We start from the raw sequence: 55,998 nt of genomic DNA, 5'->3' as shown, positions 1-55,998 counted from the left end.
TCAGCGCGCTGCCGATGCCGATCTTGCCGGTGATGATGTCGTTCGAGTTATTGGTTGCGCCCAGGATCATCCAGATGAAGGGGAAGATCGAGAGAAAGGCCATGATGCCGAGGAAGGCATAGGTGAAGACGCTGGAAAGTGTACGGGTGAGCCGGTCCATCAGTCCTTCTCCCTCAATGCGTAGAACTGGATGACGGCGAGCAGTGCGACGGCCAGCACGATCACATAGGAGACCGTGGCCGCGTAGCCGAAGCTCGGCACGAACTTGAAGGTCAGGTTGTAGATATAGACCGAGAGCGTCAGCGCCGAATTCGACGGACCGGCAGCACTCCCGGCGTCGCTCGTCATGATGTTGCGCACCTCGTCGAAGAGCTGCAGCGTGCCGATCGTCGACGTCACGGTGGTGAACAGGATCACGGGCTTCAGCATCGGCACGGTCAGATAGAAGAACCGGCCCCAGGACGGCACGCCGTCAATGCGCGAGGCCTCATAGATCGACTTGTCGATGTTCTGGAGGGCCGCCAGGAAGAAGATCATGTTGTAGCCGGTCCAGCGCCAGGTGATCGCGATGATGATCAGCACGCGCGCCCAGAAGGGGTCGGTCATCCACGGGATCGGCTGGCTGGTGATGTGGAGCGCGAGCAGTGTCGAATTGATCAGACCATCCTGGACGAACATGCTCTTGAACAGAACCGCATAGCCGACCAGCGACGACACGCAGGGCAGGAAGATGGCGGTGCGGATAAGCCCACGGAATTTCAGGTTCGGATTGTCGAGCAGCGAGGCGAGGAAGAGCGCCAGCGTCAGCATCACGGGCACCTGCACGATGAAGAAGATCATCGTGTTGTAGAGCGCCAGCATGAACATCGGATCGTCGAAGAGACGCCTGATATTCGCGAGCCCGCCGAACTGGGTCATCATGCCCTTCCCGGTCTGGAACGACATCCAGAGCGAGTACAGGATCGGATAGACCATGAAGACGCCGATCAGCAACGCGGCGGGCGCGACGAAGAACCAGCCGTTGATGTCGAAATAGCGGTTCAGGCTGCGGTTTGCGCTTGCCATCTGAAGGCTTCCGGTTCGTGTCTGATGAAATTACCTCGCCCTATGGGGGAGGGATGCGTCGCCCGCCGGGGGCAGGCGGACGGCGCGATCGGATGCAGTGCAAGCAGCGACGGACCGGGTTTAGCCGGCCCTTCGCCACGCGGGAGGATTTACTGCATCGAAGACTTGGCCTGCGCCTCGATCGCCTTCAGCGCCGCGTCGACATCGCCACCCTTGCCGAGCGCCGGCAGCTGGGCTGCCACGGCGGAGTCGACTTCGTTGGTGAAAACGCCGTAGTTCACGGACGGCACCTTCGAGAGCCAGTCGGCAAACTTCTGCCAGATCTTTTCGCCGCCGAAGAACTTGTCGGCGGTTTCATAGGCTGCACCCTTACGGGCTTCCATGAGCGAGCCGACAGCGCCCTGATTGACGAGGATCTTCTGGTAGAAGTCAACATCCTTGCCATAGACCGAGTTCAGGAAGTCGATGGCTTCCTTCTTTTCCGGCGAAGAAGCCAGCACGTACCAGCTCGAGCCGCCGAGGTTGGAGGCATCCGTTGCGCCCTTCACATCAAGCTTCGGGATCGGAGCTACGCCCCACTTGTTTTCCTGGTCCTTCGTCGCCTTGATCGTGCCGGTGATCCACACGCCGGTGATGACGGTCGCGACATCGCCTGAGGTGAAAGTGCTGACCCAGTTCGACCAGCCGGAGGCCGGCTTGGTGATGCCGGAGGCAATCAGCTTGCCTTCGGTCTTGAGAGCTGCCTTGAGGGCTTCGTTGCCGGTGATGTTGAGCTCACCCTTGTCGTTGAAATACCAGCCGCCAGCCGACTGCATCATGATGCGGATCAGGCCGGCATCGTTGGGGTCGAGACCCATCATCTTCTTGCCGGTCTTTTCGGAGACCTTCTTGCCGATCTCGATATACTTGTCCCAGGTCAGGTTCTGCATGTCTTCCGGCTTGTAGCCGGCCTGTTCCAAGTAGTCCTTGCGGTAGTAGAGGCCGGTCACGCCGGAATCGAAGGGCATGGAATAGGTCTTGCCATCAACGGTGGCGAGCTTGACCTTGTAGGGCGCGAACTTGGAGTAATCGACAACGTCGTTCATCGACGCGAAGGCGCCGGGGAAGGACTGGATATATTTCTGTGCGCCGTAGTCTTCGATGAGAACAATATCCGGCAGGCTGGTCGTCACGCCGGAGGCGAGCGTCGTCTGCAGCTTGGCTTCAACGTCGGCCTTGGCGAAGTCGACGACGTTGATCTTGATGTCCGGATGCGTCTTGGAATAGATCGCGCCGGCTTCCTTCATGATGGCGACGTTGAAATTGGGATCCCAGCACCAGACGGTGATTTCCTTGGCCTGGGCCGCGGCCATCGCCAGCACGCTCGACGTGCTGAAGACGAGCGCAGCAAGCGACGTCTTGAAAGTCGTGTTCATCAGATTTCCTCCCGTGGATGCAAAAGTCGCGCGGTGTCTCCCTCCGCTCGTCCGGGAGTTAAGCGGAAAATATTCCGCTCCGCAAGAAAATTTTTAGTAAATATTTATTGCGCTGCAGCGAGGCTTGGAGCACTCGATGGCACCTCGGCAGGAGAAAGGCAACTCTGCCGCCAAATCATGGTCGTAGGAATGATCACGCGCTTGGCATAATCACGTCCCGCCAGCCGCTCGAGCAGCAGGTCAACGGCCGTTTCGCCAATGCTTTCGCTGCGGATGCGAACGGTGGAGAGCGGCGGATTAAGGAATTGCGAGACGGGAATATCGTTGAAGGAGGCGACCGAGATATCCTGCGGGATGGAAAGACCGGCCTCCTGGAAGGCCCGATAGGCGCCGATCGCCATGTTATCGTTGGCCGTGACCACGACATCCGGCCGCTCGCCGCGCTCAAGCAATTGTTTTGCCAGCATATATCCGGTTTCGAGGCGCAGGTTCTGGCCCGTGTCGCAGATATTGCCGAGCACCAGACGATCCGGCTCGAACACGCCCTTTTCCTTGTGCCATTCGATATAGGCGCGGCAGCGCGTCTCCCCATGCGGCTCGGAACGTCCGTCGATATTCTCGTAGCTGCCGATGAAGGCGATGCGCCCGTAGCCAAGGCTTGAGAGATTGTCGAGCAGCTTGCGCGTCGTCTCGTTGAGATCGCTGTAGACGCTGTCGAGATCGTCGCGCTTCGGGTTGAAATCCGCAAAAACGAGGTTGCGGCAATTGTCCTGCAGCCAGTCGATTTCGCGCGGCGAATGCTTGCCGATCACGATCACGCCCGAAGCGCCTTGCAGGATGACCGGATCGGGAAGCTGGTCGTTGTGGTAGACCTTGACGATCTCGGTCTTCATGTCGCGGCATCGGTTCTCGATGCCGAGGCGTACGCCGATGTAATAGGGATCGGCCATTTCCTCTGAGGATTGCAGGAAATGCACCAGCACCAGCCGGGTCAGCGCAATATTCGAGGTGCTGAAGGGGGTGGCAGCCGCCACCCGGTTGCGATTGCGCGGCGTCTCGTAATTCAGCGCTTCTGCCGTCTCTATGACCGCCTGACGCTTGGCGGGCGAGATGGAAAGCGTCGGGTCGTAATTGAGGACGCGCGAGACCGTGGCAGCTGAAACTCCGGCGGCCTTTGCGATCTCCTTGATTGTGACCATGTTTCCCGCCTCAATCGCTCCGGCGCGGTCTATTTAGTAAAATTTTACTGCGCCATCTCTTCTTGATAGCGCAAAATCCCGGCATTGTCTGCCCCTTGAAACCGTTTCGTCACGGAGTTTTACTGCCGTGCCGTCAGACTGCGTTTTATTGAGCCGGCTGCATTGCGCCCGCTTGCCGGCCGATCCTGGCTTCGAGGCTGGTGAAGCCCTGGTGAATGAAGAGCGCGAGGAGGGCGACCACCAGGCCGCCTTGCAGGACAAAGGCCGTGTTGTTCGAGATCAGCCCGGCAATGATGACCTCGCCGAGTGTCTTGGCCGCCACGGTGGAGCCGATAGTCGCGGTGCCCAGCGAAATCACCGCAGTCAACCGGATGCCGGCGAGGATAATTGGCAGGGCTAGCGGAAGCTCGACACTGATCAGTCTTTGGGTATCCGTCATGCCGACGCCGCGCGCGGCTTCCTGGACAGAGTGTGGGACGGTCGTCAAACCGGTCAGGGTGTTTTCGAAAATCGGCAGCAAGCCATAGAGAAACAGCGCGATCAGGGTCGGGATGGGGCCGAAGCCGAAAACGGGCACCGCAAGCGCCAGCACCGCGACAGGCGGAAAGGTCTGACCGATATTGGCGATCGAGCGGGACAGCGGCAAGAACTCGCGGCCCGCGGGCCGGGTGACGAGAACGGCAAGGCCGATCGAGACGATGGCCGCTGCAAGCGTCGCGACCCCAACCATGGCAAGGTGGCTGAGCGTGAGCGCCAGAAGGCTCGACTGGGTGTAAATCGCCGGCGCGCCATTCGCCGCAAAGGGCTGGAAGACCGGCCGGAACGATTGCGGCGTGAGCAGAAACGCCACCAGCAGCACCAGAAGAAGAAGGCGAATGAGGGCGGAGCCTTTCATTGCGGCTGTCCCGCGCGCGCCATGAGCTTTTCGCGTGTCACGCGTCCGACGATTGCCCCGTCCCGAAGAACCGGCAGCGCCGCGCGGCCCGACCACAGGGCTTCCGAAAGCGCATCCTTGAGCGACGCCTGCGCGCCGATGGGCTCTCCCGAAGCCTCACCCGGCTCCAGCAGGTCGACGACCGGCGAGAGCGACAACAGGCGGAAGGCGCGGTCAGCTCTGCCGGCAAGGTCTGCCACGAACGCAGTTGCCGGATGCGCAATCAGCTCCGCCGGGGCCGCGAATTGCAACAGCTTGCCCTTGTCCATGACGGCGATGCGGTGGCCCAGCCGGATGGCCTCGTCCATGCCATGGGTAACGAGAACGATCGTCGTGGCAAAACGGCGCTGGATCTCGATGAGGTCCTCCTGCGCCTTGCCGCGAATAATCGGATCGAGCGCACCGAAGGGCTCATCCATCAAGAGAACCGCCGGTTCGGCGGCAAGCGCGCGGGCCACGCCGATGCGCTGCTGCTGTCCGCCGGAGAGTTCATGCGGCATGCGGGCGCGAAACTGGCTTGGTTCCAGATGAAACAGCGCCAGCAGCTCGTCCACGCGGCTCTCGATGCGCTTCTTGTCCCAGCCGAGCAGCTTCGGCACGGTCGCAATGTTTTGCGCCACCGTGCGGTGGGGAAACAGGCCATAGCCCTGAATGGCATAGCCGATGGCGCGGCGGAGCTCGTGCCCGGGAAGATCGCGATTGTCGCGTCCGTCGATCAGGATCGTCCCGCTGGTCGGTTCCACCAGACGGTTGATCATCCTGAGAAGGGTCGTCTTGCCGGAGCCGGAGGTGCCGACCACGGTGACGATCTCGCCGCTCCCGATTTTCAGCGAGACGTCGTCGACGGCGCGAATACCCTCATAGACTTTGGTGATCCCGTTGATTTCAATCATGCCTCTGCTCTCCGATTGAAGCGCCCTGCGTCCTTCAAGACGCATAAGGGACGCTCCAAGCTATTGAATCTACTCATCGTGTCTTTCGAAAAGCGATTTCGATTTTCGCGCCGATGCGCTCGTCATGGGTCGTGTCATCTCCACGGCCGCATCGAGCACGATGGCGGCGGCAAAGGCGAGGGCGACCGTGGGCAGCGCGCCCAGCAGCACGAGATCCGTGGCCGTCTGGCTGATGCCCTGAAAGACGAATGTGCCGAAACCGCCGCCGCCGATCAGTCCAGCCAGCACGGCAAGGCCGAGGTTCTGCACCAGCACGATGCGGATTCCGGTGAGGATGACGGGGAAGGCGAGGGGCAGTTCTATCTCCATAAAGCGCTGACGCGCCGTCATGCCCATGCCGCGCGCAGCATCCCGCGCCTGGACGGGCACGCTTTCGAGGCCAGCCACGGTGTTGGAGACCATGGGCAGGAGCGAATAGGCAAAGAGTGCGACAAAGGCGGGCGCAATCCCGATTCCGGCGATGCCGATCGCAGATGCGCCGGGCACATGCGCGCCGATCCAGGCCAGCGGTGCAATGAGCAGGCCGAACAGTGCCATCGAGGGAATGGTTTGCAGGATGTTCAGACTGTTGAGGAGCGCGGCGCGAAGCGGCCGCACCCTGACACAGAGGATGCCGAGCGGAATGCCGACGACAGCCGCCGCCGCGAGCGAACCGGCCGCAAGGAAAAGATGGACGCGCGCCTCCCGCCAGAAGACATCGGCCCGGTTGGCATATTCGCGCAGGATGGAGAGCGCATCGCAGGCGCCGGACCACAGAAAGAGCCAGAGCGCGCCGCCGATGAGCGCCAGCAGGGCAAGCCGCCCGAGGGGCGGCATCCTCAGCCGCACGGCCGCATCGGCCAGCGCGATGGCGAAGGCGAACGCGGCGAACCAGAAGCCGCCGCCTGGCGCGACACGGGCGTAAGTGTTGCTGGATGGGGTCAGATAGACTCCCGCCCGCCCGATGGCGAACGCGAGAAGCACCAGGGTCAGGACGGAAACGGAGAGGCGGAGCGGCGACGGCGTGCGCAGCAAGAGAAGGACGCTTGCCACGACGATCAATCCCAGCACGATCTGTGATTCCAGCGGCGGCAACGCCGACAGAAGCCCGACGGGCTTTGCCGCCACGATGCGGTTGGCGCGGAAAAGGCAGAAAGGCTGCAGCGCGAGACCCGCCGCGACAATCGCGGCAAGCAGAACGCCGAGCCTGTCCAGCCCGGCACCGCGCCTCGTGGTCGCCTGCAAATCGAAACCTGCCGACATTCAAACCGCCCCATCTGTTCCGATGGTCATCAGCGCGACCAACGGGCCCATCATCTTACTTGACGAAGCCCTTCGAGGACAGGAAATCGGCAGCCACTGCATTCGCCGGCTCGCCGCCGACCTGAACGCGACCGTTCAACGTCTGGAGCGTCTGAAGATCCAGCGCCTCGAAGATCGGCTTCAGGATATCGGCAATCTTCGGATATTGCTTCAGCTTCTCCTCGCGGATGATCGGTGTGGGCAGATAGACCGGTTGCACACCCTTGTCGTCTTCCATCACCTTCAGACCGGACGGCGCGATGCCGCCATCGGTGCCGTAGACCATCGCGGCGTTCGCGCCCGAGGTCTGCTGTGCGGCCGCCGAGATCGTGGCGGCCGTGTCGCCGCCGGACAGCGTGATCAGCTGATCGGGTTTCATCTTGAAACCATAGGCCTTTTCGAAGGCGGGAAGCGCTGAAGGTGACGTCACGAATTCGGAGGAGGCCGCGAGCTTCACCTGACCACCCTTGGCGACATAGGCGCCGAAGTCGGAGAGTGTCGAAAGCTTGTTGGCATCCGCCACATCACCGCGTACCGCGATCGCCCAGGTGTTGTTGGCCTTGGCAGGCGTCAGCCAGACGATCTTGTTGGCGTCGTAATCCAGTTCCTTCGCTTTGGCATAACCCTCGTCGGCCTTGTTCCAGACCGGAAGATCGCCCTTGTTGAAGAAGAACGCGGCGTTGCCGGTATATTCCGGATAGATATCGATCTGCCCCTGTGTGATCGCCTGGCGGACGATAGGTGTTGCGCCCAGCTGGATCTTGCTTTCCACCGGGATATTATTCGCCTTCAGGGCCTGCAGGATGATATTGCCGAGCACCCCGCCCTCCGTATCGATTTTAGACGATACGACAACGCTGTCGGCCGCCATGGCCTGCATGGATGCGAATGCTGCAAAAGCCAGCGTGCCGGCCAGTTTGAAAAGCCTGTTCATGAATGGTCCCCTGTTCAATGAATGTGACTGCTCCCAGAACGCCAGTGCTGCGCTCTTTGTAGACGTGCGCGCATCATCGCCCTCAACGTGACAATGGCCCATGGCCGCGAATGTTCCCGCGACAGACCTTGCCGTATGAGATTCCCTAAAGCCCACCCCTGCCAATCTCTGTCAGGAGCCGTTACGAACGGCGACCGCGATCCGTTCAGTCCCGGCGGTCAGTTTCTCATAAAAATGAAAAGCGGCTTCGTGAGAGTGTTTGCTGCATTGCAACATTTGCATGGCTGCAATGCAGCAAAAGCGCTGGCGGTCGAGCCGGCCCCGGGTTAAATTTATCTCATTGAAGCGCGGCACCTCCTCCCGCCCGCTTCGAGCTTCAGGCCTTCTCTCCTCCCGAAGGGCCTGAAAATAGAGCAGCGGCACTCCTCCTCCCAGTCGCTGTTCTGAATTTCGAAAGCCTGCCGCACCTCCTCCCGCGGCAGGCTTTTTCGTTTCTGGCTCCCTTAAAACTCCGTTCGAACCAAAACATCACGTCCGTGAATCAGTCTAAGCTTTTGGATTCATAAGTCTCATTGGACGCGGGAGTCGTGATCGGCGACTCTTGGTCAATGACCACGATCTCAGACGATATCTATCTGGAACGGCGCGATCCGGCCAAAAACATGGCACGCTTCTACATGCTCTCCATCGAACCGACACTGTTCGGCGATGTGCGGCTGCGGCGGCATTGGGGGCGGATCGGTACGCGGGGCCAGGTCAAGCTGCATGATTTCGCCAAGCGGGAAGAGGCGGCAGCACTTCTTGCGCGACTGCTCAGGGCCAAGCGCCGGCGCGGCTATGGCGAGGCATGAGCGAGCACGAAAAAGCCTGCGCGGGATTTTTGTCCGCGCAGGCTTCTGTCTTCGATCAATCGATCAGGCGAGCGAGACGCGCTTGCCGGTCTTGGCGCTTTCGAGCGCGGCATCGGCGAGCTGGAGCGCCTTGAGACCGTCCGTGCCGGTCGGGCTGATGGCAGCGCCATCCACGATGGCCGCGATGAAGGCGGCGATCTCGTTGGCGTAAGCCTCCGTGTAGCGCGTCATGAAGAAATCATGCAGCGGCGGGCGGGTATAGCCTTCGCCATTGGCGATCTCGATGGAAACGGCGCGCTGGTTTTCGGCCGAAACGACGCCCTTCGAGCCATGCACTTCGATGCGCTGGTCGTAGCCATAGGTGGCGCGGCGCGAGTTCGAGATGACGGCCTGCTTGCCGGACTTGGTCTCGAGAATGACGGTGACGCTGTCGAAGTCGCCGGCCTTGCCGATTTCCGGATCGACCAGAACTGCGGCATGGGCGGAGACGGAAGCCACCTCTTCGCCGAGCAGGAAGCGCGCCATGTCGAAATCATGGATCGTCATGTCGCGGAAAATGCCGCCGGAACGCTTGATGTATTCGACCGGCGGAGCGCCCGGATCGCGCGAGGTGATCGTGACCATTTCGACCGCGCCGATCTTGCCATCGGCAATCGCCTTGCGAACGGCCATGAAATGCGGGTCGAAGCGGCGGTTGAAGCCGACCATCAGCTTGCCCTTGGTCTCCTCGACCACCTTGATGCAGGCCTTGACCCGCTCAACGTCCAGATCCACCGGCTTTTCGCAGAAGATCGCCTTGCCGGCACGGGCAAAGCGCTCGATCAGGTCGGCATGCGTGTCGGTGGGCGTGCAGATGATGACGGCGTCGATATCGGCGGACTTTTCGATCTCCTCGATCGTGCGGACGTCACAGCCATAGGTCTTGGCAATCGCATTGGCGGCCTCGGCGAAGGGATCGGCGACGGCGACAAGCTTGGCATCCGCATTGCCGGCGACTGCCTTGGCATGAACCTTGCCGATGCGGCCGGCGCCCAAGAGTCCGAATTTCACTGTCATGAGTGTGCTCCCGAAAATGTCAGTTTGTTGGCTGCAAAAGCCGGCGGAAGCGTGACGCGCTTTTCCGGAATTGCCGATCCGAAATGGAACGAAGATTTCATTTGCACGGTCATAAAGGAATGTCTGGTTTCAAACAACGGGTCTCGCATGAATTTTGGAAGAAGCAGTTGCCCAATTCCATTTTTGGCATAAACATTCCATCATTGGAGCGCCGCGCGTCCGTTCGGATGCGCAAAGGACGCTCCAACAGACAGGATCTACGTATCGCGCGAAGCACGATGCGTCAGGGGATACGGAGAACTGATTTGGCGGATATGAGCGAAGCGGCCGCTGTGCCGCCGGTGGATTTCGAGAGCCTGAAGGCCCAGGTGGTCGGCAACCATGTGAAGCTGCCGAAGCGGCTGAAGCAGGCCGCGGCTTATGCGCTCGAAAACCCGGACGAGATCGCCTTCGGCACGGCCGCGAGTATCGCCCAGGCGGCCTCCGTGCAGCCGTCTACACTCGTGCGGCTCGCTCATCAGTTCGGCTATGAGGGCTTCTCGCATTTCCAGACGATCTTCAAGGAGCGGCTTCGACTGCGTACGCCATCCTATGAAGAGCGGCTGACGCAGATCGAGAAATCCGGCGATCCGGCCCCGGAAGCCGCACTTCTGCATGGGTTCTTCGGCGCGGCCCGCTCCTCCATCGTCAAGATGGAAGAAGCGATCCGCGAGGAGGATTTCAAGCGCGCCATCGAGGTTCTGGGTGCGGCGGACACGATCTACCTGATCGCCAAGCGGCGCTCCTATGCGCTGACCGCGCATTTATCTTACGCCTTCTCCAAGCTCGGCATCCGCCACCAGATGGTCGCTTCCACCAATGGCGTGGACATGGAGACCGTGCAATTTGCGCGGCCCACTGATGCGGCACTAGCGATCTCCTTCTCGCCCTACGCCGCCGAAAGCCTCGAACATGCCCGCGCGCTGCATGCGCAGGGCGTACCGCTGGTCTCCATCACCGATTCCGCCTTCTCACCGCTCGCCTCTATTTCCACGCTCTGGTTCGAGGTGGCGGAGGCGGATTTCGCCGGCTTCCGGTCGCTTTCCGCCTCCATGGCGCTCACTATGGCCTTGTCTGTCGGCATCGCGGAATACCGTAGGCATGAACAGAATGCAGCAGAATAAATTTGGAATATAAATTCCGAATTGACAAGTTATTGGCTTTTGTGTTTCATCCGCCGCAACCGGCCTGAAGGCTGAAAAGAACAGAATGTGGAGGATCGAATGCCGCGCCTTTCCCCCGGCTTCAAGCCCGAGGCTGAGCTTGATGTCATCACCATCGGCCGCTCCTCTGTCGACATTTACGGCCAGCAGATCGGCGCGCGGCTGGAAGATACAGTGAGCTTCGCCCGCTCCGTCGGCGGTTGCCCCGCCAACATCGCCATCGGCACCGCGCGGCTGGGGCTGAAATCGGCGATCATCACCGGCGTCGGTGACGAACAGATGGGCTCCTTCATCAAGGAACATCTGGCCCGCGAGGGTGTCGAAACCAAGGGCATCAAGACCGATCCGGCGCGTCTCACGGCGCTGGTTCTGCTCGGCGTCGAAAACGACAAGACCTTCCCGACCATCTTCTATCGCGAAAACTGCGCCGACATGTCGATCAGCGAAGACGACGTGCGTGAGGACTTCATCCAATCCGCCCGCGCCGTGCTCGTCACCGGCACGCACTTTTCCAAGCCGAACACCGAGGCCGCGCAGAAGAAGGCGATCCGCATCGCCAAGGCGAACGGCGCGAAGGTGATCTTCGATATCGACTATCGCCCCAATCTCTGGGGCCTTGCCGGCCACCGGGCGGGCGAAGAGCGCTATATCGCCTCGGATGCCGTCTCGAGCCGTCTGAAGCCGGTTCTGGCCGAATGCGACCTCATCGTCGGCACGGAAGAGGAAGTGCTGATTGCCTCGGGCGAAGCCGATCTTCTCGCGGCGCTGCAGACCATCCGCGCGTCGTCGTCTGCCACCATCGTTCTGAAGCGCGGCCCGATGGGCTGCATCGTCTATGATGGCGAAATCCCGGACGATCTGGAACAGGGGATCGTCGGCCAGGGCTTCCCGATCGAGGTCTATAACACGCTCGGTGCCGGCGACAGCTTCATGTCCGGTTTCCTGCGCGGCTGGCTGAAGGGCGAGGCGCATGAGACCTCGGCCACCTGGGCCAATGCCTGCGGTGCCTTTGCCGTATCGCGCCTGCTCTGCTCGCCGGAAATCCCGAGTTTCACCGAGCTTCAGTACTTCCTCAAGCATGGCAGCAAGGAACGCGCGCTGCGCAAGGATGCGGATCTCAACCACGTCCATTGGGCCACGACCCGGCTTGCCGGCGAAATCCCGCTGCTGATGGCGCTGGCCATCGACCACCGCTCGCAGCTGGTCGATGTGGCCCGCGAACTCAACGTTCCCGAAGAGCGCATCCCCGCCTTCAAGCGCCTCGCGGTCGCCGCTGCCGCCCGCGTCGCCAAGGGGCGTCCGGGCTATGGCATGCTGATCGACGAGCGTTTCGGTCGCGATGCCTTCTTCGATGCGATGAAGCAGAATTTCTCCTGGATCGGCCGTCCGGTCGAGCTTCCGGGCTCGAAGCCGCTCAAGTTCGAATTCTCGCAGGATATCGGCTCCCAGCTCGTTGCCTGGCCGCTCGAACATTGCATCAAGTGCCTGTGCTTCTATCATCCGGACGATCCGGCGGCACTCAAGGCCGATCAGCAGGAGAAGCTGAAGAGCCTGTTCGACGCCGCCCGCAAGGTGGGCCGCGAGTTGTTGATCGAAATCATTGCGGGCAAGAATGGCCCGCTGAACGATGACACCATTGCGAGGGCGATGCGCGAGCTTTACGATCTGGGCATTAAGCCCGACTGGTGGAAGCTGGAGCCGCAGGCATCCGAAACGGCCTGGGCGAAGATCGAGGCCGTGATTGCCGAGCACGATCCCTTCTGCCGCGGTATCGTGCTGCTAGGGCTCGAAGCCCCGGCGGCGGAGCTGGAAAAGGCCTTTGCCGCGACACTGGTTGCGCCCTCGGTCAAGGGTTTCGCGGTCGGCCGCACGATCTTTGCGGATGCGGCGCGGCAATGGCTTGGCGGCAAGATGGATGACGAGGCTGCGATTGCTGATATGGCGGCGCGGTTCGAGGGGCTGACCAAGGCCTGGCTGAAGACGCGCGGCCTGAACTAAGTCAGGTTGAACTGAACAAGAAAATACCGGGAGGCCAACATGGGCAAGACGATCAGGCTGACGATGGCGCAGGCCCTCGTGAAGTTTCTTTCCAGCCAGATGACGGTGATCGATGGCGTCAAGCAGCCGATCTTTGGCGGTTGCTGGGCGATTTTCGGCCATGGCAATGTCGCCGGCATCGGCGAGGCGCTCTATCAGGCGCGCAACGGGTTCCCGACCTATCGCGCCCATAACGAGCAGTCGATGGCGCATTCGGCGATCGCCTATGCCAAGGCGAATTTCCGCCGCCGCTTCATGGCCTGCACCACCTCCATCGGCCCCGGCGCACTGAACATGGTGACCGCCGCCGGTGTCGCCCATGTCAACCGCCTCCCGGTCCTCTTCCTGCCCGGCGACGTCTTCGCCAATCGCGCGCCGGACCCGGTTCTGCAACAGATCGAAGCTTTCGGCGACGGCACGGTGTCGGCCTCTGACGCCTTCCGCCCCGTGTCGCGCTATTTCGACCGCATCACCCGGCCCGAGCAGATCATCACGGCCCTGCGCCGCGCCATGCAGGTTCTGACCGACCCCGCCGATTGCGGCCCGGTGACGCTGTCGCTCTGCCAGGATGTGCAGGCGGAGGCCTTTGATTATCCGGAGAACTTCTTCGAGGAGCGCGTCTGGACGACCAACCGCCGCATCCGCCCCGACGAGACAGAACTCGCCAATGCCATCGCGCTGATCTCGGCGGCGAAGAAGCCGGTCATCGTCGCCGGTGGCGGCGTGCTCTATTCGCTGGCGAGCGATGAACTCACCGCCTTCGCCGACAAGCACGGCGTTCCGGTTGTCGTGACGCAGGCCGGCAAGTCGGCGATCGACGAGCGCCACCCGCTGGCGCTGGGCTCGGTCGGCGTGACGGGGACCTCTGCCGCCAATGCGATTGCCGAGGAGGCCGATCTGGTCATCGGCATCGGTACGCGCTTCCAGGATTTCACCACCGGTTCCTGGGCGCTGTTCAAGAACGAGGACCTGAAAATCCTCTCGATCAATGTCGCGCCCATCGACGGTGGCAAGCATGGCGCGGAGCCGCTGATTGCGGATGCACGCGAGGCGCTGACGCTGATCTCGGAGAAGCTCGGCGACTGGCGCGCTCCTGCGGCGCTGGCTGACAAGGCCGATCTTGCCAAGGCAACCTGGATGAAGTCGGTCGAGAAGATGTTCTCCCCCGATTTCGTGACGGGCACGGGACTTCCCTCGGATGCGCAGGTGATTGGCGCCGTCACGCGCTCCATCGATCTTGAAAAGAGCATGGTGCTCTGCGCCGCCGGCGGTCTGCCGGGCGAGCTGCACAAGCTCTGGCCGGCGACGAAGCCGGGCAGCTATCACATGGAATATGGCTTCTCCTGCATGGGCTACGAGATTGCCGGGGGGCTGGGCGCCAAGATGGCGCGGCCGGAGCTCGACATCGTCGTCATGGTCGGCGACGGCTCCTACATGATGGCCAATTCCGAGATCGCGACCTCGGTCATGATCGGTCGCAAGATCACCGTCGTCGTACTCGACAATCGCGGCTATGGCTGCATCAACCGCCTGCAGATGGCGACCGGCGGGGCGAACTTCAACAACCTGCTGGACGACGCCTATCACGTTGTGCCGTCGAACATCGATTTCCGGGGGCATGCGGAATCCATGGGGGCGACTGCCGTCAAGGTCTCGACCGTCGCCGAGCTGGAACAGGCGCTGGCTGACTCCAAGTCGCACGACCGCACCTCCGTCATCGTCATCGACACCGATCCGCTGACGACGACCGGCGATGGCGGCCACTGGTGGGATGTCGCCGTGCCGGAAGTCAGCCCGCGCTCTGAGGTCAACAAGGCGCACGAAGCGTATAAGAAGGCGCTCGCCTTCCAGCGTATCGGCTAAACCTTTTAAAGGGAGCGGATGCCGCTCCCGCTTCTTTTCGAGGAGAATTTCATGAAAGCCAAACTCGGCATGTCCCCCATCGCGTGGTGGAACGACGACCTTCCGGACCTGTCCGACGACGTGTCGCTGGAAGAGTGCCTGCGCCAGTCCCGCTCTGCCGGCTTCACCGGCATGGAAAAGGGCCGCCGCTTTCCCGACGATCCGGCTGTCATGCTGCCGATCCTGCGCGCTGCGGACGTGACGCTCTGCGGCGGCTGGTTTTCCGGCACGCTGGTCAACGAAGAGCTTGCGGCCAACAAGGACCGCATCGCGCCGATGATCGAGCTGTTCAAGGCGGTTGACGCGCCCTGCATCGTCTATGGCGAAGTCGGCCGCTCCATCCAGGGCGACCGGTCCAAGCCGCTGGCCACCAAGCCCAAGCTCTCGGATGACGAGATGAAGGCCTATGCCCGCAAGGTCACGGAATTCGGTGAATGGTGCGCCGAGCAGGGCATGCCGCTCTCCTACCACCACCACATGGCGGCCGTGGTCGAGACCGAACAGGAACTCGACGCCTTCATGAAATATTCGGGCGAGGGGATTCCCCTGCTGATGGATGCCGGCCATCTGGCCTTTGCCGGCGGCGACGTGCTGCGCGCCATCGACAATCACCATGCCCGCATCAACCATGTGCATGTGAAGGACATCCGCCGCCCGGTCGTGGATGGTCTCGACCGCTCGAAGCAGTCCTTCCTCGATGCCGTGGCGCTCGGCGCCTTCACCGTTCCGGGCGACGGCTCGCTCGATTTCGGCGCAATCGTCCAGCGCTGCGCCGACTATGGCTATGAAGGCTGGTTCGTCGTCGAAGCCGAGCAGGACCCCAAGAAGGCGCCGCCGCAGAAGATGGCCGAGATCGGCCATGCCGAGCTGATGTGCGTGATGACGGCGGCAGGGTATGAGGTGGAAACGCAAGGGTTTCCGGTGAAGTGACGCACCCGTCTCCCGTCGGGGAGAAGGGGCATAGCAGACGCCCGCGGCAAGGCCCCCTCTGGCTGCCGCCATCTCCCCCACAAGGGGGGAGATGACTCGCTGCACCGCTGTCGCCCATTGTGGCTGCGCACGGTGCGGCAGGTTAACTTCCTCCCCCTTGTGGGGAGGGTTGGGGAGGGGCATTTTTTGAGGACAAAGGAGCAAGCCATGTCCAAACTTCTCGTCAAGCCGAAAGGCGATCATGGTCTGGTGACGAAGGTCACGCCGGAAAGTGCGGGCTGGACCTATGTCGGTTTCGAGCTGCACAAGTTGAAGGCCGGTGAAACGGTGTCCGCGGAAACCGGCGACCGTGAAAACTGCCTCGTCTGGATTTCCGGCTCTGCCACGGCGAAGGCTGGCGAGGAGAGTTTCGGCACACTCGGCGGCCGCAAGAGCCCGTTCGAAGGTGCGCCGGATGCGCTTTACGTACCGATGGGTTCCAGCTGGTCTGTGACGGCCGAGACCGATCTGGAGCTTGCCGTCTGCTCGGCTCCCGGTGGCGGAAGTTACACCGCCAAACGCATTGCGCCGGGCGCGCATCCGCAGATCACCCGCGGCAAGGGCTCCAACGTTCGCCTCGTGCATAATATCATGCCGGAAGACGACAATTCGGCGCATTCGCTGCTCGTCGTGGAAGTCATCACCCCGAACGGCAACACTTCGTCCTATCCCTCGCACAAGCACGATCAGGATAATCTGCCGAACGAGAGCTTCCTGGAAGAGACCTATTACCACCGCCTCAACCCGCCGCAGGGCTTCGCCTTCCAGCGCGTCTACACGGACGATCGCTCGCTCGACGAGGCGATGGCGGTGGAAGACGGCGATGTTGCTCTAGTGCCCAAGGGGTATCACCCTTGCGCGACCATCCACGGCTACGATCTTTACTACCTCAATGTCATGGCTGGCCCGAAGCGGGTCTGGAAATTCCATAACCAGCAAGAGCACGAATGGCTTCTGACACTTTAAGTCTCAGCTTTTGTTTTCGCCGAAAACAGGGCTGAGAAGAAAGGCGCAGAAGGCTATCAGCAGAAGATAGCCCAGCGCGAGAAGATGAGTCGCCTGCAGTGTCAGGCTGGCGACGCCCTCAAAGAAGTATCCGATGGCCGCAATCGGCGAAAAAGCAATGACCATCAACAGAGTTATCAATACCGCCCTAATGAAATAAAGTTCCAGCCGTTTCATGAATGAGCTCCCGCAACATAATTCATGTAATCCCGGTTTTTTATTTTTATTGATAACGAATAATTAACGTTAGCACGGAATGACCGTAGAAGTCGAGAGGCTGCGAATTTTCACTCTGATGTATGCGCGATTTTTCACGCCTCTAATCGACAGGGGACAGCTTGCAGGTACTTAAAAAGTTATATAGCATAATCATCAAGCGGTTTTCGCGGAGGAGGGCCCTTGTTCGGAGGGAATAAGCGCATGCCGTCTGCCGATCGTCTTTGAAGACAATTTTAAAGCTCGGTATTTCAATTGGAAGTCACGGGAGGAGTTCCATGAAATTCAAATTCTCAATTGCGGCCGCAGCCTGCGTTGCAGCGCTTGGCCTGTCCGCCGCGGTCGTAAAAGCCGAAGATGGGGTTCTGACCGTCGGAGCGACGCTCTCGACCACTGGTCCGGCCGCAGCGCTCGGCATTCCGGAAAAGAATGCGCTGACGCTCGTTCCGACCGAAATCGGCGGCCTCAAGGTGAAGCTGATCGTTCTCGACGATGCCGGTGATCCGACACAGGCGACTACGAACGCCAAGCGTTTGATCAACGACGACAAGGTCGACGTGATCCTCGGTTCTTCGACCACACCGCCGACGATTGCCGTTTCGGCTGTCGCCTTCGACGCCAAGGTCCCGCATTTCGGTCTCGGCCCGATGCCGGTCACGCCGGGCAAGGAGCGCTATACGGTGATCATGCCGCAGCCGGTGCCGCTCATGGCCGCCGGCATCTTCGACCACATGAAGAAGAGCGGTGTGAAGACGGTTGGCATGATCGGCTTTTCCGACAGCTGGGGCGATCTCTGGCTCGGTCAGTTCAAGGCCGCCGCAGACAAGTATGGGCTGAAGCTCGTTGCCGATGAGCGCTATGCCCGCGCCGACACCTCCGTCACCGGTCAGGTGCTGAAGCTGGTGGCCGCCAAGCCGGATGCCGTTCTCGTTGCCGCTTCCGGCACGGGTGCGGCCCTGCCGCAGTCGACGCTGCGCGAACGCGGCTACAAGGGCCTGATCTACCAGACCCATGGCGCCGTCTCGCAGGACTTCATCCGCATTGCCGGCAAGGCTGCCGAAGGCGTGATCATGGCTTCGGGTCCGGACATGCTGCCCGAGGGTCAACCGGACAGCGCGCTCACCAAGGCGCCTGGTCTCGCTCTGGTCGCCGCCTATGAGCCGAAATTCGGTCCGCGCAACCAGTTCGCCGGTCATCCGTGGGATGCGTTCGAAGTGCTGAAGCGCGTTGTTCCGGTCGCCTTGAAGAAGGCCAAGCCCGGCACGCCGGAATTCCGCGAAGCCATCGCCGATGCGCTGATCACCGAAAAGGATATCGGCGCCTCGCAGGGCGTTTATAACTTTACCGCCACGGATCGCTATGGCGTCGACGAGCGCGCCCGCATCATGCTCACCGTCAAGGACGGCAAGTTCGAGCTGATCAAGTAAGCCCGAAAACGTCTTCTGAAAATCGGACCCGGCCCTGCGCCGGGTCTCTTTCCGAATAGCTTCAATCGTGCAAGGCTGCAGCTCGCGGCATCTCTAAACCTGTGCCCGGAGGAGACAAAACTTGGATCTCACGATTCTGCTCTTTCTGGTGCAGGACGGCATCACCAACGGTGCGATCTACGCGCTACTCGGCTTCGCGCTGGTGCTGGTCTTTGCGGTGACACGCATCATCTTCATCCCGCAGGGCGAATTCGTCGCCTATGGCGCGCTGACCTATGCCATGCTGCAGGGCGGCCACGTGCCGGGCACCGCCTATCTGCTGCCGATCTTCGCCTTCGTGGCGCTTCTCTTCGATCTCTATGCCGAGCGCAGCCGCATCACCGGCACGTTCCTTCTCCGCCAGGGCGTCGAGAAGATCGTAGTGCCGCTGGCGCTTCTCCTCGCGGCCCGTGAGCTGGCCGGCGTATCCACCATCGCCAGCCTGGTTCTGACCGTGGCCATCGTGTCCGCACTCGGGCCGCATCTCTACCGCATTGCCTTCCAGCCGCTCGCCGACCGCAGCGTGCTCGTCCTGCTGATCGCCGCCGTTGGCACCCATCTGGCTCTCATGGGCCTCGGCCTCGTCTTCTTCGGCGCGGAAGGCCAGAAGGCCGATGCGCTGACGGACTTCTCCGTCGATCTCGGCCCGCTGCCGGTCAGCGGCCAGAACATCGCGGTTTATGCAGCAACCGTGTTGCTCATCGCCGGCCTCTACTGGTTCTTCGAGCGCACCGTGCAGGGCAAGGCGCTGCGCGCAACGGCCGTCAACCGTCTCGGCGCTCGCCTCGTTGGCATCCGCACGAAGGGCACGGGCAAGATCGCACTGGCGCTCGCCGCCGGCATCGGCGCGGTCTCCGGCGTGCTGCTGGCACCCATGACCACAATCTATTACGACACCGGCTTCGTCATCGGCCTCAAGGGCTTCGTCGCCGCCATCATCGGCGGGCTCGCCAGCTATCCGCTGACGGCTGCTGCGGCCCTTGCCGTCGGCCTGATCGAAAGCTTCTCATCCTTCTTTGCCAGCGACTTCAAGGAAGTCATCGTCTTCACGCTGCTGATCCCGGTCCTTCTGGTCCGATCCTTTGCCAGCAAACATACGGACGAGGAGGACTGAGCCATGACCAACCGTATCGCCCTCTGCCTCTTCGCCGCCATCATCATCCTGGCCCCGTTCGTTCCCGGCTTCCCGCCCTTCTGGATCATCCTGCTCGACAATATCGGGCTGGCGGCCATCGTCGCCATCGGCCTCGTCGTGTTGACCGGCGTCGGCGGGCTGACCTCCTTCGGGCAGGCGGCGCTTGCCGGTTTCGGCGCCTATTCGGCCGCCGTGCTCACCACGCAATATGGCTGGAGCCCGATTGCGACGCTTCCCGTGGCGCTCGCCGTTTCCGCACTCGCCGCTCTGCTTCTCGGCTTCGTCACCGTGCGTCTGGCCGGTCATTATCTGCCGCTCGGCACCATCGCCTGGGGCTTGGCGCTCTACTATCTCTTCGGCCAGCTGGAACTCTTGGGCCGCCACGACGGTATCAGCTCCATCCCGCCGCTCACCGTCGGCTCCGTCAGCTTCCACGAACCGGCGCGGCTGCATGCCGTGATCTGGGGCGCGCTGCTTATTTGTGGCATTGCCACGCTGAACCTGCTCGACAGCCGCGTCGGTCGTGCGATCCGGTCGCTGCGCCGCGGTTCGACCATGGCGGGCGCCTTCGGCATTTCGGCGAGCCAGGCCAAGCTCATCGTCTTCGTCTATGCCGCCGTGCTGGCGGGCCTGTCCGGCTGGCTCTACGCCTTCTTCCAGAGCGCGGTGACGCCGAGCCCGTTCAACCTGAATGCCGGTATCAGTTATCTGTTCATGGCGGTTGTTGGTGGAGCAGGGCAGGTCTGGGGCGCGATTGCCGGGGCCTTCATCATCACCGAACTGCGCGACGTCATCCAGCGCGTCATGCCGACGCTGATCACCGACAGCGCGCTCTATGAACCGATCGTCTTCGGCGTCCTGCTGATCGTGCTGCTGCAGGTGGCACCCGACGGCCTCTGGCCGCTGGTGCAGCGCATCCTGCCCGAGGCAAAGCCGCGCAGCATCCCGACTGATGCGCAACCGCTGACCGGCCGCGACATGCCGGTGCCACGCGGCAGCGAGATTCTGAAGGTGCAGGACGCCACCAAGAAGTTCGGCGGGTTGACAGCAGTCAACGCTGTCAACTTCGGCGTCAAATCCGGCGAGATCGTTGCCCTCATCGGCCCGAACGGCGCCGGAAAGAGCACGACCTTCAATCTGATCACGGGCGTCCTGTCCTTGAGTTCCGGTGCGGTCAGCTTCGCCGGCCAAGCGATCTCCGGCATTGGCCAGCAGCGGATCGCGGGACTGGGCATCGCCCGCACCTTCCAGCATGTGAAGCTCCTGCCGGACATGTCGGTTCTGGAGAATGTGGCACTCGGTGGACACCTGCGCGGCCGCAAGGACCTGCTCTCGGCGCTCATCCGCACCGATCGTGCCGAGGAGGCGGCCCTGTTCGCCGAGGCCGCGCGGCAGATTACGCGCGTCGGCCTTGCCGAACACATGCACAAGCCGGCCGGTAGCCTGGCACTTGGCCAGCAGCGCATCGTCGAGATCGCCCGTGCGCTGACGATGAATCCGTCGCTGCTTTTGCTCGACGAACCCGCAGCTGGTCTTCGCCATTTCGAAAAGGGCCAGCTTTCGGAGCTTCTTAGCCAGCTACGCTCGGAAGGCATGAGCCTGCTTCTCGTCGAACACGACATGGGCTTCGTCATGGGACTGACCGATCATATCGTTGTGCTCGATTTCGGCACCAAGATCGCCGAAGGGCCGCCGGATGTCATCCGCTCGCACCCCGCCGTTCTCGAAGCCTATCTCGGTGGTGCCGCCGAGCCCAAGCAGACGTCATCCACCGTTGCCGGAGGTGCCGAAGCATGAGCAAGCCTCTGCTTTCTCTCTCCAACCTCTCAGTTTCCTATGGCAAGGTCGAGGCCGTGCGCGGCGTCTCGCTGGAGGTCTTCGCCGGCGAGATCGTCACCGTCATCGGCGCGAATGGCGCCGGCAAATCGACCTTGCTCAACGCCGCGATGGGCATCCTGCCCGCGGTCGGCGAACAGACATTCGACGACGCTCCGTTCTACAGGCTGGAGGTCGAGGACCGTGTGGCCGCCGGCCTGTCGCTCGTGTCCGAGCGGCGCGAGCTTTTCTCCTCCATGAGCGTCGAGGACAATCTGCGCCTCGGTGCCGTGCGCTTCTCCGAGCGGGAGGCGCAGGCGCGCATGGCTGGCGTGTTTGACCGCTTCCCGCGCCTCAAGGAACGCCGCCGCCAGGAGGCCGGCACCATGTCCGGTGGCGAGCGCCAGATGCTCGCCATGGGCCGCGCGCTGATGGCTGGTCCTAAGGTGCTGATGCTGGACGAACCGAGCCTGGGCTTGGCCCCGCGCATCGTCGCCGACATCTTCACCATCATCGAAGACCTGCGCAAGGATGGCGTGGCGATCCTGCTGGTCGAGCAGAACGCGCGCGCCGCGCTCAACGCCGCCGACCGGGCCTATGTGATGGAGCTGGGCGAAATCACCATGAGCGGGAAGGCGGCGGATCTTGCCAACGATCCGCAGATCGAGCGGAGCTATCTCGGGCTGCATTGAAACAGCGGGGAGACGGTCGGTCTGGATCAAACCCGCGCGGTTGCCGAGATTCGCCACTTAGATCACGTCAGCGGAGCTCCTGAAGCGCGCATTGGGAATTCTTGCCTTTGGACAAAAGATCGACCTCTCTGACGAACTGCTTGAACTCAGGCAGAAGTCTATCATCTACGGCAATCTGGGCGCATTTGGACAGATCCTTGGCATCCATGACGCATTTACGGAAGGGGTCTGTAAAATACTTCATTTCGTACATGTTGGAGACCCATTTATAGGTAAATGAGTCCTTCTTCTGCAGGCCGTAGATGCTGAAAAGATTGATGTATCTAATTCTGGAAATCGCATCGGATGTGCCCGGCACCGTCATTCCATGCGCGAAGATGGCGTCGACAATCATGTTCAATGCATCTTTGTTGCCGCTCCTGGCCGACGGCCAGAGCTTCTTCCAGGCGCTGGCGCAATCGCGTCCAGCCAGGAATTTTTCTATTTTTTGACGATCGGACGGCCAATCGTCAGCCCGCGCATTGCTACAGCCCAAGGAAAGATAGATGCAGGCCAGACATAAAGCTAAAGCTCTCACGAAAAGTAACCCATTTCTACTTTTGCAACTTTGATAGTGGAACAATCATCAGTCTGGATTGACACGAGCATGGTGCGGATTGTGTTTCTAACTAAAGGACTTAGCGCAAACAACGCCCAACTCTCACGAGAGTATCTCGAAACATCACCCAACTGAAGCTGTGTTCACGCCACTCCCGGATTTTCCTGCCAGCTATGGCGCTCCCGGTGGCGCAAACCGCAAAGCCATCATTGCCGTATCCCTCTCGCCCACCTTGAATTCCCCGGAACTGACGCATCATATGGGCGTTACTGATCAATCACCGACCCCCTGATGAGGTCCCGCTACGCCCATGGATGCCGAGCAGCTTCTGAGCCCGCGACCGGAAGGGCTATACTGCCGCCCCGGCGGCTTTTACATCGATCCGGTGCGGCCGGTCGAGCGGGCGCTGATCACCCACGGCCATTCCGACCACGCGCGTCCCGGCCATGGCGCGGTTCTGGCCACCCGGCGGACGCTCGACATCATGGGGCTGCGCTATGGCGCGGATTTCTGTGGGACCGAACAGGCGGCGGCCTTCGGCGAGACGATCAACGTCAATGGCGTGACGGTCCACTTTCATCCCGCCGGCCATGTGCTGGGCTCTGCGCAGATTGCCGTCGAGATGAATGGCACGCGCATTGTCGTCTCCGGCGATTACAAGCGCTCGCCCGACCCGACGGCGGAGGCCTTTGAGCCTGTCCCCTGCGATGTCTTCATCACCGAGGCCACCTTTGGCTTGCCCGTCTTTCGCCATCCCGATCCGGACAAGGAAATGAGCAAGCTGATCGCCTCGCTGAAGCTCTTCCCCGAGCGCACGCACATGATCGGCGCCTATGCGCTCGGCAAGGCGCAGCGGGTCATCGCGTTGTTGCGCCGGCAGGGCTATGACGCGCCGATCTATATTCACGGCTCGCTGGACAAGCTCTGCCGCTATTATCAGAGCGAGGGCATCGATCTCGGCGATCTGCGTCCGGCCACGGTGGAGAAATCCGAGCGCGCCGATTATCGCGGCGCGGTGGTCATCGGCCCGCCATCTTCTTTTTCCGATCGCTGGGCGCGGCGCTTTGCCGAGCCGCTGATCGGCTTTGCCTCCGGCTGGATGATGGTCCGCCAACGGGTGCGCCAGCGCGGCGTCGAGCTTCCGCTGATCATCTCCGACCATTGCGACTGGGACGAGTTGACGGCGACGATCCGCGAGATCGCCCCGCGCGAAGTCTGGGTGACGCATGGGCGCGAGGAGGCGCTGGTGCGCTGGTGTACGCTGCAGGGTGTGGCCGCCAAGCCGTTGCATCTCGTCGGCTATGAAGACGAGGGCGATTGATGGAAGCCTTTGCCAATCTTCTTGACCGTCTTGTGCTGACGCCGCAGCGTAATGGCAAGCTGACGCTTCTGGCCGATTATTTCGCCACCACCCCGGACCCGGATCGCGGCTATGCGCTGGCCGCGCTGACCGGCACGCTCGAAATTCATCTGGTCAAGCCGGCGCTGATCCGCGAGCTGGTTCTGGAACAGATGGACTCGGAGCTTTTCCGCTATTCCTATGATTATGTGGGTGATCTGGCCGAGACCGTATCGCTCGTCTGGCAGGCGCCGGAGGGCGAAAAACCGGAGCCGCCGCGCCTGAGCGCCGTCGTCGAGGAGCTGAACGGCTTGAGCCGCAGCAATATCCGCACGCATCTGCGCGCGCTGCTCGACCGGCTGGATGCCAGCGGCCGCTATGCCTTCCTGAAGCTCGCCATGGGCAATCTGCGCATTGGCGTCTCCGCGCGGCTTGCCAAGCAGGCGCTCGCCCAGATGAGCGGCATCGACATTACCGAGATCGAAACACTGTGGCATGGGTTGGCCCCGCCTTACGTCGATCTCTTCGCCTGGCTGGAGGGAAGGGCGGGCAAGCCGATGCTGGCGACGCCCGCCATCTTCCATTCGGTCATGCTGGCGCACCCGATCGGCGACGATGACCTGAAGAAAATGGACCCCGCCGATTTCCTCGCCGAATGGAAATGGGATGGCATCCGCGTGCAGCTCTCCTCGTCGGGCACGCGGAAGAAACTCTATTCACGCAGCGGCGACGACATTTCCGAGACCTTCCCGGATGTGCTGGAGGCGGTGGATTTCGAGGGCGTCATCGATGGCGAGCTGCTGATCGGCGGCACCGCGCGTACCAATTCGCCGACGCTGACCTTTTCCGACCTGCAGCAGCGGCTTAACCGCAAGACGGTGACGCCGGCGCATCTCAGAGACTATCCCGCCTTCATCCGCGCCTATGATCTCCTCTTCGAGGGCGAAAGCGATGTGCGCGGCGAGGGGCTGGAGGTGCGGCGCGAACGGCTCGGCCACCTTATCGAGCGCGCCGCCCATGACCGCTTCGACCTCTCGCCCACCGTCCCCTTCGACAGCTGGGAAGGCCTGGAAAAGCTGCGGCTCGACCCGCCCGATCCGGTCATCGAGGGCGTGATGATCAAGCGCCGCGAGAGCCACTATCAGGCCGGCCGCGTCAAGGGCGAATGGTTCAAGTGGAAGCGCGACCCCTATCTCATCGACGCGGTGATGATGTATGCCCAGCGCGGCCACGGCAAGCGCTCCAGTTACTATTCCGACTTCACGTTCGGCGTCTGGACCGGGGAACCCGGCCAGGAAGTCCTCGTCCCCGTCGGCAAGGCCTATTTCGGCTTCACCGACGAGGAACTCGAAGTCCTCGACAAATTCGTCCGCAACAACACCACAGACCGCTTCGGCCCCGTCCGCGCCGTCCGCGCCGAGCCCGAGAAAGGCTTCGTGATGGAAGTGGCGTTTGAAGGCATCGCGCTGTCAAACCGGCACAAATCGGGCGTGGCGATGCGGTTTCCGCGGATTGCGCGGCTGAGGATGGACAAGCCGCCGATCGAGGCGGACCGGCTGGAGACGCTGATGGCGCTGGTGGGGGAGAGGTGAGGAAAATACCGTTCCTCTATTTCCTCGCAGTTCAACGACTTTTGCGAAGACAGCTATATCGCGTTTAATTCGGATCGAACTGTTGAAGCCATCTGATGTAAGCCGCAGCTTGGGAAACCATTAAGATCGCCAAGTCAAGCGGTGGTTGTGTAGGCTCCTCCGATCCAGGCTCATGCCTGTAAAAATGAGCGCCATCAATCCAACACTTAAAGGCTTCCAATTGCTTCAGCGAAACTTGCAGCGCTGGGCGTGCCCCGGCAAATTGCTTATCAATTATTGGCTTGAGGTACTTAGAAACTTCGGTCGAGCTTAATTGGTGGGCATTGGGGAACATCAACCGGAACAATCCTTCAGCGGCGAAAAATGCTGAGCGAATCGCGAGCTTTCCATCAGGTGGGATACTGTCTAGAGCTCTGAATGTGCGGTCAATTTGATCTCTAACCGCTTCGTATCTGGCACCGGCCAATGTGTGAATTGTTGAAGTCCGTGAGCGTTCAAATTCAGCATCTACCCTAAAGTGAACACCGCCAAGGTGATCAAGCGTATAACGGACATGCTCCTCATCAAATACTCTTTGGACCTCTCTCAGAAAACGGTCTCTGCTATCAAGTCGATTAGCGATGACAGTGATCGCATTGAGCACATCCCTAAGCTCAATTCTTGTGAAGGCCGACGGCCAGTAGTCTGCTGTTGCAGAGCCGCCCGCGTCGAGAGCGGTGCCAATTTCCCAGTTGAGCAGATCTCTAACATTCCCAGCGTGGAAAAAGAAGACTGCGCCGATTCTTCTTCTCATACGTGTGCTATCTTGTAGCAATTCCGCCGGGACTAAATAGAGTTGCGAGAATTTTTGACCGAATTCTGACTCTTTGCTCATTGTGATAATCCCGAGGGCGGCGCGTCTTCGCTAATTTACAATCTTAGGGCGTTAACTGGCAACCTCTATAACCGGTTTGGTCACAAACCTCTCCGTCATGCCGGACTTGATCCGGCATCCAGTGCGCGATGTCCATCGCGCGGAAGACTCTCTTACGAGGCACGCACGTTCATGAGTCCTTTCAGCCTGCAGACGCAGGCTGGCTGGATCCCGGATCAAGTCCGGGATGACGGCGTGTGGGGGAACGCCAATCGACGCATTGGCCGTTCTGGTGCATGGCCCTCACGGCAGCAGCAGATAGTGCGCGATATCCTCCCAATCCGGGTTCATCGCCTCGATCAGCTCCAGCTTCCATTTCCGCGGCCAGTTCTTGATAGCCTTTTCGCGCGCAATGGCATCTGTCACGAGATCGAATTCCTCAAACCATACCAATGTCTTGACGCCATAGGTCGAGGTGAATCCCGGTGTGACGTTGTTCTGATGTTCGTAAAGCCGACGTGGCAGGTCGCTGGTGACGCCGGTGTAGAGCGTTCCGTTGCGTTTCGAGGCGAGGATATACACATAGCCTTTCATGCTATGGTTGTATTCGAGGTTGTTTTGTGGTGCAATACGTGGACGGAGGTTGTCTGGACGCGACGCCTCTCCCATTCTCTCCGTCATGCCGGACTTGATCCGGCATCCAGCCAGCTCGCGTCTGCGAGCTGAAAGGACTTATTCCATGGGAGAAGAGTGCCCCGCGCGATTGACATCGCGCACTGGACACCGGCTCAAGGCCGGTATGACGGAGGATGAGGTTGGTGCGGCACCCGGCGTTGCCCTCATCCTCACCTCGTCAAACTATGCCGGGAAGCCCCCTCAAACCGTCGGCACTGTCCCCCCATCGATCACAAACTCAGACCCCGTGATGCTGCCGGCGCGGTCGGAGGCGAGGAAGGCGATGAGGTTGGCGATTTCTCCCGGTGTGGACGGTCGTCCGAGGGGGATGCCGCCGAGGGCGTTCATGATGATGCGTTTGCCCTCTTCGAGACCGACGCCGGCTTCAGCCCCGAGCCGCTCGGCGAAGCTGAGGGATGCCTCGGTTTCGATCCAGCCGGGCGAGACACGCACCACGCGGACGCCTTTGGGCGAGACTTCCTTCGACAGCGCCTTGCTGTAGGTGGAAAGCGCGGCCTTGGCCGCCGCATAGGCGGTCGTGGCCTCCGGCAGCGGCAGGATCCGCTGGATGGAGGAGACGTGGATGATGACGCCGCTTCCACGGGCGATCATACCGGGTAAGAGAGCGCGGTCGAGCCGCACCGCCGGCATCAGGTTGAGGTCCAGTTCCTGCGCCCACTCCGCTTCGCCGAGTGCGGCGAAGCCGCCGCTGGGCGACGACGAGCCGCCCAGCATGTGGACGATCACGTCCACCCCGCCGAGGCGATCCTGGACGGCGGCGGCGAGGCTGGCGCAGCCTTCCGCCGATGTCAGGTCCGCCGCGACGAACTCGACGCCCTCTTCCAGCGTTGCCGGTTTCGTCCGCGCGTTGGTCAGGACCGTGGCTCCGAGTTCGCGGAACAGCCGTACCGTTGCGGCTCCGGCCCCGCGCGTGCCCGATGTCACGAGCGCGCGCTTGCCTTCCAGATTGACGAAGGGGATCATGGCTTGATCTCCAGTTCGGCGATCTTGCCGTCTTCGAGCACGAAGAAATACCGCAGGTCGATCGGGCTGCCGGGGAAGTCGCCGGTGAGGTGGCTTGAAACCACCGTGCGATCCCCTTCCGCTGTCATGGCGAAGGGCACGACCGTGTAGGTGTACTTGGCCGAGGCTTCCGCCCTCCAGCGGCGGATGGCATCGCGGCCGCGATAGAGATTGTTTTCGTCCGTCACGACCGCGTTTTCGCTGAAGCTCGCCGCCACGGCGTCTGCATTCGTGTTCCGGTCGGCCTGGAAATAGGTGGCGATCGGCTCGGGTAGCTGGAAGTACATGTTTGGTCTCCTTGTTTCGCTTCTGTCAGTGCCGGGCTACAGCGGCATCGATGAGGACAATCTAAGGCTGGACCGGTGTTTCAATAAGTGGGATAAAAGCGGATGTAATATTTCGGAAATCGGGATAATGTCGCGACACGGTCTGCTGGAAATCGAAGCGGTGCTCGCCATCGCCGCGCGGAAGTCCTTTCGCGCCGCAGCCCCCGAACTCGGGCTTTCAACCACGGCGCTCAGCAATCTCATCGGCAAGGTCGAGCGGGAGCTTGGCGTCCGGCTGTTCAATCGCACCACGCGCAGCGTGTCGCTGACGGATGCCGGACGAACCTTCGTGAGCCAGGTGACACCGGCGCTGCGCGTCATACAGGACGCGATGGAAACGGCGCGCTCGCAGCAGGACACGCCGTCCGGCACATTGCGCATCAATGCCTTCGCGTCCGGCGCCCGCGAGATCCTGGCGCCGCTGGTCCTGGCCTTTCTGCGCCGCTATCCGCAGGTTCATGTCGATCTCGTCACGGAGGGCCGCATCGTCGACATCGTGGCCGAGGGGTTTGATCTCGGGCTTCGGCCTGCCGATCTGGTGCCGAGCGACATGATCGCGGTTCCGCTCGGGCTGCCACGCAGTTTCGCCGTGGTCGCGGCACCGGCCTATTTCGAGGCGCATGGAAGACCGCGCGTTCCGCCCGATCTCCTTGCACACAGGTGCATCCAGATCAGGCTGCCAAACGGCGCGCCCTATCGCTGGCATTTCGAGAAGGAGGGAGAGGCGGTTCAGATCGACGTCGAGGGTCCGATCACGCTCGATGAATCCACGCTTTCCCGGATAGCCGTTGCCGAGGGGATCGGGATCGGCTTCTTCATGGAAGCCGATGTGCGCGAAGACATCGCTGCCGGGCGGCTTGAACGCGTGTTGCAGGATTGGACACCGCCAACGGTCCCGCTCTGCCTCTACTATCCCGGCCGCAAGAACCCGTCAGCCGCCTTCCGCGCCTTCGTGGAGATGGCGCGGGCGCATGGCCGGCAGGTCGAATGAATAGTCGGACTTCCTGACCTCACCTTGCAGGCGATCATCGCGTTTGTGGCTGGGAAAGTCACGAAAACCTTACCACACTTAATGCAATCTGCGTGACAAGACGCCGGAGAGAAAATAATAAGAGAACCTGACCTTCAGGAACCAAAAACCAAAGCCGGCGTTCAAGCCGGCAAACCGAGGAACCCGATGTCGACGCCTTCTCTCATTCTTCCCGCCCGCCCGCTTTCGCTGCGAAAAGATTCACTCTCCACACCAAATGCCTACTTCTGGTCCACGCCAATCATTCTGGCGCTGACGATATTCCTTCTCATCTGGCAGGCACCCGGGGTGTATCGCGATTTTCAGATCAGCCAGAATCCGCTGCCGCTGGAGCAGGGCGACGTTCGTGACGGGCGCTGCACCACGCGCAAGGCGATCTTCACCGATTGCGAGGCGCGCCTTGTCTACACATACGGTGGCAAGTCCTACGATCAGGACGTCCGAATCATGTTCGTCGATTTCCACGTCGGCGATTACGAGACCGGGCTGGTGATTTCCGCGGATCATCCGGAACTCGCGACGATGAGCCTGGGGCTCGACAAGTTGTGGAACCGGATCATCACGCTCGCCGCCTTCGCTGTCTTCATGTTGGGCTTGAGTCTTGGCATGATCTTTCTGGGTCTTCGTATTGCGCGGGCGAAAAGCCGATTGAGCCAGCCCGCCCGGCTGATGCCCGTTCCGGTCGAGATCATGGCCTTCGACCGCCGCCGCGGCAGACTTTCCGTCACCTATGCCGACAAGATCGCTTCTGACAAAACCGGACGGACAGTCTACACACGGTTGCAACCGGGGGAGGAGCCGCTGCTTGTCGGCATCAATGGCAAAAATCCGGTGGCGCTGGCCGTGCGCCATGGCGACACATCGCTGCCAATTCTGCTCGACAGCCGCTTGCAGCGTATCAATGGTCTGACGGAGGAGGAGCGCGTCGCGGCGCTGGCGCCCTTCCAGAACGAGCATGACGCGGGCCAGGATACCGTTCTTGAAGCGCAGAAGCCCGAGGGACAGATTTCGATCTGGTCGCGCATCAAGATTGCCGTCGCGATCCTGCTGATGCTTGTCATCGGCGTCTTCGGCTTCTGGCTTTGGTATGTCACGAGTTCACCGACGCAATTCCAGTCGCCGGGCATGGATATCAACAATCTCATGCCGCGTCCGTTGAACGCCTGGGGCTGCTCTCAGCTGAAGGCGCGCTTTGGTCATGACCGCGCGCCTTTCGGCTGTGTCGCAAGCGACTACAAGAGCTGGAAATAGAGGTTTGCCGGGCTTGGCCCGGCCAGTCCTCAACCCTTCTTCTTCTTCCAGTCCGGCTTGCCGCCCTTAGCCCCGCCGGGCTTGCCGTCGAAGCTCTTGCCCTTGTAGGGCTTGCCGCCGTCGCTCTTGCCGGCGTAGTCGCCCTTTTTCTTCCAGTCGGGCTTCTTGAAGTCGCCTTGCGGGCGTTCGTCGCGGTGGCCAGCCTCACGCGGGCCGCTGCGGGACATGTCGGGGCGGGCGTCGAGTTTTTTGACGCGCAGCTTGTCCTCGATGAGCATCTTGGGGCCGAGCGAGGCTGTGAAGCCGTCAGCAGCGCTGGCGTGGATTTCGACATAGGTTTCGCCGGGCATCATCTTGATCGTGCCGATGTCGCGCTTGCCGATATTGCCGGCGCGGCAGAGCATGGGGATGAGCCAGCGGGGCTCGGCATTCTGCTTGCGGCCGACCGAGAGCGAGAACCAGACGCTTTCGTCGAAGTCTTCGCGGGCGCGGGCGGGCTGCGGCTCGAAATCGTTGGTGCGGCGTTCGCGCGTGGCGTCGCGCGCCTCGCGGGACTTCGGCGCATAGACGGCCATTTCCTGGATGTCTTCCGGCGCAAAGCGGGTCGAGCGGAAATGCCGGATATAGGCGGCGGCGATCTTCTCGGCGCCATGCGCCTCGATGAGGCGCGCGGCCATCTCGCGATCGTCCTCGTCAACGCCAAGGCTCAGTTCCGGGTCGGTCAGCAGGCGTTCGTCGTCGCGCTGCAGGATGGCGGCGGCGGTCGGCGGGTTTGCCCATTCGGCGTTGATGCCGGCGGCGTCCAGAAGGCGCTCGGCCTTGCGGCGGGCGGGCAGCGGCACGATGAGGGCGGAGACGCCCTTGCGTCCGGCGCGGCCGGTGCGGCCGCTGCGATGCTTCAGCGTTTCGGCATTCGTCGGCAGGTCGGCATGGACGACGAGTTCGAGGCTCGGCAGGTCGATGCCGCGCGCGGCAACGTCGGTGGCGATGCACACACGGGCGCGCCCGTCACGCATGGCCTGCAGCGCGTGGCTGCGTTCGTTCTGCGTCAGCTCGCCGGACAGCGACACGGCGGGGAAGCCGCGATTGGAGAAGCGCGCCGTCAGATGCGCGACCGCAGCACGGGTCGAGCAGAAGACGATGGCCGTGGCCGCATCGTAATAGCGCAGCGTGTTGAGGATCGCGTTTTCGCGGTCGGGCGCGGCGCAGAGCAGGGCGCGATATTCGATATCGCTGTGCTGCTGCTCTTCGGCGGCGGTCGTGATGCGCATCGCGTCGCGCTGGTAGCTCTTGGCAAGCGTGGCGATCGACTTGGGCACAGTGGCCGAGAACATCAGCGTGCGGCGTTCGGTCGGCGCAGCACCCAGGATGAATTCGAGGTCTTCGCGGAAGCCGAGGTCGAGCATCTCGTCCGCCTCGTCCAGCACGACGGCGGCGAGGTTGGAGAGATCGAGCGCGTTGCGGGTGATGTGGTCACGCAGACGGCCGGGCGTGCCGACGACGATGTGGCAGCCACGCTCCAGCGCGCGGCGCTCTTTGCGCGTATCCATGCCGCCGACGCAGGTGGCGATCACCGCATGCGCCTCGCCATAGAGCCATTCGAGTTCGCGGGCGACCTGCATGGCAAGCTCGCGCGTCGGTGCAATCGCGAGCGCCAGAGGCGCTTCCGCCGGGCCGAAGAGGCGGTTTTCACCGAGAATGTCGGGGGCAATCGCGAGGCCGAAAGCCACCGTCTTGCCGGAGCCGGTCTTCGCGGAGACGAGCGCGTCGCGGCCCTTGAGGTCGTCAGCAAGCATCGCTTCCTGAACGGGGGTCAACTGGGTGTAGCCGCGCTTTTGAAGCGCGTTGCCAAGCGGCGTCGCAACGCCGTCGAGAATGGTCATGCAAAAATCTTTCGGAACGGGATCGCTGATGCGGGAACGCATGCTGCGGGATCAATCATGCGCGCTTTCTACCTGCACTTTGGTAAAATGTACAGGGCGGAGCTCCGCGTGATGCGCAGGGCTGCCTTTCAGGGTTACCGGTCGCCTGTCCGTCAGAGGCTCCTGAGCGCCGCCTCGCTCTTCCGGTCGAAGAGATAGACATTGGCCGGGTCGATCTGAACATTCGCGCTTCCTCCGTCGCGGTCGACTCGTAAACGTTTACGAAAGTTGTCCTGGGACTTGAGACGTGTCAAGAGATTCCTTGGAAACGTTTACGAGGCATGCGCAATGAACATCCGCCGGCTGGCCGACCATCTCAATATTTCCATAGGGACGGTGTCGCGTGCGCTCAACAACCGGCCGGGCGTGCACCCCGAAACGCTTGAAAAAGTTCTGAAAGCCGCCACCGAACTCGGCTATGTCGCCAACCAGTCAGGGCGCAGCCTTCGGCGCGGCGCCACGAACACGATCGGCTTCGTCATCGAAACCGGCCATCCCGCGCATCAGGCCGGCGACCAGTTCTTCTATGTGGTGCTGGATGCGATGAACCTCTATCTCGCCGAACAGCGCTACGATCTGGTCGTCCTGCCGTGCCATTCGGCCGACGATCCGGTCGAGTTCCTGTCGCGGGTGATTGCCCGTGGCATCGTCGATGCGCTGGTCATGACCGCCACGCGCCGCGTCGATCACCGCATCGCGCAATTGGCAAAGTCGAAACTGCCCTTCATGACGCTCGGTCGCAGCGAGACGCCGGGCAATTATTCCTGGATCGACCTGGATTTCGAGGGCGTGGCGCGCCGCTCGGTGCAGGAGGTGGTGAAACTCGGCCACCGGCGCATCGCTGTCGGTTTGCCGGATAACGATGTCGCGCTCGGCTACCACTACAAGGCGGGTTACCTGAAGGGTCTTGCCGAGGCGGGGATCGCTGTAGACGAGAGCCTTATCATCCGCGTGCCAACCAGCGAAGTGGGTGGCTTCAGCCTCGGCAAGCAGGTGGCCGGCATGGCCGATCAGCCGACCGCGCTGCTGCTCTGCTCGGAAGTGACCGCCGCCGGCGTCTATGCGGCCTTCGGCGAAACGGGCGTCGAGGCTGGCCGCGACATTTCCATCGTCGCCTTCCGCGAAAATCCGCTGATGCGCTTTCTCAATCCCGCGCCCGCCTGTTTTCGGCTCGATCTTGATGCGCTCGGCACGCGGCTCGGCGAAACCGTGCTCGATCTTCTGTCGCCCGACGAGGAGATCAGCCGTCGCCGAGGCGAGATCGTGCCGCTGAGCTTCGTGCCCGGCAAATCGCTTCAGCCGCCGCGCGCCGGGTCCTGACCGGCAGGATCGGTCCAGACCGCAGCGGCAACATCCGCCTCCGCCACCTCCGACAGAGCCTTGTGAATGGAGGCCTGCATTGTCACTGCTGCGTTCATCACAAGGATGACCGTCTCCTTTGGCGGGCAACCGGGGAGGTGGCAGGCGAGTTCATTGACGGAAACGACGGTATCGTCTGGGAGCGCAAGGCTGTCGCGGGTCCATTGCTTGATGGCGCGGGCCTGCTCGACCAATCCCGGTGCGCGCCGCTGCAGCGGATTGACGAAGGCGGACGTCATGCGTCTCTCCCCGATCCCCAGCCGAAGCCCTTTCGTGGGCGTGGAGCAAGGGCGGCGAACAGTTCGCGGATCTGCCTGATCGGCATGTCCTGGCCGATCAGCACGACGCGGCTCTGCCGATCCCCGTTAGGCCAGCGGTCGAGTTGAGTCAGCGGATAAAGCCGGTGCTGGACGGCATGCGCGACGATCGGGCGTTCGGGGTCGTCGGAAACGGCAAAGAGGCCCTTCATTCGCAAAAGGCCTGAATCGATATTGCTGGTGACGACCTTGAGGAAAACATCCAGCGACCGGCGGTCGAGCGGCACATCATGCGTGAGCGACACCGCCTCGATCTGGCCATGCCGGTCGGTGTCGTGGGCATGGTCATGCAGCAGCGCCAGTCGCTCCATGGCAAGCCAGCCGGCGACATCCTCCGCCTTGCCTTCCAGCGCATAGGACCCGGTGCCGAAGAGCTGCATCAGATCGAAACCCGGCGCATGGCGATCATGCAGTGTGGCGGCTGGGTTGAGATGTTCAAGCTCGCCGGCCCAGTTGCGGGCAAGATGGGGCTGGTCGGTTTTCGTCAGCACGATATGGTCGGCAAAGGCGAGCTGCTTCCAGCCTTCCATGAAACGCTCCAGCGTCGGGAGACCTTCCAGCGCATCGAAGGCCGTCACCACGCTTGCAAGGCGGTAACGCCGCGCCACGACATGATCGCGCAGGCCCAGCGCCGGTGCGCCACCGGCAATCAGGCTGTTGACGATGGGGGCGGGGTCGGCGAGCCCAGTCGTCTCGATGACCACGCGGGAAACGCTCGGCACGCTGCCGGCGCTAACCGCCTGATCCAGTTCATAGAGCGAGGCGCGGATATCGCTCGTCGCCGTGCAGCAGAGGCAACCGGTCGAGGTGCGCAGATAGGTCTCGCGGCCGGTCTGAACCAGATCGTGGTCGACCGGGATGGCGCCGAATTCGTTGACGATGACGGCGGTTCCCGCCATCGCCGGATGGGCGAGGACATCGTTCAGCAGCGTCGTTTTGCCGGAGCCGAGAAACCCGGTCAACAATGTGACGGGGATGCGTCCATCCACCTGTTTTGCTCCGGTGGCAGAGGATTGTTGCTGGGACATGTCGGGCTTTTCCATACGGTCGCGATCCGGGGTTGACAACGGGCGCAGATGTAATGTTATTACATCGATTATCGTAATGTCATAACATTACATACATGGCGAGACCGTAGCGGCGCAAGCCGCTTCGCGACCCCTAACGCGAAGAGGGCAATCCGATGGAACGCGAAGCAACACCGGTCACCGTGCTGACGGGCTATCTCGGCGCGGGCAAGACCACGCTTCTGAACCGCATCCTCACCGAGCCGCATGGCCGCAAGTTCGCGGTCATCGTCAACGAGTTCGGCGAAGTCGGCATCGACAACGATCTCATCGTCGATACCGACGAAGAAGTGTTCGAGATGAACAACGGCTGCATCTGCTGCACCGTGCGCGGCGATCTGATCCGCATCATCGAGACGCTGATGCGCCGCCGCGACCGTTTCGACGGTATCCTCATCGAGACGACGGGCCTGGCGGACCCTGCGCCGGTGGCGCAGACCTTCTTCGTCGATGAGGACGTGCGGTCGAAGACGCGGCTCGATTCCATCATCACCGTGGTCGATGCCAAGCATCTGCTCGGCGAGATCGACCATGCGCATGAGGCGCAGGAACAGCTGGCCTTTGCCGACACGATCATCCTCAACAAGGTCGATCTGGTCAGCGAGGAGGATATTGCCGCCGTTGAGGAGCGCATTCGCCGCCTGAACCCGACGGCTTCGATTATCCGCTCGCAGCGTTGCGATGTCGATATTGCAGCCCTTCTCGACCGCCGCGCCTTCGATCTCACCCGCATTCTCGAAGTCGAGCCCGATTTCCTGGACGAGACGCATGAGCACGAGCATGACGACCACGTATCGAGCATTTCCCTGACATCCCATGAGCCAGTCGACCCGGAGCGCTTCTTCCCCTGGATAGAGCAGACCGTGAAGCATTTCGGCGCCGATATCCTGCGCATGAAGGGCATCATCAGCTTCGACCGCGACGATGATCGCTATGTGGTCCAAGGTGTGCATATGCTGATGGAAGGCGACCACCAGCGTGCCTGGCGGGACGGCGAAGCCCGCATCACCCGCCTTGTCTTCATCGGCCGCAACCTGCCGAAGGAGATCATCATTGATGGCTTCAACAAATGCCGATTGTTCAAACAGGCGGCAGAGTGATGCGCGCTTGACAAGCGTTCCGCGCGGCGCATAACTGGGGGTGACGGTTCCTGAAGGCCAAGCCGGAAGGATTAATAGGGAACATGGTGAGGACGACCCGAATGGGGCCGAAACCATGGCTGCCCCCGCAACTGTGAGCGGTGAGGCTCTGTCAACGACGCCACTGGCCCAAACGGCCGGGAAGGCTGGCAGAGCTTTCGACCCGCAAGCCAGGAGACCTGCCGTCAAGACACGTAGCAACCGGACGGGGTGTGCCGGGAAGCGTTGATGACCATCACGCGCGATCTGGCGCGTTCATGGCCGATCATCCTTCTCCAGCGCCGATTGCCGAGAGATGAGATGATTTTGACCGCGCTTGCAGCCCACAACCTGACCTTTCATGCCGCCGGTGGCGCCGCCATCGTCGATGCCGTGTCGCTCGATATCCGCACCGGCGATCGTCTGGCGATCATCGGCCCGAACGGCGCGGGGAAGACGACGCTGCTGAAGCTGATGTGCGGCATGAGCCGCCCGTCCTCGGGTTCCATCCTGCTCGACGGTCAGCCGCTTCAAGCGCTGAAACCCATTGACCGGGCGCGCCAGATCGCCGTCGTTGGACAGGCCGACCAGCCGGACCGGCGCATTTCGGTACGCGACTATGTGGCGCTCGGCCGCATACCGCATGCCACGCGCCGCACCCGCGCCGAAGAGGCTGATCTGATCGACGCGGCCATGGAGCGCACGGGGCTTTCAGGCCTTGCAAAGCGCGAAATGGGCCTTCTCTCTGGCGGCGAGCGCCAGCGGGCGCAGATCGCCCGCGCGCTGGCGCAGGAGCCGCGCATTCTCTTCCTCGATGAGCCGACGAACCATCTCGACCCGCGCGCCCGCGGCGCGCTTCTGGCGCTGGTTGCGGCACTCGATCTGACGGTGGTCGCCGTTCTCCACGATCTCAACCTCGTACCGGATTTCGCCACCCGCGTGGCCGTCATGCGGGACGGGCGGCTGATTTCTGCCGACGAGACCCTGTCGCGCGATCTGGTGCGCGAGGTCTTCGGCATCGATCTCCTGCGCCTGCCGCATCCGCATGAAAACCGCGAGCTGACGGTTTTCGACATTCCCATGACCCATCACTGACTTGAGAGATTTCCAGATGAAACGCCTGACACTCGGCCTCCTTCTGTCGCTGGCCGCAAGCTCCGCCTTTGCCTTTCCCGTCACCGTCGATAGCTGCGGCAAGCCGCTGACCTTTGATGCCGCCCCCAAGCGCGCCGTGATCAACGACATCAACATGTCCAAGATGGCCTTTGCGCTCGGCCTGCAGCCGGAAATCGTCGGCATTACCGGCGTTTCCGGCTGGTACAAGCTGGATGATGAGTTCAAGAAGGAACAGGGTTCCATTCCTGAGCTTGCGCCGAAATATCCGACGATGGAAAACATCCTTTCGGCCAATCCCGATTTCTTCTTTGCCGGCTGGTATTACGGCATGAAGCCCGGCGGCGAGGTGACGCCGGATACGCTGGCCGAACATGGCATCAAGACGCTCGTTCTGACGGAAAGCTGCGTGCATCTCGACAAGAACCGCCCGGCCGCCTCCATGGACCTGCTGTTCGGCGATATGGAAAAGCTTGGCAAGATCTTCGGCAAAGAGGCTGAAGCCAAAAAGCTCGTCGATGGGTGGAAGGCGCAGCTTGCCGAGATCCGCGCCAAGGTCGGCAAGAACACCGATACGCGCGTCTTCCTCTACGATTCCGGTGAGGACAAACCGTTCACGGCCGGCAAGTTTGCGATCCCCACGGCCATGATCGAGGCAGCCGGCGGCAAGAATATCATGGCCGACATGCAGACCAGCTGGGGCAATACGGACTGGGAAACGGTGGCCGCGCGCAATCCGCAATTCCTGATCCTGCTCGATTATCAGGATGGCGCGGGTTACAAAAAGCTGCTCGATTTCCTGAAATCCAATCCGGTCATGAAGGAAACGGATGCGGTGAAGAACAACCGCTTCGTGGCCCTGCGCTATGAAGAGCTCACGCCCGGCCCGGACAATGTGAAGGCCATCGACAAGATCGCCCGCGCGCTCCACCCGGAAGCGTTCTGAGCGCATAATCCGACCGGAGTGAAACGAGGATCAGTAAGATTATGCGCCAAACAAAAGAATTGGAGCGTCGATCTGACAAAGTCAGATCGAGCAACGCTCCAAATCCGACAGCGCGCTTTGCTCTTATTGTGACGGCGGCGATCCTTGCCGTCGTTATCCTCGCATGCATTTCAGTGGCCTACGGCTCGACTGTGATCCCGCTGGATCAGGTCGTGGGCGCCATTGCCCGCGCCGTGGGTCTCAGCCACGAGAGCGCCGCGACGCCGATCGACCGCATCATTGTCGACCTGCGCCTGCCGCGCGCGCTGGTGGCGATTGCGGTGGGGGCAGGTCTTGCCGTCATCGGCCTGCTGCTCCAGACGATCACCCGCAATGATCTGGCCGATCCCTTCCTCTTCGGCCTCTCGGCGGGCGCGGCGGCGGGGGCTGTGGCGGTCATCACCCGTGTCGGCGATCAGCTCGGCGTCTTCACCCTGCCGATCGCGGCCTTCACCGGGGGCATGTGTGCGACGGGGGCGGTTCTGTTTCTCTTGCGGCGGACAGAGGGGCAGGGCAATGAACGGCTGGTGCTGGCAGGCCTTGCCGTGTCGTTTCTCTTCACGGCGCTCACCAATTATCTCGTCTTTTCCGGCGATCAGCGGGCGGCCCATTCGGTCCTCTTCTGGACCATGGGGGGCTTGGGTCTCTCCAGCTGGCACAATATCGGCATCGGGCTCGCCGGGGCGGGGTTGGCGCTTGCCTATACGCTCGCCCGACATCGCCAGCTCGACGCGCTGCTGGGTGGTGAACAGACGGCCGAAAGCCTCGGTGTGCCGGTCAAGCGCCTGCGTAACGTCACCTTCCTCGTTGCCAGTTTCTCGACCGCGCTCCTCGTCTCGATCACCGGCGTCATCGGCTTTATCGGCCTCATGGTGCCGCATGTGGCCCGCGCGTTCACCGGGCCGCTGCATGCGCGCCTCGCCATCGTTTGCAGCCTGATCGGCGCCGCGCTCATGCTCGGCAGCGATCTGCTCGCCCGCACGTTGCTCCCGCCGCAGGAACTGCCGGTTGGCGTGGTGACGAGTTCCATCGGCGCGTTTTTCGTGATTGCCATGCTGATGCATGGGAAGCGGTGAACGCGGGCTAACCCTTCACAAGGCAAGCGTTCCGGTTGCGGCATCCCCCTCATCCGGCCCTTCGGGCCACCTTCTCCCCGATGGGGAGAAGCGGGAGCGCGCCGCAGCGCTTATGGATATCCTCGCCCCACCGGGGAGAGGTCCGCCGAGCAAAGCGGAGGTGGGGTGAGGGGGGAGCCGCACCCTGAAACCATATTGGTTCAGCCGACCGGCTGGGTCTTACTTAGCCGCCTCAATCGCCTGCCAGATGCGCTGCGGTGTCGTCGGCATCTCGATATGGCTGATGCCATAGGCACGGTAGAGCGCGTCGGTGACGGCATTGAGTGCGGCTGGTGTCGCGCCGATCGTGCCCGCTTCGCCGGCGCCTTTGATGCCGAGCGGGTTGATCGTGGAGGGTACGTGTTCGCCGTGCCAGTCGAACATCGGCAGATTGTCGGCGCGTGGCATGGCGTAGTCCATGAAGCTTGCCGTCAAGAGCTGCCCGTCTTCGGCATACACCGCGCCTTCCGTCAGCGCCTGGCCGATGCCCTGCACGATGCCGCCATGGACCTGGCCCTGCAGCAGGATCGGGTTCACCACCACACCGAAATCGTCCACCACCGTATAGCCAACGATGTCGAGCGCCCCGGTTTCCGGGTCGATCTCGACCTCGCAGATATGCGTGCCGTTGGGATAGGTGCATTCTTCTGCCGTGAACTCACCAAGCCCCTTCAGGTCCTCCGGCTGCTTTGCCTTGCCGGCGAGCATGGCAAAATCCACCTGCCGGTCGGTACCGGCGATGCGGGCGATGCCGTCGTCGAATTCGATATCGGCTTCTGCCGCTTCCAACTCCTCGGCTGCCAGCTTGCGGATTTTCTTCGCCAGATCCTCGCCGGCGCGCGCCGCCGAGACCCCGCCGAGCGGGATGGAGCGCGAGCCGCCCGTGCCACCGCCCGACGAAAGCCGCGACGTGTCACCCTGGCGAACCTTGATCTTCTCCGGGGGCAGGTTGAGCTTGTCGGAGACGAACTGCGTATAGGCCGTCAAATGCCCCTGACCACCGGCCTGCGTGCCGATGTCTAGTGTCACGGTGCCGTCGGCTTCGAGTGTGAGATGCACCGGCTCGCCGCCCGGGAAGGCGCAGCATTCGATATAGGTGGCAAGGCCAATGCCCCGGATTTTCCCGTTGGCCTTCGAAGCCTTCACCCGCGCGTCGAAAGCTGACCAGCCGGCCTTTTCAAGGGCTGCATTCAGATGCCGTTCGAAATCGCCGACATCATAGGAGCGGCCTAGCACGGTCTTGTATGGGAACTGTTCCGGCCGGATGAAATTCCGGCGGCGGATTTCGTCGGCACCGACGCCCAGATCGCGCGCGCACTGATCCGCCAGCTTTTCGAGCAGAAGCGCGGCCTCCGGCCGGCCCGCGCCGCGATAGGCGTCGACCGGACAGGCGTTGTCGTAATAGCAGGTCACTGCGATATCGATCGCGGGCAGATCATAGACGCCTGTCAGCATGGTTGCGCCGACATAGGGAATATAGGGGCCGAATTGCGAGATATAGGCACCGAAGCTAGCCCTGGTGCGCACGCGCAGCGCCAGGAAACGACCATTCTCGTCCATCGCCATTTCGGCGATCGAGAGATTGTCGCGCCCCTGTGCGTCGGTCAGGAAATGCTCCGTGCGGTCGCCGGTCCATTTGACAGGTCGACCGAGCTGGCGCGCGGCCTCCATGACGAGAGGATGCTCGCGATAGACAAAGCTCTTCGGCCCGAATGCGCCACCGACGTCGAAGGTGAGAACCCGCAGCTTGTCGGGATCAATCTTGAAGACATCCGTGGCGAGGATCTTCTGGAAGCCATGGACGCCCTGCGTACCGGTTGTCAGCACGAAGCCTTCGTCCTCGCCCTTCCATTCGGCGATGGCGGAACGCGGCTCCATGTAATTGCATACAAGGCGGTTGTTGATGAACTCTATGCGGCTGACATGGGCGGCTTTTTCGAAGGCTGCGTCGCTCGCAGCTCGATCGCCCATGCGATAGGTCACTGCGGCGTTGGAAGCGAGATCGGGCCAGACCTTGGCCGCGCCCTCGGCAAGGGCCGCTTCCGCGCCGATCACGGCCTCTTCCATCTCGTAGTCGATGTCGATGAGTTCTGCGGCGTCCTGTGCCAGTGTGCGGCTTTCGGCCACCACGAGGGCGACGGCATCGCCGACATAGCGTACGCGCTCGCGACAGAGCAGTGGAATTCCGTGCGGAACCGGCTTCTGTCCGTCTTCGCCCGGCAGCAGGGCTTGCGGCGGCAGATCGGGGAGATGGGTGATGTCGTCGGCCGTCAGCACGAGGTGTACGCCCGGTGCCTCACGCGCGGCTTCCACCGAATTGATCCTGAACGTTCCGCTGGCAACTGGAGAGCGCAGGACATAGGCGTGCAGCAGGCCTTCAAATTTCAGGTCGTCGGTGAACTTTCCTTCGCCTTTCAGAAGCGCATTGTCCTCCAGGCGCAGGACAGAGGCTCCCAAGCCGAATTTCGCGGTGTAGACGTTCATATTTTCCTCCGGGATCGGGCGGGCGGTGCAGCGGTGACGCTGCAATGGGCGGGCGACTGAAGATCAGTCTCCGGCATAGGCCGATGCGGCACTATCAAGGGCGGAATGGGCATTTGTCAATCTGGGAACGATTTGGAGGGTGACTGCGTCGCATCCATTGCCAGAAGTTGCATTTTTTCTGAAATAAGCAACAGAATATTAGCAATATCTCAACACATTCCCCGAGATATAGTGAGTGAAACTTGAGGACGGTTCACCGCGCGCTCGGATGTTGGGGGCGCGTTGCCTGCACGCTGCGATGCCCGTTTTAACAAGCGGCGCGCGAGGTAATCGAACGCCTCATCTGACGTTTTTGGACTTCAAAGGAATAAACCTGCATGTGTGCCGTTGTCGTCAGCAACCCGGTGACAGAGCTTATGCGTAGGCGGAATGTGCCACCCCTGCCGCGCAATTACGAGTTGTTTTACGAAGCGGTTATCGGCTCGAATGCCAGACTCTCGGCCGAACTCGCGGCGCTCGGTATGCAGCCGATGCAGTGGCAGCTCGACGGGCTTTTTGAAAAATATCTTGGCGAGTTGCGTCGTAACCGCCAGATCGACAGAGCCCATAGCAACCTTACGGTTGAACTGGCGGCGCTGCTCAGCCTGCTCGGACGTGAAAAGGATGAGCTGGAAAACCATGGCGTGTCGCTGGGCGATCTTCGCCAGGTGCTGGCCTCGAACGAGGATCCCTCGATGATGAAGATTGCGCGCGCCATTGCCGATACCAAGACCGTGACCGAGAAAACCTTGGCCGCCAATGGCAATGTCATGGTGGAAGCCGAGAACAAGTCGGCAAGCCTGCAGGAGATGCGCCGCAAGCTTAACGAGTACAAGCGACTGGCCTATATCGACAGCCTCACTGGCCTTTTCAATCGCCGCGCCTTCGACGATCGCATGGCCTCCGCCTTCGCGAAGTACCGCAAACTGGGCGGTTGTGCGCTCATTCTGGCCGATATCGATCATTTCAAGCGCTTCAACGACACCTATGGCCATCCCGTTGGCGACAAGGTGCTGACGGCAGTGGGGCAGTCGCTTGCCAAATTTGCCGGCCGCAACATTTTCGTGGCGCGTCCAGGCGGCGAGGAGTTTGCGCTCATTGCCGAAAACATGTCTTCTGAAGAGGCTGTGCGGCTGGCCGAACTCGTACGCCAGGAAGTCGCCGCGATGAACTTCGAGATTAAGGGAAGCAGCACCGCAATCGGTCCGGTAACCATTTCGATCGGCGTCAGCATGACCGATGATGCACTGGACGGTGTCGAATTCTATCAGAATTCCGATCTGGCGCTTTATGCCTCAAAGAACGATGGCCGCAACCGGACGACCGCCTTCTCCATGCAACTGCGCGGGGAACTGAGCAACAACAGGAAGATGTATACCAAAGCGATCTGATCCGCCTTACGCGAGGTTCGCCGACGCGTTTGCCTCTTCGAGTTCGAGGATGCGCAGGAGATATTCGCGGGCGCTTGCATCGTCGCCCGCCTCCACGGCCTGGGCCAGCGCCCGCTGCGTCAGGATCGCGGTTTCATAATAGGATGAGGTGCCGTCGCTGAACTCGCCTTTCGGCATGGCGGCGGCGAGCGTGAACTCGACCACGCCGAGGGCAGCGCGCATCAGCGGGTTCTGCGAGGCGGTCAGGAAGATCTGGTGCAGTTCCAGGTTCGCCAGTGCAAAGCTCTCCGAGACGCCGCGCGAAATGCTCATCTGCTGGACCCAGTAATACATGGTGCGCACCTGATCCGCTGTCCGGTTGCGGCAGGCAAGCCTGACGGCTTCGCCCTCGATCAGCCGGCGGATCGAGAAGAAATGCGCGGTCAGACTCGCATCGAAGCCGCCTTCGAAGAGCCAGAGCAGCACCTGCTGATCGAAATAGGCCCAGCGGTTCTTGGCCGCGACGCGCGTACCGACCTTCGGCCGCGCTTCGACCATGCCCTTGGCTTCCAAAGTCTTGAGGGCTTCGCGCAGCACTGTGCGCGAAACACCATACATGTCCATGAGTTCGGCATCCCGCGGCAGGATCGAGCCCGCGGGGAACTTGCCGGTCACGATGCCGAGTCCCAGTTCGTTGATGACGAAGGAGTGGAAATTCGGCGCAGCCGACCGCCCTGTTCGGGAGCGAATCAGGCTGCCGGGTTCACTCATGTTTCAATTTCCAAAAGGTCTTGGTCCGCGAGGAGGATGCAGAGAAGACCAGCCGCTGAAGGACGATAAAGACGAACAGAAGTCCACCTATTACAATCTTCGTCCACCAGCTTGAAAGGGTTCCATCGAAAATAATGTATGTCTGAACAAGACCCTGCAGCATGACGCCGATGAAGGTGCCTGCGACGAAACCATAGCCGCCGGTGAGCAGCGTTCCGCCGATGACGACGGCGCCGATGGCGTCGAGTTCTACGCCCACAGCCGCCAGCGGATAGCCGGCCGAGGTGTAGAGCGAAAAGACAATGCCCGCGAGTCCCGAAAGCGTGGCCGAGAGCGTGTAGATGAGGATCGTCGTGCGCGCCACCGGCACGCCCATGAGGGCGGCCGAGACCGCGTTGCCGCCAAGCGCATAGACATTCGAGCCGAAGCGTGTGCGATGCGCCACGAGTGCGCCGACGATGAAGACGAGGATCATCAGCGCGCCGATGAGGCTGAGCCGCCCGCCGCCCGGCATCAACCAATAGGTCGAGGTCACGGTCGAATAGAATTCATGTGTGACGGGAATGGAATCCTGCGTGATGACAGAGGCGGCGCCTCTGGCGAGGAACATGCCGGCGAGCGTGACGATGAAGGGTGGTACTTCCAGATAATGGATCGCCGCCCCCATCGCCGCCCCGAAAGCCGCCGCCACGACCAGCGCAATGGCGAAGGCAGCAAGCGGGTGAATGCCGAACCAGCCGATCAGCACGGCGACGAGAACGCCGGTGAAACCGATGATCGCGCCAACCGACAGGTCGATGCCGCCCGAGATGATGACGAAGGTCATGCCGACGGCAGTGATGCCGAGAAAGGCATTGTCGGTCAGGAAGTTGCCGAGCACGCGCGTCGAGAACATGCCGGGAAACTGGAAGATGCTGGCCGCATAGGCGAGCGCGAAGATGACGGCGGTGGCCGCCAGCGGACGGAGACTGCGGTTCATGATGCTTTCCTGGCGACGGCGCGCGTGGTCTTGCGCATTTCGATGAAGCGGGTGGCGAGCGGCGATTGCATGGTGAAGATCAGGATGATCACGCCGGCCTTGACGACGAGGTTGAATTCCGGCGGGAAGCCGGAAACAAGAATCCCCGTATTCATCGCCTGGATGATGATGGCGCCCAGAACCGACATGGCGATGGAGAAGCGCCCGCCGAGCAGCGACGTGCCGCCGATGACGACTGCAAGGATCGCATCCAGTTCGAGCCAGAGCCCGGCATTGTTGGCATCCGCGCCCTTGATGTCGCCGGCGACGATCAGGCCGGACACGGCGGCGCAGAAGCCGGAAAAGCCGTAAACCGCGACCAGCAGAAGTCCGCTGCGAATGCCCGCAAGGCTCGCCGCCGCACGGTTCACACCGACCGATTCGATGAAGAGGCCGACGGCGGTGGAGCGGACAAGGAAGACGCTGAGGATGAGCAGCACGATGGCGATGACCACCGGCATGGGCAGGCCGGCAAACGAGCCGGTACCAATATAAATCAGCACCGGATCGGCAAAGGTGACGATGGAGCCGGCGGTGATCAACTGCGCGATGCCGCGTCCGGCGACCATCAGCACAAGTGTGGCGACGATCGGCTGGATTTCGAGGAAGGCGACGAGGACGCCATTCCAGACGCCGCAGACGATGCCGATGGCAAGCGCTGCGATGACGGCGACATAGGCCGGATAACCGTCGACAACGAGCGTGGCTGCCACAGCGCCGGAAATCGCCATGACCGCACCGACCGAGAGGTCAACGCCTTTGGTGGCGATGACCGCCGACATGCCGATGGCGAGAATGGCGACCGGTACACCGCGGTTGAGCACGTCGATCAGGCTACCGAAGAGGCGGCCGTCCTGCCAGGTGACGTCGAAAAAGCCCGGAAACAGCGCCCAGTTGACCAGAAGCACCACGATGAGGGCGATGGATTGCGGATTGATCAGCCGCGAGAATCTCTTCAGTTTCATACGCTCGCTCCCTCGGCGGCGACCGTTTCATGCTGGGCGGCGATCGCCTGGACGATGACGGACGGATTGATGTTGTCGCCGGTGAGTTCGGCCACCATTTCACGGTCGCGCATCACGACGATGCGGGACGAGTAAGCGACGATCTCGTCGAGTTCCGACGATATGACGAGAAGGGCCAGGCCTTCCTCGCGCAGCCGGTTGATGGTGCGGACGATTTCGGCATGGGCGCCGACATCGATGCCGCGCGTCGGCTCATCCAGAATGAGGAAACTGGGGTCGGTGGCCAGCCAGCGGGCGAGGATCACCTTCTGCTGGTTGCCGCCTGAGAGCAGCTTGACCGGCATGTCGAGCGAGGCCGCGCGGATGTCGAGATCTTCGGCAAACTTGCCTGCAATCTCCATCTGCTCGTCGCGATTCAGCGCCTTGAACCAGCCGAGCTTACCCTGAAGGGCGATCACGATGTTTTCGCGCACGGAAAGGTCGCCGAGAATGCCCTCGATCTTGCGGTCTTCCGGGCAGAAGCCGAAGCCGTGGGCGATGGCCTGCACCGGCGAAGTGAGTGAGACCGGCTTGTCGCCAATGCGGATTTCGCCGGCGTCGCACTGGTCGGCGCCGAACATGATGCGCGCCATTTCGGTGCGCCCCGAGCCGAGAAGGCCCGCGACGCCAACGACCTCGCCACGGCGGATTTTCAGCGAGAAGGGGTGGATTTTGCCGGCCTTGCCACACGCCTTGAACTCGACAAGGGCGGGCCCTGCCGCGCGCTCCTCAATGCCGGTGACGGCTGGGGCGAAGGTGATGTCCTTGCCGAGCATCATGCGCACGACATCCGTGCGCGAAAGACCCGCAAGCGGTTCGGTGCCGATCAGGCGGCCGTTGCGCAGGATCGTGACGCGATCGGAAATCGCGAAGACCTGGTCGAGGAAGTGCGTGATGAAGACGATGGCCATGCCGCGCTGTTTCAGCTGCGTGACCACTTCGAACAGCTTCTCGACCTCATATTTGTCGAGGCTGGCGGTCGGCTCGTCGAGAACGAGAACCTTGCCGGACAGCTCTACGGCGCGGGCAATGGCCACGATCTGCTGAACTGCGACGGAATAGGTGCCAAGTTCGGCCTGCACATCGATGTCGAGACCGTAGCGCGACAGAAGCTCGCGGGCATTTTTCTCCATCAGCGACTTGCGCACGAAGCCGAAGCGGGTCTGCTGACGTCCGAGGAAGAGGTTTTCGGCCACCGAGCGGTTCGGCAGCAGGTTGACCTCCTGATAGACCGTTCCGATGCCATGCGACTGGGCGTGCAGCGGGTCGGAAAAACGCACCGGCTCGCCGTCGAGCACGACTTCTCCGCCATCCGGCTGGTAGGCACCGGTGAGGATCTTGATCAGTGTCGATTTGCCGGCGCCGTTTTCGCCGAGCAGCGCATGAACTTCGCCGCGACGTAGACCTAAGTTGACGCCGTCGAGCGCCTTGCTCTGGCCGAATATCTTGATGACGCCGCGCGCTTCCAGTACGAATGGATTGTCGCCCGCTGCCGCAGCCGAATGGGTATCGACCATGGTTCCCTCCCGTATTTTCGTGATCTTTGATCTTGTCGGTCGTTAAGACAAGAACGTTCCGCCGGATGATCCGACGGAACGCGTCTGAGCCATGAAACCATGGCTTTGGGGTTACTCCGGGATCAGTAACCCAGACCCTTCTTCTCTTCATACACCTTCTTCGGATCGTCGTTCGGCGTGTAGAGCTTCGATTCCGTGATGATGAATTTTTCCGGCTGCTTCTTGCTCGTCCAGTAGGCGTCGAGCGCGTCGAATGCGGGGCCGGCCATGTTCGGCGTGAGTTCGACGGTCGCATTGGATTCGCCGGCCATCATGGCCTTGAAGATATCCGGAACGGCGTCAACGGAGACGACGAGAATGTCCTTGCCCGGCTTCAGGCCGGCATCCTTGATGGCCTGGATGCCACCAACAGCCATGTCGTCGTTATGGGCATACATGGCGCAGATGTTCTTGCCGCCGTCTTCCGCCTTGATGAAGCCTTCCATGACTTCCTTGCCCTTGGAGCGGGTGAAGTCGCCGGTCTGGCTGCGCACGATCTTGATGTTGTCGTGGCCCTTGATGGCTTCTTCGAAGCCCTTCTTGCGGTTGATGGCGGGCGTGGAACCCACAGTGCCCTGCAGTTCGACGACGTTGCACTTCTTGTCGCCAACGGTCTTCACCAGCCAGTCGCCGGCAACCTTTCCTTCCTTCACCTGGTCGGAAGCAACCGAGGTCAGATAGAGGTCCTGCGGAGCGTCAACACCGCGGTCGAGAAGGATGACCGGGATCTTGGCGTCCTTGGCTTCGCCGAGAACCGCGTCCCAACCCGTGGAAACGACCGGCGCAACGAGGATCGCGTCGACGCCTTGGGCGATGAAGCCGCGGATGGCCTTGATCTGGTTTTCCTGCTTCTGCTGGGCATCGGCAAACTTCAGCTTGATGCCGCGCTTTTCGGCTTCCTGCTTCGTCACCGAGGTTTCAGCAGCGCGCCAGCCGGATTCGGAACCGATCTGCGAGAAGCCGATCGTCTTGCCCTTCAGGCTGTCGGCATAGGCGGCAGAAGACAACAGGGCAGCAACGCCCGCAGCAACTGCGAGCTTCGTCAAGAATTTCATGATTTCCTCCCAAATGCTCACCCGCTCTCTCCGGGTAGCTGAAGAGACGCTAGCAAAAGTACTATTATATGTAAATATATGTTCAGAAAAAGTGTATTTATGAACATATAATACACGTAAAAGATGAAAATGCGCGTATGGGATGCCGCTGGAATGCATTCTCAATCGAGTGGAATCAACTGCTTCCCGCACCTGCGTTGTGCAGGCGCAGCGCGGCGCCGGCGATTGCGCGAAGCGCCTGAATCGTCCAGAACGGAAACACAAGCCAGAGAAAATTTCGGGAGGAATTCATGGTTCATGTGAGCCCGTCGCTGACTGCAGCCACGATTTCGCCGGAGGATTCGGATGACGCCCTGCTCGTCGGCCGCGTCTGGTCGAAGGCCGCCGCCGGTCCTTCGCCGGTCATCCTGCGGGGCGGGCATGTGCACGATCTCTCCGCTCACGTTGCCACGATCGCGTCGCTTCTCGAAAAACCGGACATTGCGGCATGGCTCTCAAGCCTCACCGATCTTCCCGGCCTCGGCCCGCTCGATGCCTTCCTGAACGGAGAAGCTGGCGAGTTGCTGGCCCCGGTCGATCTTCAGGCGATCAAGGCCGCAGGCGTGACCTTTGCCGGGAGCATGCTGGAGCGTGTGATCGAGGAACAGGCCAAGGGCGATAGCGGCCGCGCTGAGGAAATCCGCAAGCGTCTTGCGCCGATTCTGGGGGAAAGCCTGAAGGGTGTCGTCGCCGGATCGCCGCAGGCGGCGAAGGTCAAGGCCCTGCTGCGGGACATGGGGCTCTGGTCGCAATATCTCGAAGTCGGCATCGGTCCGGATGCGGAAATTTTCACGAAGGCCCAGGTCATGTCGGCCGTCGGCTGCGGCGCCAAGGTCGGCATTCATCCGATCTCCGAATGGAACAATCCGGAGCCCGAAGTGGTGCTCGCCGTCCGCTCGGATGGCACGATCGTCGGTGTGACGCTCGGCAATGACGTGAACCTGCGCGATGTCGAGGGCCGCTCGGCGCTGCTGCTCGGCAAGGCGAAAGATAACAATGCCTCCTGCGCGCTCGGCCCCTTCATCCGCCTATTCGACAAGGGCTTTACGCTGGAAGATGTTGGAGGCTTGAGCGTCTCGCTGAGCGTGACGGGCGAGGATGGGTTCGAGATGACGGGCGTCAGCCATATGTCGGCTATCAGCCGGAGCCCGCAGAACCTTGCGAGCCAGATGCTGAACCGCAACCACCAATATCCCGATGGCGCAGTGCTCTTTCTCGGAACCATGTTCGCCCCGGTCAAGGACCGGCGCGGTCCCGGCCTCGGCTTCACCCATGAAATCGGCGACCGGGTAGAAATTGCCTCGCCCCGGCTCGGACGTCTCGTCAACATCGTCGACCGCACGGATGCCTGCCCGGAATGGACCTTCGGCGTCAGGGCGCTGATGAAGAACCTCGCCGAGCGCGGGCTGATCGAGCGGCTGTAAGCGCACAGCATAAGGAACGCGAGCGTTTCCGGGCTTGGCGCCCCCTCATCCGACCCTTCGGGCCACCTTCTCCCCGATGGGGAGAAGAGGGAAAGGCCGCAGCCTCTCGGTCTTCCTCGCCCCTCCGGGGAGAGGTCCGCCGAGCGTTAGCGGAGGCGGGGTGAGGGGGCGGCTGCGCGCAAACGGAAACGTGCGAATGCTTTGGCAGGGCAGGGGATAACCTCGCCGCTTCCTTGTTTTCGTTTGCTGAAAGGGCCATCCTGACGCAACGGGAGGGCGCTTGAGTCTCATGCGTCCAACCCGCCGGAGAGGAGCCCCAAGCCGCCATGCGAGAACCGATCACGATCAGTTTTTCGGGCGGAAGTGCGTTGCTCCTGCAATCCAATTCGAGCCGCTTCGACGAGCAGTTCCAGAAGCGCATCTGGTCGCTGGCCACCGACCTTCAAGCGGCACCCGGTTTCACCGAAACGGTACCGGGGATGAACAACATTCTCGCCCTGTTCAACCCGGAAGAGATCGTCCCTGAAGAGGCGCGCAAGCAGTTGACCGAGCGCTGGGCGAAGGCACAACCACTGCCGCGTCGCGGTAAGACAGTGGAAATTCCAGTCGTCTATGGCGGGCAGAATGGCGAGGACTTCAAGCCGTGGGCGCGCCATTGCGGGCTGGCCCCGCTGGAGGCCGCGCAGCGGCATGCCGCCGGCACCTATCAGGTGGCGGCCATCGGCGCGATGCCCGGCTTTCCCTATCTCTCCGGTCTCGATCCGGCGCTGGCGATTGCAAGACGCTCGACGCCGCGGCTGGCCGTCCCCGTTGGTTCGGTGATCGTCGGTGGGGCGCAGGCGGCTGTCATGCCGCAAACGTCGCCGTCCGGCTGGCACATTATAGGCCGCACGAACATCGCGCTCTTCGATCCGCATCGCGACAAACCCTCGACATTGGCGCCGGGCGACATTGTCCGCTTCACCATCGAGGATGTCTGGCTATGATCGAGGTGCTGACGACGGGCGCTGCGAACTCGGTTCAGGATCTCGGCCGCAACGGACGCTTCGACATCGGGGTGAGCCGCAGCGGCGCCATGGATCGCCTGTCGCTGATGATCGGCAATGCGCTGCTCGGCAATGACCTGAACGCCGCCGGGCTGGAGATCGCCATTTTCCCCTTCCGTCTGCGCTTCGACCAGCCTGCACGCTTCGCGGTGACAGGTGCCGAGGGCGCGGTGACACTCGCCGGTCGCCCGCTCCCGGCGCGCTGGGCCGCGAGTGCGGCAGAAGGTGAGACGCTGGTGATCGCGCCGCCGGACAAGGGCGCGCGCGTCTACATCACTTTTGCCGGCGGGATCGATGTCGAGCCGGTGCTGGGGTCTCGTGCAACAGACCTGAAATCCGGCTATGGCGGGCTTGAGGGCCGTGGCCTGAAGCGCGGCGACCGGCTCAATGTGACGCCCAAGCCATACATGCGGGCCTTTGGGGCAGCGCTCGACCCCTTCGCCGCACTTGATTTTGCCAATCCGCTTCCCGTCCGGGTCGTTCCCGCGGCGGAACATTCCGTCTTCAGCGCCGATGCGCGCAAGCTCTTCTCGCGCTGGGCTTGGCGGGTCACGCAGGAGGCCGATCGCATGGGCTATCGGCTGGAAGGGCCGGAGCTGAAGCTGGAGCGCCGGCTGGAGTTGATGTCGCATGGCATCTTGCCAGGCACGGTGCAGGTTCCGCCTTCCGGCAAGCCGATCATCCAGCTGGCGGATGCCAATACGTGCGGCGGCTATCCGAAGATCGCGACCATCATCGAAGCCGATCTCTGGATCGTCGGACAAGCGGGACCGGACAGCCGCTTTCTCTTCACCGAAGTCACGCCCGACGAGGCCAATGCCGCGCTTCGCAAGCAGCGCCATGAGATCGACGCACTTGCCCGTACGGTCGAGGTCGCCCGGTCACTGGCGGGATAGGATCACCATGGATATCGACTTCATCGAACGTCTGATCGAACTGGCGAAAAAGAGCGGGATCGCCGGTCTCGAATATGAGGCGAATGGCGAGACCGTGCGTATCACGCTTGGCGACGAAGAGACCGTGGGCTCGGCGGAGCGAGTCGCGCATGTCGAGATGAAGGGCGCGGGCGAGGTGGCGGCACCGCCTCAGCCGGCACTCCATCGTCTCACGTCCGGCATGGCCGGCACCTTCTACCGTTCGCCCGCGCCGGGTGCGGAGCCCTATGTGAAGCCGGGCGACATAATCGAGGAGGGGCAGGTGCTCGGCCTCATCGAGGCGATGAAGATGCTCACCCCAATCGAGGCGGATCGCGCGGGCCGCATCCAGTCCATCATGGTCGAGGATGGCGCGCCGGTCGTGCGCGGCATGCTGCTGTTCGAGATTGGCGACTGACCATGTTCGATACGGTTCTCATCGCCAACCGGGGAGAGATCGCGCTGCGCATCCTGCGCGCCTGCCGGTCGCTGGGTCTGAAGACGGTCGCCATTCATTCGGAAGCCGATCGTGACCTGCGTCATGTGCAGCTGGCCGACAAGCGCCTCTGCATCGGCCCGGCACCCGCGCGCGACAGCTATCTCAACATCGCTTCGATCCTGCTCGCAGCCAAGGCGACCGGGGCAGGGGCAATCCACCCTGGCTATGGCTTCCTCTCGGAAAATGCCGGTTTCGCCGAGGCGGTGGAGAAGGCCGGGCTCGTCTTCATCGGCCCGCCGGCTGACGCCATCCGCACCATGGGCGACAAGATTGCCGCCAAGGAAGCCATGCGCGCGGCCGGTGTGCCTTGCGTTCCGGGCTCCGGCGGAGCCTTGCCCGACGAAGACTGGCGTGTCCGCCATATCGCCGCCGAGACCGGCTATCCGGTCATCGTGAAAGCCTCGGGCGGCGGCGGCGGCCGCGGTATGCGCATCGTTCGTCGCGAGGAGGAGTTGGCGGATGCGGTTGCGCTGACGCGCGAGGAGGCGGGGCGCGCCTTCGGCAATCCCGATGTCTATATCGAGATGTTCCTCGAACATCCGCGCCATGTCGAAATCCAGATCCTCGCCGACAACCATGGCAATACGGTCATGCTCGGCGAGCGGGATTGCTCCATGCAGCGCCGGCACCAGAAGGTTATCGAAGAGTCACCCGCGCCGGGCATCCCGCGCGAAGCGATCGAGCGCGTCGGTGCGCGCTGCGTCGCGGCCTGCAAACAGATGGGCTATCGCGGCGCGGGCACGTTCGAATTCCTCTACGAGAACGGCGAGTTCTTCTTCATCGAAATGAACACGCGCGTGCAGGTCGAGCATCCGGTGACGGAAATGGTGACGGGCATCGACATCGTGCGTGAGCAGATCCGCATTGCGATGGGCGAGCCGCTCTCCTTCACGCAGGCTGACATCACCATGCGCGGCCACGCCATCGAATGCCGCATCAATGCCGAAGACTCTTTCGCCTTCACGCCGTCGCCTGGGATGGTCGAGACGCATCGCCCGCCGGGCGGCCCGGGCATCCGGCTCGATACGCATCTCTATGACGGCTACGAGGTGCCGCCGCATTACGATTCGCTCGTGGCGAAACTCATCGCTTACGGCGACACCCGCGAGGAGGCCTTGATCCGGATGAAGGTGGCGCTGGCCGAATACGAGATCGGCGGGCTGACGACGAACATTCCGCTGCAGCGGCGGCTGATGAACGATCCCGGCTTCCGACAGGGCGGGTTCGACATTCATCATCTGGAGGCGCTGATTGCCTCGGGGGCAATGAAGCCGGAGGGCGGAGCATGACGCTCGACGAAATCGAACGCGCCGTCGCGCTTGCCAAATCGCGCGGTCTTGCCGAACTCGAATGCGCGATCGGGCAGGGCGGACGGTTGAAGGTCATCGTCAACCGTCCGCACAAGCCTGTCGCGCCGGCTACAGCGGTGGCCCTGCCGGTGAAGGCGAAGAACGCGATACGCACCCGCTATTTCGGCGTCTTTGCCGATACGGTTCCGCCAGTCCGGTCAGGCGACCGTGTTTCTGAACACCAGGTCGTGGGCTTCCTCGAGCTTGGCGAGATCCGCTTTGCTATCGAGGCGGAGAAGGCGGGGCGTGTCTCTGCCAAGCCGGTGAAGCCCGGCGATCTTGTGGGCTATGGCGAGACCGTCTTCGAGTACGAATAGGCCATTCCCGGCGAAGTGCCGAGCGCGTACGCTGTCGCGCTCAAGCCATTTGTCGATCTGCAATCAACCCTGAACGGTGACCAGATTGCGGACAATCGCCAGACCGAGAAAAAGCGCGCCCACCGAAAGAACGACGGAGGCGATGGCATAGCCGGTGGCGAGCCAGGTCTCGCCACGTTCGAAAATCGTCGCAGTGTCGAGCGAGAAGGTCGAAAAGGTCGTGAAGCCACCGAGAATGCCGGTGGTGAGGAACAGACGTGCCGATTGCGGCAGGCCGGACTTCAGCGCCCAGTATTCCGCAATCAGACCCATGACGAGACTGCCGACAATGTTGACGCAGAGTGTTCCCCAGGGGAAATTCGGGCCAAGCCACTTCAGGGTTGCGACATTGACGCCCTGCCGGAGTACGCCGCCGATGCCGGCGCCGATGAAGACGATCAGATAGTTCATGAATAAAAGTCCTTTCGTTAAAAGAACGAAAGCCTTGCGATTGCGGGAAGGTCAAGACATGCTCCCGCCATCGCGGAGAGCTTTCGCCTGTTCCGCATTCGGCAGGAGCTATCAGCCGCGCCCTTTTCAAAGACCGGCGGTTCTCGGGAAGCCCCATTCCCATCCACTTGTTCTGTAGTGCAAGCGCAGCGCCGTTGCAATCCGCTGGTGTTCACTCGGTTACACTGACATGTTCGTGTCGCCTGTTCCTGGTATGGTTTTGGCTTGAGAAAGACCGCGAAGAAGCGCGATTTCCGCATCTGGCAAGCCGGCTTCGACGGCCAGGGAAAGCGCATAGCCTGCAAGGTGCGTACACGGGGTGTTGAACGCATCCGGCACGGATTGCCGGAGCGCAGCCAGCGCCTTCTGGAGCCTGACCTGAACCTCGATCATTGCTGCGCCGTCCCGCGCAATCGGCCTGAACGCATCCTCGATGGCTTCCTCAGGCCTGATCGGACTGACATGGACCAGAGGATAGTCGGGCTCGACACGGGCGCGCGTGTTCCAATCCGCCAGGATCCGCACAAGCCGTCCCAGCACGCTGATGGCGGTTCCCGGATCATTGACAGCTGGCGACAGCGCACGCGAGGCGATTTCGGACAAGACGATGAGCCCGAAGCGTGGATCGGCGTCGAAGGCGCGTTGCGGGCCGATTGCAAAAGCCTGCTGCAGACGCTCCGCATCCTCGTCGGAAAGGCTCTCGGCACGCAGATAGGCAATCGGCCCGCGCTCCACCACGAAGGAACCGGGTATGTCCAGAACATAGACCTCCCCGTCCACCGCTTCGGCGATGGATTGAAGAGCCGGCATGTCG

53 protein-coding genes and 2 riboswitches (2 of these 55 running past the window's edge) are annotated in these 55,998 nt (G+C 62.0%); of the genes, 26 read left to right on the top strand and 27 right to left on the bottom strand.

Features of this window, described 5'->3' with window-relative positions:
* The 9 genes from LQK83_RS13065 to LQK83_RS13025 all read right to left on the bottom strand — a co-directional run.
* Window positions 1-160, bottom strand: the 5' portion of a protein-coding gene (locus LQK83_RS13065; protein ID WP_230837840.1) for a carbohydrate ABC transporter permease. It extends 659 nt beyond the left edge of the window; 160 of the gene's 819 nt are visible here — the first part of the coding sequence; the start codon lies at window positions 158-160; the stop codon falls past the left edge of the window.
* On the bottom strand, window positions 160-1,065 hold the full coding sequence (locus LQK83_RS13060) for a carbohydrate ABC transporter permease (protein WP_230837839.1): 906 nt from the start codon (window positions 1,063-1,065) through the stop codon (window positions 160-162). The genes LQK83_RS13065 and LQK83_RS13060 overlap by 1 nt, the downstream gene beginning before the upstream one ends.
* Window positions 1,066-1,214: 149 nt before the next feature.
* Window positions 1,215-2,480, bottom strand: coding sequence for an ABC transporter substrate-binding protein (locus LQK83_RS13055; RefSeq protein WP_230837838.1), 1,266 nt, complete (start codon window positions 2,478-2,480; stop codon window positions 1,215-1,217).
* 104 nt (window positions 2,481-2,584) lie between these two features.
* Entirely contained in the window at window positions 2,585-3,679 is a 1,095-nt protein-coding gene (locus LQK83_RS13050) for a LacI family DNA-binding transcriptional regulator (RefSeq protein ID WP_230837837.1), read from the bottom strand.
* 145 nt (window positions 3,680-3,824) lie between these two features.
* Window positions 3,825-4,574: an ABC transporter permease gene (locus LQK83_RS13045; RefSeq protein ID WP_230837836.1), complete on the bottom strand. Its 750-nt coding sequence runs from the start codon at window positions 4,572-4,574 to the stop codon at window positions 3,825-3,827.
* The gene (locus LQK83_RS13040; protein ID WP_230837835.1) at window positions 4,571-5,506 is read right to left on the bottom strand and encodes an ABC transporter ATP-binding protein; all 936 of its coding nucleotides are present in this window, start codon (window positions 5,504-5,506) and stop codon (window positions 4,571-4,573) included. Before LQK83_RS13040 ends, LQK83_RS13045 begins: the two co-directional genes overlap by 4 nt.
* 69 nt (window positions 5,507-5,575) lie before the next feature.
* Complete coding sequence (locus LQK83_RS13035) at window positions 5,576-6,808, bottom strand: ABC transporter permease (RefSeq protein ID WP_230837834.1); 1,233 nt, start codon at window positions 6,806-6,808, stop codon at window positions 5,576-5,578.
* A gap of 55 nt (window positions 6,809-6,863) precedes the next feature.
* Window positions 6,864-7,727 carry a glycine betaine ABC transporter substrate-binding protein OsmF gene (osmF, locus tag LQK83_RS13030; protein WP_442966757.1) on the bottom strand — a complete coding sequence of 288 codons (864 nt, stop codon included), beginning with the start codon at window positions 7,725-7,727 and terminating at the stop codon, window positions 6,864-6,866.
* 225 nt (window positions 7,728-7,952) lie between these two features.
* Window positions 7,953-8,204: a hypothetical protein gene (locus LQK83_RS13025; protein WP_230837832.1), complete on the bottom strand. Its 252-nt coding sequence runs from the start codon at window positions 8,202-8,204 to the stop codon at window positions 7,953-7,955.
* Window positions 8,205-8,389: 185 nt separating this feature from the next.
* On the opposite strand from LQK83_RS13025, the gene LQK83_RS13020 reads away from it, so the two are divergent.
* Window positions 8,390-8,632 (top strand): WGR domain-containing protein, encoded by a 243-nt coding sequence (locus LQK83_RS13020; protein WP_230837831.1) that lies wholly within the window; start codon window positions 8,390-8,392, stop codon window positions 8,630-8,632.
* A gap of 63 nt (window positions 8,633-8,695) precedes the next feature.
* Here the strand turns inward: LQK83_RS13020 and iolG are convergent, their stop codons facing one another.
* A complete protein-coding gene (gene iolG / locus LQK83_RS13015; RefSeq protein WP_230837830.1) occupies window positions 8,696-9,688 on the bottom strand; it encodes an inositol 2-dehydrogenase in 993 nt (330 codons plus the stop codon).
* A 314-nt stretch (window positions 9,689-10,002) separates the two neighbouring features.
* Here iolG and LQK83_RS13010 point away from each other — a divergent pair, with 314 nt between their 5' ends.
* The 5 genes from LQK83_RS13010 to iolB all read left to right on the top strand — a co-directional run bounded on the left by LQK83_RS13010 (window position 10,003) and on the right by iolB (window position 16,764).
* Entirely contained in the window at window positions 10,003-10,851 is an 849-nt protein-coding gene (locus tag LQK83_RS13010) for a MurR/RpiR family transcriptional regulator (RefSeq protein WP_230837936.1), read from the top strand.
* Between the two features lie 99 nt (window positions 10,852-10,950).
* On the top strand, window positions 10,951-12,888 hold the full coding sequence (locus tag LQK83_RS13005; protein ID WP_230837829.1) for a bifunctional 5-dehydro-2-deoxygluconokinase/5-dehydro-2-deoxyphosphogluconate aldolase: 1,938 nt from the start codon (window positions 10,951-10,953) through the stop codon (window positions 12,886-12,888).
* 39 nt (window positions 12,889-12,927) lie between these two features.
* Window positions 12,928-14,790, top strand: coding sequence for a 3D-(3,5/4)-trihydroxycyclohexane-1,2-dione acylhydrolase (decyclizing) (gene iolD, locus LQK83_RS13000; protein WP_230837828.1), 1,863 nt, complete (start codon window positions 12,928-12,930; stop codon window positions 14,788-14,790).
* 51 nt (window positions 14,791-14,841) lie between these two features.
* On the top strand, window positions 14,842-15,759 hold the full coding sequence (gene iolE / locus LQK83_RS12995; protein ID WP_230837827.1) for a myo-inosose-2 dehydratase: 918 nt from the start codon (window positions 14,842-14,844) through the stop codon (window positions 15,757-15,759).
* Between the two features lie 207 nt (window positions 15,760-15,966).
* A complete protein-coding gene (gene iolB, locus LQK83_RS12990; RefSeq protein WP_230837826.1) occupies window positions 15,967-16,764 on the top strand; it encodes a 5-deoxy-glucuronate isomerase in 798 nt (265 codons plus the stop codon).
* 3 nt (window positions 16,765-16,767) lie between these two features.
* On the opposite strand, the gene LQK83_RS12985 is transcribed toward iolB, so the two are convergent.
* Window positions 16,768-16,980: a hypothetical protein gene (locus tag LQK83_RS12985; protein ID WP_230837825.1), complete on the bottom strand. Its 213-nt coding sequence runs from the start codon at window positions 16,978-16,980 to the stop codon at window positions 16,768-16,770.
* A gap of 317 nt (window positions 16,981-17,297) precedes the next feature.
* Between LQK83_RS12985 and LQK83_RS12980 the strand changes: the two genes are divergently transcribed.
* The 4 genes from LQK83_RS12980 (at window position 17,298) to LQK83_RS12965 (ending at window position 22,127) form a co-directional block, all read left to right on the top strand.
* On the top strand, window positions 17,298-18,446 hold the full coding sequence (locus tag LQK83_RS12980) for an ABC transporter substrate-binding protein (RefSeq protein WP_230837824.1): 1,149 nt from the start codon (window positions 17,298-17,300) through the stop codon (window positions 18,444-18,446).
* Window positions 18,447-18,567: 121 nt separating this feature from the next.
* Window positions 18,568-19,599 (top strand): branched-chain amino acid ABC transporter permease, encoded by a 1,032-nt coding sequence (locus LQK83_RS12975; RefSeq protein ID WP_230837823.1) that lies wholly within the window; start codon window positions 18,568-18,570, stop codon window positions 19,597-19,599.
* Window positions 19,600-19,602: 3 nt separating this feature from the next.
* The gene (locus LQK83_RS12970; RefSeq protein WP_230837822.1) at window positions 19,603-21,417 is read left to right on the top strand and encodes a branched-chain amino acid ABC transporter ATP-binding protein/permease; all 1,815 of its coding nucleotides are present in this window, start codon (window positions 19,603-19,605) and stop codon (window positions 21,415-21,417) included.
* Window positions 21,414-22,127: an ABC transporter ATP-binding protein gene (locus LQK83_RS12965; protein WP_230837821.1), complete on the top strand. Its 714-nt coding sequence runs from the start codon at window positions 21,414-21,416 to the stop codon at window positions 22,125-22,127. The genes LQK83_RS12970 and LQK83_RS12965 overlap by 4 nt, the downstream gene beginning before the upstream one ends.
* 67 nt (window positions 22,128-22,194) lie before the next feature.
* Here LQK83_RS12965 and LQK83_RS12960 read toward each other — a convergent pair whose 3' ends face one another.
* Window positions 22,195-22,704 (bottom strand): hypothetical protein, encoded by a 510-nt coding sequence (locus tag LQK83_RS12960; protein ID WP_230837820.1) that lies wholly within the window; start codon window positions 22,702-22,704, stop codon window positions 22,195-22,197.
* 331 nt (window positions 22,705-23,035) lie between these two features.
* Here LQK83_RS12960 and LQK83_RS12955 point away from each other — a divergent pair, with 331 nt between their 5' ends.
* Window positions 23,036-24,046 (top strand): ligase-associated DNA damage response exonuclease, encoded by a 1,011-nt coding sequence (locus tag LQK83_RS12955; RefSeq protein ID WP_230837819.1) that lies wholly within the window; start codon window positions 23,036-23,038, stop codon window positions 24,044-24,046.
* A complete protein-coding gene (locus LQK83_RS12950; protein ID WP_230837818.1) occupies window positions 24,046-25,656 on the top strand; it encodes a cisplatin damage response ATP-dependent DNA ligase in 1,611 nt (536 codons plus the stop codon). Before LQK83_RS12955 ends, LQK83_RS12950 begins: the two co-directional genes overlap by 1 nt.
* A gap of 64 nt (window positions 25,657-25,720) precedes the next feature.
* Here the strand turns inward: LQK83_RS12950 and LQK83_RS12945 are convergent, their stop codons facing one another.
* From LQK83_RS12945 to LQK83_RS12930, 4 genes are all read right to left on the bottom strand, one after another.
* Entirely contained in the window at window positions 25,721-26,530 is an 810-nt protein-coding gene (locus tag LQK83_RS12945; protein ID WP_230837817.1) for a hypothetical protein, read from the bottom strand.
* Window positions 26,531-26,812: 282 nt separating this feature from the next.
* Window positions 26,813-27,103 carry a GIY-YIG nuclease family protein gene (locus LQK83_RS12940; protein ID WP_230837816.1) on the bottom strand — a complete coding sequence of 97 codons (291 nt, stop codon included), beginning with the start codon at window positions 27,101-27,103 and terminating at the stop codon, window positions 26,813-26,815.
* Between the two features lie 282 nt (window positions 27,104-27,385).
* On the bottom strand, window positions 27,386-28,168 hold the full coding sequence (locus LQK83_RS12935) for an SDR family oxidoreductase (protein WP_230837815.1): 783 nt from the start codon (window positions 28,166-28,168) through the stop codon (window positions 27,386-27,388).
* Entirely contained in the window at window positions 28,165-28,494 is a 330-nt protein-coding gene (locus LQK83_RS12930; RefSeq protein ID WP_230837814.1) for a nuclear transport factor 2 family protein, read from the bottom strand. The genes LQK83_RS12935 and LQK83_RS12930 overlap by 4 nt, the downstream gene beginning before the upstream one ends.
* Before the next feature lie 127 nt (window positions 28,495-28,621).
* Here LQK83_RS12930 and LQK83_RS12925 point away from each other — a divergent pair, with 127 nt between their 5' ends.
* Both LQK83_RS12925 and LQK83_RS12920 read left to right on the top strand, forming a co-directional pair.
* A complete protein-coding gene (locus LQK83_RS12925; protein ID WP_230837813.1) occupies window positions 28,622-29,524 on the top strand; it encodes a LysR family transcriptional regulator in 903 nt (300 codons plus the stop codon).
* A 186-nt stretch (window positions 29,525-29,710) separates the two neighbouring features.
* Window positions 29,711-30,814 (top strand): hypothetical protein, encoded by a 1,104-nt coding sequence (locus tag LQK83_RS12920; RefSeq protein ID WP_230837812.1) that lies wholly within the window; start codon window positions 29,711-29,713, stop codon window positions 30,812-30,814.
* Between the two features lie 29 nt (window positions 30,815-30,843).
* On the opposite strand, the gene LQK83_RS12915 is transcribed toward LQK83_RS12920, so the two are convergent.
* Window positions 30,844-32,697 carry a DEAD/DEAH box helicase gene (locus LQK83_RS12915; protein ID WP_230837811.1) on the bottom strand — a complete coding sequence of 618 codons (1,854 nt, stop codon included), beginning with the start codon at window positions 32,695-32,697 and terminating at the stop codon, window positions 30,844-30,846.
* Between the two features lie 327 nt (window positions 32,698-33,024).
* Here LQK83_RS12915 and LQK83_RS12910 point away from each other — a divergent pair, with 327 nt between their 5' ends.
* The gene (locus LQK83_RS12910; RefSeq protein ID WP_230837810.1) at window positions 33,025-34,056 is read left to right on the top strand and encodes a substrate-binding domain-containing protein; all 1,032 of its coding nucleotides are present in this window, start codon (window positions 33,025-33,027) and stop codon (window positions 34,054-34,056) included.
* On the opposite strand, the gene LQK83_RS12905 is transcribed toward LQK83_RS12910, so the two are convergent.
* Window positions 34,032-34,334, bottom strand: a complete 303-nt coding sequence (locus LQK83_RS12905; RefSeq protein ID WP_230837809.1) for a hypothetical protein — start codon at window positions 34,332-34,334, stop codon at window positions 34,032-34,034. The two genes, LQK83_RS12910 and LQK83_RS12905, sit on opposite strands and share 25 nt — an antisense overlap.
* A complete protein-coding gene (locus tag LQK83_RS12900; protein WP_230837808.1) occupies window positions 34,331-35,440 on the bottom strand; it encodes a CobW family GTP-binding protein in 1,110 nt (369 codons plus the stop codon). Before LQK83_RS12900 ends, LQK83_RS12905 begins: the two co-directional genes overlap by 4 nt.
* Window positions 35,441-35,595: 155 nt before the next feature.
* On the opposite strand from LQK83_RS12900, the gene LQK83_RS12895 reads away from it, so the two are divergent.
* From LQK83_RS12895 to LQK83_RS12880, 4 genes are all read left to right on the top strand, one after another.
* Window positions 35,596-36,579, top strand: coding sequence for a CobW family GTP-binding protein (locus LQK83_RS12895; protein ID WP_230837807.1), 984 nt, complete (start codon window positions 35,596-35,598; stop codon window positions 36,577-36,579).
* Window positions 36,580-36,606: 27 nt separating this feature from the next.
* Window positions 36,607-36,819, top strand: a riboswitch (cobalamin riboswitch).
* Between the two features lie 27 nt (window positions 36,820-36,846).
* The gene (locus LQK83_RS12890) at window positions 36,847-37,692 is read left to right on the top strand and encodes an ABC transporter ATP-binding protein (RefSeq protein WP_330166283.1); all 846 of its coding nucleotides are present in this window, start codon (window positions 36,847-36,849) and stop codon (window positions 37,690-37,692) included.
* A gap of 16 nt (window positions 37,693-37,708) precedes the next feature.
* Window positions 37,709-38,656 carry an ABC transporter substrate-binding protein gene (locus tag LQK83_RS12885; protein WP_230837806.1) on the top strand — a complete coding sequence of 316 codons (948 nt, stop codon included), beginning with the start codon at window positions 37,709-37,711 and terminating at the stop codon, window positions 38,654-38,656.
* A 128-nt stretch (window positions 38,657-38,784) separates the two neighbouring features.
* Window positions 38,785-39,771, top strand: a complete 987-nt coding sequence (locus LQK83_RS12880; protein WP_230837805.1) for a FecCD family ABC transporter permease — start codon at window positions 38,785-38,787, stop codon at window positions 39,769-39,771.
* Between the two features lie 219 nt (window positions 39,772-39,990).
* Here the strand turns inward: LQK83_RS12880 and LQK83_RS12875 are convergent, their stop codons facing one another.
* Window positions 39,991-42,294 carry a xanthine dehydrogenase family protein molybdopterin-binding subunit gene (locus tag LQK83_RS12875; RefSeq protein ID WP_230837804.1) on the bottom strand — a complete coding sequence of 768 codons (2,304 nt, stop codon included), beginning with the start codon at window positions 42,292-42,294 and terminating at the stop codon, window positions 39,991-39,993.
* 377 nt (window positions 42,295-42,671) lie between these two features.
* On the opposite strand from LQK83_RS12875, the gene LQK83_RS12870 reads away from it, so the two are divergent.
* A complete protein-coding gene (locus LQK83_RS12870) occupies window positions 42,672-43,724 on the top strand; it encodes a GGDEF domain-containing protein (protein WP_230837803.1) in 1,053 nt (350 codons plus the stop codon).
* A 6-nt stretch (window positions 43,725-43,730) separates the two neighbouring features.
* Here LQK83_RS12870 and LQK83_RS12865 read toward each other — a convergent pair whose 3' ends face one another.
* From LQK83_RS12865 to ytfQ, 5 genes are all read right to left on the bottom strand, one after another.
* On the bottom strand, window positions 43,731-44,474 hold the full coding sequence (locus tag LQK83_RS12865) for a FadR/GntR family transcriptional regulator (RefSeq protein WP_230837802.1): 744 nt from the start codon (window positions 44,472-44,474) through the stop codon (window positions 43,731-43,733).
* Window positions 44,467-45,453: a galactofuranose ABC transporter, permease protein YjfF gene (gene yjfF / locus LQK83_RS12860; protein WP_230837801.1), complete on the bottom strand. Its 987-nt coding sequence runs from the start codon at window positions 45,451-45,453 to the stop codon at window positions 44,467-44,469. Before yjfF ends, LQK83_RS12865 begins: the two co-directional genes overlap by 8 nt.
* A complete protein-coding gene (locus LQK83_RS12855; protein WP_230837800.1) occupies window positions 45,450-46,457 on the bottom strand; it encodes an ABC transporter permease in 1,008 nt (335 codons plus the stop codon). Before LQK83_RS12855 ends, yjfF begins: the two co-directional genes overlap by 4 nt.
* Complete coding sequence (locus LQK83_RS12850) at window positions 46,454-48,013, bottom strand: sugar ABC transporter ATP-binding protein (protein ID WP_230837799.1); 1,560 nt, start codon at window positions 48,011-48,013, stop codon at window positions 46,454-46,456. Before LQK83_RS12850 ends, LQK83_RS12855 begins: the two co-directional genes overlap by 4 nt.
* 122 nt (window positions 48,014-48,135) lie before the next feature.
* Window positions 48,136-49,107, bottom strand: coding sequence for a galactofuranose ABC transporter, galactofuranose-binding protein YtfQ (gene ytfQ, locus LQK83_RS12845; RefSeq protein ID WP_230837798.1), 972 nt, complete (start codon window positions 49,105-49,107; stop codon window positions 48,136-48,138).
* Window positions 49,108-49,397: 290 nt separating this feature from the next.
* On the opposite strand from ytfQ, the gene LQK83_RS12840 reads away from it, so the two are divergent.
* From LQK83_RS12840 to LQK83_RS12815, 6 genes are all read left to right on the top strand, one after another.
* Window positions 49,398-50,570, top strand: coding sequence for a fumarylacetoacetate hydrolase family protein (locus LQK83_RS12840; protein WP_230837797.1), 1,173 nt, complete (start codon window positions 49,398-49,400; stop codon window positions 50,568-50,570).
* 326 nt (window positions 50,571-50,896) lie between these two features.
* A complete protein-coding gene (gene pxpB / locus LQK83_RS12835; protein ID WP_230837796.1) occupies window positions 50,897-51,556 on the top strand; it encodes a 5-oxoprolinase subunit PxpB in 660 nt (219 codons plus the stop codon).
* Window positions 51,553-52,512 carry a biotin-dependent carboxyltransferase family protein gene (locus LQK83_RS12830; protein ID WP_230837795.1) on the top strand — a complete coding sequence of 320 codons (960 nt, stop codon included), beginning with the start codon at window positions 51,553-51,555 and terminating at the stop codon, window positions 52,510-52,512. Before pxpB ends, LQK83_RS12830 begins: the two co-directional genes overlap by 4 nt.
* Before the next feature lie 7 nt (window positions 52,513-52,519).
* Window positions 52,520-52,948, top strand: a complete 429-nt coding sequence (locus LQK83_RS12825; RefSeq protein WP_230837794.1) for an acetyl-CoA carboxylase biotin carboxyl carrier protein — start codon at window positions 52,520-52,522, stop codon at window positions 52,946-52,948.
* A 2-nt stretch (window positions 52,949-52,950) separates the two neighbouring features.
* Window positions 52,951-54,318, top strand: a complete 1,368-nt coding sequence (gene accC / locus LQK83_RS12820; protein WP_230837793.1) for an acetyl-CoA carboxylase biotin carboxylase subunit — start codon at window positions 52,951-52,953, stop codon at window positions 54,316-54,318.
* A complete protein-coding gene (locus LQK83_RS12815; protein ID WP_230837792.1) occupies window positions 54,315-54,695 on the top strand; it encodes a hypothetical protein in 381 nt (126 codons plus the stop codon). The genes accC and LQK83_RS12815 overlap by 4 nt, the downstream gene beginning before the upstream one ends.
* Before the next feature lie 63 nt (window positions 54,696-54,758).
* Here LQK83_RS12815 and crcB read toward each other — a convergent pair whose 3' ends face one another.
* Together crcB and LQK83_RS12805 are read right to left on the bottom strand one after the other, a co-directional pair.
* Entirely contained in the window at window positions 54,759-55,145 is a 387-nt protein-coding gene (gene crcB, locus LQK83_RS12810; RefSeq protein WP_230837791.1) for a fluoride efflux transporter CrcB, read from the bottom strand.
* Window positions 55,146-55,240: 95 nt separating this feature from the next.
* A riboswitch (Fluoride riboswitch) is annotated at window positions 55,241-55,315 on the bottom strand.
* A 49-nt stretch (window positions 55,316-55,364) separates the two neighbouring features.
* A protein-coding gene (locus tag LQK83_RS12805) for a DUF2254 domain-containing protein (protein ID WP_230837790.1) crosses the window boundary here: on the bottom strand, window positions 55,365-55,998 show its final stretch. Its footprint extends 644 nt past the window's final position; the window shows 634 of its 1,278 coding nt (coding positions 645-1,278); its start codon lies off the right edge, out of view — the gene reads right to left on this strand; it ends in the stop codon at window positions 55,365-55,367.

The organism is Rhizobium sp. C1, from assembly GCF_021026335.1.
In the GTDB taxonomy this organism is placed as follows: Bacteria; Pseudomonadota; Alphaproteobacteria; order Rhizobiales; family Rhizobiaceae; genus Ensifer_A.
Note: the sequence above shows the minus strand (reverse complement) of the source record. Positions and strands in the feature narration are given on the sequence as shown.

What these genes read in the sequence shown, in the direction of transcription:
- LQK83_RS12875 (WP_230837804.1), bottom strand. Translation starts at nt 42,294, where the DNA reads ATGAACGTCTACACCGCGAAATTCGGCTTGGGAGCCTCTGTCCTGCGC.
- iolB (WP_230837826.1), top strand. Translation starts at nt 15,967, where the DNA reads ATGTCCAAACTTCTCGTCAAGCCGAAAGGCGATCATGGTCTGGTGACG.
- ytfQ (WP_230837798.1), bottom strand. Translation starts at nt 49,107, where the DNA reads ATGAAATTCTTGACGAAGCTCGCAGTTGCTGCGGGCGTTGCTGCCCTG.
- LQK83_RS12950 (WP_230837818.1), top strand. Translation starts at nt 24,046, where the DNA reads ATGGAAGCCTTTGCCAATCTTCTTGACCGTCTTGTGCTGACGCCGCAG.
- LQK83_RS12915 (WP_230837811.1), bottom strand. Translation starts at nt 32,697, where the DNA reads ATGACCATTCTCGACGGCGTTGCGACGCCGCTTGGCAACGCGCTTCAA.
- LQK83_RS12935 (WP_230837815.1), bottom strand. Translation starts at nt 28,168, where the DNA reads ATGATCCCCTTCGTCAATCTGGAAGGCAAGCGCGCGCTCGTGACATCG.
- LQK83_RS12905 (WP_230837809.1), bottom strand. Translation starts at nt 34,334, where the DNA reads ATGACGTCCGCCTTCGTCAATCCGCTGCAGCGGCGCGCACCGGGATTG.
- LQK83_RS12865 (WP_230837802.1), bottom strand. Translation starts at nt 44,474, where the DNA reads ATGAGTGAACCCGGCAGCCTGATTCGCTCCCGAACAGGGCGGTCGGCT.
- LQK83_RS12970 (WP_230837822.1), top strand. Translation starts at nt 19,603, where the DNA reads ATGACCAACCGTATCGCCCTCTGCCTCTTCGCCGCCATCATCATCCTG.
- LQK83_RS13045 (WP_230837836.1), bottom strand. Translation starts at nt 4,574, where the DNA reads ATGAAAGGCTCCGCCCTCATTCGCCTTCTTCTTCTGGTGCTGCTGGTG.
- LQK83_RS13035 (WP_230837834.1), bottom strand. Translation starts at nt 6,808, where the DNA reads ATGTCGGCAGGTTTCGATTTGCAGGCGACCACGAGGCGCGGTGCCGGG.
- pxpB (WP_230837796.1), top strand. Translation starts at nt 50,897, where the DNA reads ATGCGAGAACCGATCACGATCAGTTTTTCGGGCGGAAGTGCGTTGCTC.
- LQK83_RS12870 (WP_230837803.1), top strand. Translation starts at nt 42,672, where the DNA reads ATGTGTGCCGTTGTCGTCAGCAACCCGGTGACAGAGCTTATGCGTAGG.
- LQK83_RS12815 (WP_230837792.1), top strand. Translation starts at nt 54,315, where the DNA reads ATGACGCTCGACGAAATCGAACGCGCCGTCGCGCTTGCCAAATCGCGC.
- LQK83_RS13050 (WP_230837837.1), bottom strand. Translation starts at nt 3,679, where the DNA reads ATGGTCACAATCAAGGAGATCGCAAAGGCCGCCGGAGTTTCAGCTGCC.
- LQK83_RS12840 (WP_230837797.1), top strand. Translation starts at nt 49,398, where the DNA reads ATGGTTCATGTGAGCCCGTCGCTGACTGCAGCCACGATTTCGCCGGAG.
- LQK83_RS13010 (WP_230837936.1), top strand. Translation starts at nt 10,003, where the DNA reads ATGAGCGAAGCGGCCGCTGTGCCGCCGGTGGATTTCGAGAGCCTGAAG.
- LQK83_RS12825 (WP_230837794.1), top strand. Translation starts at nt 52,520, where the DNA reads ATGGATATCGACTTCATCGAACGTCTGATCGAACTGGCGAAAAAGAGC.
- LQK83_RS12930 (WP_230837814.1), bottom strand. Translation starts at nt 28,494, where the DNA reads ATGTACTTCCAGCTACCCGAGCCGATCGCCACCTATTTCCAGGCCGAC.
- crcB (WP_230837791.1), bottom strand. Translation starts at nt 55,145, where the DNA reads ATGAACTATCTGATCGTCTTCATCGGCGCCGGCATCGGCGGCGTACTC.
- yjfF (WP_230837801.1), bottom strand. Translation starts at nt 45,453, where the DNA reads ATGAACCGCAGTCTCCGTCCGCTGGCGGCCACCGCCGTCATCTTCGCG.
- LQK83_RS13060 (WP_230837839.1), bottom strand. Translation starts at nt 1,065, where the DNA reads ATGGCAAGCGCAAACCGCAGCCTGAACCGCTATTTCGACATCAACGGC.
- LQK83_RS12885 (WP_230837806.1), top strand. Translation starts at nt 37,709, where the DNA reads ATGAAACGCCTGACACTCGGCCTCCTTCTGTCGCTGGCCGCAAGCTCC.
- LQK83_RS12955 (WP_230837819.1), top strand. Translation starts at nt 23,036, where the DNA reads ATGGATGCCGAGCAGCTTCTGAGCCCGCGACCGGAAGGGCTATACTGC.
- iolE (WP_230837827.1), top strand. Translation starts at nt 14,842, where the DNA reads ATGAAAGCCAAACTCGGCATGTCCCCCATCGCGTGGTGGAACGACGAC.
- osmF (WP_442966757.1), bottom strand. Translation starts at nt 7,727, where the DNA reads ATGCAGGCCATGGCGGCCGACAGCGTTGTCGTATCGTCTAAAATCGAT.
- LQK83_RS12965 (WP_230837821.1), top strand. Translation starts at nt 21,414, where the DNA reads ATGAGCAAGCCTCTGCTTTCTCTCTCCAACCTCTCAGTTTCCTATGGC.
- LQK83_RS12890 (WP_330166283.1), top strand. Translation starts at nt 36,847, where the DNA reads ATGACCATCACGCGCGATCTGGCGCGTTCATGGCCGATCATCCTTCTC.
- iolD (WP_230837828.1), top strand. Translation starts at nt 12,928, where the DNA reads ATGGGCAAGACGATCAGGCTGACGATGGCGCAGGCCCTCGTGAAGTTT.
- LQK83_RS13040 (WP_230837835.1), bottom strand. Translation starts at nt 5,506, where the DNA reads ATGATTGAAATCAACGGGATCACCAAAGTCTATGAGGGTATTCGCGCC.
- LQK83_RS13020 (WP_230837831.1), top strand. Translation starts at nt 8,390, where the DNA reads ATGACCACGATCTCAGACGATATCTATCTGGAACGGCGCGATCCGGCC.
- LQK83_RS12900 (WP_230837808.1), bottom strand. Translation starts at nt 35,440, where the DNA reads ATGTCCCAGCAACAATCCTCTGCCACCGGAGCAAAACAGGTGGATGGA.
- LQK83_RS13005 (WP_230837829.1), top strand. Translation starts at nt 10,951, where the DNA reads ATGCCGCGCCTTTCCCCCGGCTTCAAGCCCGAGGCTGAGCTTGATGTC.
- LQK83_RS12985 (WP_230837825.1), bottom strand. Translation starts at nt 16,980, where the DNA reads ATGAAACGGCTGGAACTTTATTTCATTAGGGCGGTATTGATAACTCTG.
- iolG (WP_230837830.1), bottom strand. Translation starts at nt 9,688, where the DNA reads ATGACAGTGAAATTCGGACTCTTGGGCGCCGGCCGCATCGGCAAGGTT.
- LQK83_RS12925 (WP_230837813.1), top strand. Translation starts at nt 28,622, where the DNA reads ATGTCGCGACACGGTCTGCTGGAAATCGAAGCGGTGCTCGCCATCGCC.
- accC (WP_230837793.1), top strand. Translation starts at nt 52,951, where the DNA reads ATGTTCGATACGGTTCTCATCGCCAACCGGGGAGAGATCGCGCTGCGC.
- LQK83_RS12830 (WP_230837795.1), top strand. Translation starts at nt 51,553, where the DNA reads ATGATCGAGGTGCTGACGACGGGCGCTGCGAACTCGGTTCAGGATCTC.
- LQK83_RS12910 (WP_230837810.1), top strand. Translation starts at nt 33,025, where the DNA reads ATGAACATCCGCCGGCTGGCCGACCATCTCAATATTTCCATAGGGACG.
- LQK83_RS12895 (WP_230837807.1), top strand. Translation starts at nt 35,596, where the DNA reads ATGGAACGCGAAGCAACACCGGTCACCGTGCTGACGGGCTATCTCGGC.
- LQK83_RS12945 (WP_230837817.1), bottom strand. Translation starts at nt 26,530, where the DNA reads ATGAGCAAAGAGTCAGAATTCGGTCAAAAATTCTCGCAACTCTATTTA.
- LQK83_RS12850 (WP_230837799.1), bottom strand. Translation starts at nt 48,013, where the DNA reads ATGGTCGATACCCATTCGGCTGCGGCAGCGGGCGACAATCCATTCGTA.
- LQK83_RS13055 (WP_230837838.1), bottom strand. Translation starts at nt 2,480, where the DNA reads ATGAACACGACTTTCAAGACGTCGCTTGCTGCGCTCGTCTTCAGCACG.
- LQK83_RS12855 (WP_230837800.1), bottom strand. Translation starts at nt 46,457, where the DNA reads ATGAAACTGAAGAGATTCTCGCGGCTGATCAATCCGCAATCCATCGCC.
- LQK83_RS12980 (WP_230837824.1), top strand. Translation starts at nt 17,298, where the DNA reads ATGAAATTCAAATTCTCAATTGCGGCCGCAGCCTGCGTTGCAGCGCTT.
- LQK83_RS12920 (WP_230837812.1), top strand. Translation starts at nt 29,711, where the DNA reads ATGTCGACGCCTTCTCTCATTCTTCCCGCCCGCCCGCTTTCGCTGCGA.
- LQK83_RS12940 (WP_230837816.1), bottom strand. Translation starts at nt 27,103, where the DNA reads ATGAAAGGCTATGTGTATATCCTCGCCTCGAAACGCAACGGAACGCTC.